General features: G+C 65.9%; 57 protein-coding genes and 1 tRNA gene (2 of these 58 running past the window's edge). 35 read left to right on the forward strand and 23 right to left on the reverse strand.

Going from position 1 to position 55,194, the window contains the following annotated elements:
* Positions 1-281 carry the beginning of an ATP-binding protein gene (locus HW466_RS20180; RefSeq protein ID WP_151004222.1) on the reverse strand. Its footprint begins 850 nt before the window's first position, so 281 of the gene's 1,131 nt are visible here — the first part of the coding sequence; its start codon is at positions 279-281; its stop codon lies off the left edge, out of view.
* 64 nt (positions 282-345) lie between these two features.
* Positions 346-1,056: a response regulator gene (locus HW466_RS20185; RefSeq protein ID WP_059447269.1), complete on the reverse strand. Its 711-nt coding sequence runs from the start codon at positions 1,054-1,056 to the stop codon at positions 346-348.
* Between the two features lie 223 nt (positions 1,057-1,279).
* On the opposite strand from HW466_RS20185, the gene HW466_RS20190 reads away from it, so the two are divergent.
* The 4 genes from HW466_RS20190 (at position 1,280) to HW466_RS20205 (ending at position 5,838) form a co-directional block, all read left to right on the forward strand.
* Entirely contained in the window at positions 1,280-2,194 is a 915-nt protein-coding gene (locus HW466_RS20190; RefSeq protein WP_059447268.1) for a glutaminase, read from the forward strand.
* A 782-nt stretch (positions 2,195-2,976) separates the two neighbouring features.
* Complete coding sequence (locus HW466_RS20195; RefSeq protein ID WP_151004224.1) at positions 2,977-3,867, forward strand: sce7726 family protein; 891 nt, start codon at positions 2,977-2,979, stop codon at positions 3,865-3,867.
* Positions 3,868-3,874: 7 nt separating this feature from the next.
* Complete coding sequence (locus HW466_RS20200) at positions 3,875-4,810, forward strand: sce7725 family protein (protein WP_151004226.1); 936 nt, start codon at positions 3,875-3,877, stop codon at positions 4,808-4,810.
* 5 nt (positions 4,811-4,815) lie between these two features.
* Entirely contained in the window at positions 4,816-5,838 is a 1,023-nt protein-coding gene (locus tag HW466_RS20205) for an RES family NAD+ phosphorylase (RefSeq protein ID WP_151004228.1), read from the forward strand.
* 273 nt (positions 5,839-6,111) lie between these two features.
* Here the strand turns inward: HW466_RS20205 and HW466_RS20210 are convergent, their stop codons facing one another.
* Both HW466_RS20210 and HW466_RS20215 read right to left on the reverse strand, forming a co-directional pair.
* Entirely contained in the window at positions 6,112-6,513 is a 402-nt protein-coding gene (locus HW466_RS20210) for a hypothetical protein (protein ID WP_151004230.1), read from the reverse strand.
* Positions 6,514-6,522: 9 nt separating this feature from the next.
* Complete coding sequence (locus HW466_RS20215) at positions 6,523-6,951, reverse strand: VOC family protein (RefSeq protein WP_060271499.1); 429 nt, start codon at positions 6,949-6,951, stop codon at positions 6,523-6,525.
* A gap of 290 nt (positions 6,952-7,241) precedes the next feature.
* Here HW466_RS20215 and HW466_RS20220 point away from each other — a divergent pair, with 290 nt between their 5' ends.
* From HW466_RS20220 to HW466_RS20230, 3 genes are all read left to right on the forward strand, one after another.
* On the forward strand, positions 7,242-7,622 hold the full coding sequence (locus HW466_RS20220) for a DUF2946 family protein (protein ID WP_081060496.1): 381 nt from the start codon (positions 7,242-7,244) through the stop codon (positions 7,620-7,622).
* 106 nt (positions 7,623-7,728) lie between these two features.
* Positions 7,729-8,658: a hypothetical protein gene (locus HW466_RS20225; RefSeq protein WP_151004232.1), complete on the forward strand. Its 930-nt coding sequence runs from the start codon at positions 7,729-7,731 to the stop codon at positions 8,656-8,658.
* Positions 8,659-8,660: 2 nt separating this feature from the next.
* Positions 8,661-9,035 carry a copper resistance CopC family protein gene (locus HW466_RS20230; protein WP_151004234.1) on the forward strand — a complete coding sequence of 125 codons (375 nt, stop codon included), beginning with the start codon at positions 8,661-8,663 and terminating at the stop codon, positions 9,033-9,035.
* Positions 9,036-9,101: 66 nt separating this feature from the next.
* On the opposite strand, the gene HW466_RS20235 is transcribed toward HW466_RS20230, so the two are convergent.
* Positions 9,102-9,815: a DUF4396 domain-containing protein gene (locus tag HW466_RS20235; protein ID WP_151004244.1), complete on the reverse strand. Its 714-nt coding sequence runs from the start codon at positions 9,813-9,815 to the stop codon at positions 9,102-9,104.
* 291 nt (positions 9,816-10,106) lie between these two features.
* Between HW466_RS20235 and HW466_RS20240 the strand changes: the two genes are divergently transcribed.
* A complete protein-coding gene (locus tag HW466_RS20240) occupies positions 10,107-10,742 on the forward strand; it encodes a cysteine hydrolase family protein (protein ID WP_151004236.1) in 636 nt (211 codons plus the stop codon).
* Between the two features lie 67 nt (positions 10,743-10,809).
* On the opposite strand, the gene HW466_RS20245 is transcribed toward HW466_RS20240, so the two are convergent.
* Positions 10,810-11,541, reverse strand: a complete 732-nt coding sequence (locus HW466_RS20245) for a ribonuclease T2 (RefSeq protein ID WP_059544200.1) — start codon at positions 11,539-11,541, stop codon at positions 10,810-10,812.
* A gap of 205 nt (positions 11,542-11,746) precedes the next feature.
* Positions 11,747-13,150, reverse strand: coding sequence for an HdeD family acid-resistance protein (locus HW466_RS20250; RefSeq protein WP_151004238.1), 1,404 nt, complete (start codon positions 13,148-13,150; stop codon positions 11,747-11,749).
* A 327-nt stretch (positions 13,151-13,477) separates the two neighbouring features.
* Here HW466_RS20250 and HW466_RS20255 point away from each other — a divergent pair, with 327 nt between their 5' ends.
* The 3 genes from HW466_RS20255 (at position 13,478) to HW466_RS20265 (ending at position 15,509) form a co-directional block, all read left to right on the forward strand.
* The gene (locus HW466_RS20255) at positions 13,478-14,035 is read left to right on the forward strand and encodes a helix-turn-helix domain-containing protein (RefSeq protein WP_151004240.1); all 558 of its coding nucleotides are present in this window, start codon (positions 13,478-13,480) and stop codon (positions 14,033-14,035) included.
* Between the two features lie 105 nt (positions 14,036-14,140).
* A complete protein-coding gene (locus tag HW466_RS20260) occupies positions 14,141-14,722 on the forward strand; it encodes an HD domain-containing protein (RefSeq protein ID WP_151004242.1) in 582 nt (193 codons plus the stop codon).
* A gap of 58 nt (positions 14,723-14,780) precedes the next feature.
* The gene (locus HW466_RS20265) at positions 14,781-15,509 is read left to right on the forward strand and encodes a class I SAM-dependent methyltransferase (RefSeq protein ID WP_059506539.1); all 729 of its coding nucleotides are present in this window, start codon (positions 14,781-14,783) and stop codon (positions 15,507-15,509) included.
* A gap of 11 nt (positions 15,510-15,520) precedes the next feature.
* Here the strand turns inward: HW466_RS20265 and HW466_RS20270 are convergent, their stop codons facing one another.
* Complete coding sequence (locus tag HW466_RS20270) at positions 15,521-17,059, reverse strand: MFS transporter (protein ID WP_174905613.1); 1,539 nt, start codon at positions 17,057-17,059, stop codon at positions 15,521-15,523.
* 177 nt (positions 17,060-17,236) lie between these two features.
* Here HW466_RS20270 and HW466_RS20275 point away from each other — a divergent pair, with 177 nt between their 5' ends.
* Positions 17,237-18,142, forward strand: a complete 906-nt coding sequence (locus HW466_RS20275) for a LysR family transcriptional regulator (RefSeq protein WP_151006232.1) — start codon at positions 17,237-17,239, stop codon at positions 18,140-18,142.
* A 71-nt stretch (positions 18,143-18,213) separates the two neighbouring features.
* On the opposite strand, the gene HW466_RS20280 is transcribed toward HW466_RS20275, so the two are convergent.
* From HW466_RS20280 to HW466_RS20305, 6 genes are all read right to left on the reverse strand, one after another.
* Positions 18,214-19,353 (reverse strand): enoyl-CoA hydratase/isomerase family protein, encoded by a 1,140-nt coding sequence (locus HW466_RS20280; protein WP_059544213.1) that lies wholly within the window; start codon positions 19,351-19,353, stop codon positions 18,214-18,216.
* Positions 19,350-20,141 (reverse strand): enoyl-CoA hydratase, encoded by a 792-nt coding sequence (locus HW466_RS20285; RefSeq protein WP_059506530.1) that lies wholly within the window; start codon positions 20,139-20,141, stop codon positions 19,350-19,352. The genes HW466_RS20280 and HW466_RS20285 overlap by 4 nt, the downstream gene beginning before the upstream one ends.
* The gene (mmsB, locus tag HW466_RS20290) at positions 20,138-21,040 is read right to left on the reverse strand and encodes a 3-hydroxyisobutyrate dehydrogenase (protein WP_059769138.1); all 903 of its coding nucleotides are present in this window, start codon (positions 21,038-21,040) and stop codon (positions 20,138-20,140) included. Before mmsB ends, HW466_RS20285 begins: the two co-directional genes overlap by 4 nt.
* Positions 21,041-21,058: 18 nt before the next feature.
* On the reverse strand, positions 21,059-22,588 hold the full coding sequence (locus HW466_RS20295; RefSeq protein ID WP_151006166.1) for a CoA-acylating methylmalonate-semialdehyde dehydrogenase: 1,530 nt from the start codon (positions 22,586-22,588) through the stop codon (positions 21,059-21,061).
* A 114-nt stretch (positions 22,589-22,702) separates the two neighbouring features.
* Positions 22,703-24,409, reverse strand: coding sequence for an AMP-binding protein (locus tag HW466_RS20300; protein WP_059806080.1), 1,707 nt, complete (start codon positions 24,407-24,409; stop codon positions 22,703-22,705).
* 190 nt (positions 24,410-24,599) lie between these two features.
* Positions 24,600-25,733 carry an acyl-CoA dehydrogenase family protein gene (locus tag HW466_RS20305; RefSeq protein ID WP_151006165.1) on the reverse strand — a complete coding sequence of 378 codons (1,134 nt, stop codon included), beginning with the start codon at positions 25,731-25,733 and terminating at the stop codon, positions 24,600-24,602.
* A 137-nt stretch (positions 25,734-25,870) separates the two neighbouring features.
* Between HW466_RS20305 and HW466_RS20310 the strand changes: the two genes are divergently transcribed.
* The 3 genes from HW466_RS20310 to HW466_RS20320 all read left to right on the forward strand — a co-directional run bounded on the left by HW466_RS20310 (position 25,871) and on the right by HW466_RS20320 (position 29,347).
* On the forward strand, positions 25,871-26,905 hold the full coding sequence (locus tag HW466_RS20310; RefSeq protein WP_059943448.1) for an AraC family transcriptional regulator: 1,035 nt from the start codon (positions 25,871-25,873) through the stop codon (positions 26,903-26,905).
* A gap of 121 nt (positions 26,906-27,026) precedes the next feature.
* Positions 27,027-28,577, forward strand: coding sequence for an NfeD family protein (locus tag HW466_RS20315; protein ID WP_174905612.1), 1,551 nt, complete (start codon positions 27,027-27,029; stop codon positions 28,575-28,577).
* Positions 28,574-29,347 (forward strand): slipin family protein, encoded by a 774-nt coding sequence (locus tag HW466_RS20320; RefSeq protein ID WP_059447248.1) that lies wholly within the window; start codon positions 28,574-28,576, stop codon positions 29,345-29,347. Before HW466_RS20315 ends, HW466_RS20320 begins: the two co-directional genes overlap by 4 nt.
* 87 nt (positions 29,348-29,434) lie before the next feature.
* Here HW466_RS20320 and HW466_RS20325 read toward each other — a convergent pair whose 3' ends face one another.
* A complete protein-coding gene (locus HW466_RS20325; RefSeq protein WP_059447247.1) occupies positions 29,435-30,712 on the reverse strand; it encodes an HAD family hydrolase in 1,278 nt (425 codons plus the stop codon).
* 494 nt (positions 30,713-31,206) lie between these two features.
* On the opposite strand from HW466_RS20325, the gene HW466_RS20330 reads away from it, so the two are divergent.
* From HW466_RS20330 to HW466_RS20350, 5 genes are all read left to right on the forward strand, one after another.
* Positions 31,207-32,103 (forward strand): M24 family metallopeptidase, encoded by an 897-nt coding sequence (locus HW466_RS20330; RefSeq protein WP_174905611.1) that lies wholly within the window; start codon positions 31,207-31,209, stop codon positions 32,101-32,103.
* Between the two features lie 49 nt (positions 32,104-32,152).
* A complete protein-coding gene (locus HW466_RS20335; RefSeq protein WP_174905610.1) occupies positions 32,153-33,940 on the forward strand; it encodes an SDR family oxidoreductase in 1,788 nt (595 codons plus the stop codon).
* Positions 33,941-33,973: 33 nt separating this feature from the next.
* Positions 33,974-34,879, forward strand: coding sequence for a metal-dependent hydrolase (locus tag HW466_RS20340; RefSeq protein ID WP_151004589.1), 906 nt, complete (start codon positions 33,974-33,976; stop codon positions 34,877-34,879).
* An 89-nt stretch (positions 34,880-34,968) separates the two neighbouring features.
* Positions 34,969-35,256: a hypothetical protein gene (locus HW466_RS20345; RefSeq protein ID WP_151004587.1), complete on the forward strand. Its 288-nt coding sequence runs from the start codon at positions 34,969-34,971 to the stop codon at positions 35,254-35,256.
* Positions 35,257-35,507: 251 nt separating this feature from the next.
* A complete protein-coding gene (locus HW466_RS20350; RefSeq protein ID WP_059447242.1) occupies positions 35,508-35,882 on the forward strand; it encodes a DUF2917 domain-containing protein in 375 nt (124 codons plus the stop codon).
* 173 nt (positions 35,883-36,055) lie between these two features.
* On the opposite strand, the gene HW466_RS20355 is transcribed toward HW466_RS20350, so the two are convergent.
* The gene (locus HW466_RS20355) at positions 36,056-36,334 is read right to left on the reverse strand and encodes a hypothetical protein (RefSeq protein WP_006480752.1); all 279 of its coding nucleotides are present in this window, start codon (positions 36,332-36,334) and stop codon (positions 36,056-36,058) included.
* Positions 36,335-37,099: 765 nt separating this feature from the next.
* Between HW466_RS20355 and HW466_RS20360 the strand changes: the two genes are divergently transcribed.
* Positions 37,100-38,401 (forward strand): NCS2 family permease, encoded by a 1,302-nt coding sequence (locus tag HW466_RS20360; RefSeq protein WP_059447241.1) that lies wholly within the window; start codon positions 37,100-37,102, stop codon positions 38,399-38,401.
* A gap of 107 nt (positions 38,402-38,508) precedes the next feature.
* On the opposite strand, the gene HW466_RS20365 is transcribed toward HW466_RS20360, so the two are convergent.
* Positions 38,509-39,360 (reverse strand): LysR substrate-binding domain-containing protein, encoded by an 852-nt coding sequence (locus tag HW466_RS20365; RefSeq protein ID WP_151004593.1) that lies wholly within the window; start codon positions 39,358-39,360, stop codon positions 38,509-38,511.
* A gap of 205 nt (positions 39,361-39,565) precedes the next feature.
* On the opposite strand from HW466_RS20365, the gene HW466_RS20370 reads away from it, so the two are divergent.
* Genes HW466_RS20370 through HW466_RS20380 form a run of 3 tightly spaced genes read left to right on the forward strand, consistent with a single transcriptional unit; the run spans position 39,566 to position 41,303 of the window.
* Complete coding sequence (locus HW466_RS20370; RefSeq protein ID WP_059544240.1) at positions 39,566-40,096, forward strand: hypothetical protein; 531 nt, start codon at positions 39,566-39,568, stop codon at positions 40,094-40,096.
* A 13-nt stretch (positions 40,097-40,109) separates the two neighbouring features.
* Positions 40,110-40,436 carry a hypothetical protein gene (locus tag HW466_RS20375; RefSeq protein ID WP_151004585.1) on the forward strand — a complete coding sequence of 109 codons (327 nt, stop codon included), beginning with the start codon at positions 40,110-40,112 and terminating at the stop codon, positions 40,434-40,436.
* 3 nt (positions 40,437-40,439) lie between these two features.
* On the forward strand, positions 40,440-41,303 hold the full coding sequence (locus HW466_RS20380) for an MBL fold metallo-hydrolase (protein ID WP_151004583.1): 864 nt from the start codon (positions 40,440-40,442) through the stop codon (positions 41,301-41,303).
* A gap of 154 nt (positions 41,304-41,457) precedes the next feature.
* On the opposite strand, the gene HW466_RS20385 is transcribed toward HW466_RS20380, so the two are convergent.
* Both HW466_RS20385 and HW466_RS20390 read right to left on the reverse strand, forming a co-directional pair.
* Positions 41,458-41,745 carry a DUF1488 family protein gene (locus HW466_RS20385; RefSeq protein WP_059447236.1) on the reverse strand — a complete coding sequence of 96 codons (288 nt, stop codon included), beginning with the start codon at positions 41,743-41,745 and terminating at the stop codon, positions 41,458-41,460.
* A 243-nt stretch (positions 41,746-41,988) separates the two neighbouring features.
* Positions 41,989-42,180, reverse strand: coding sequence for a DUF2964 family protein (locus HW466_RS20390; protein ID WP_059447235.1), 192 nt, complete (start codon positions 42,178-42,180; stop codon positions 41,989-41,991).
* A 526-nt stretch (positions 42,181-42,706) separates the two neighbouring features.
* On the opposite strand from HW466_RS20390, the gene HW466_RS20395 reads away from it, so the two are divergent.
* The 8 genes from HW466_RS20395 to HW466_RS20430 all read left to right on the forward strand — a co-directional run bounded on the left by HW466_RS20395 (position 42,707) and on the right by HW466_RS20430 (position 48,061).
* The gene (locus HW466_RS20395) at positions 42,707-44,596 is read left to right on the forward strand and encodes a sigma-54-dependent Fis family transcriptional regulator (RefSeq protein ID WP_151004581.1); all 1,890 of its coding nucleotides are present in this window, start codon (positions 42,707-42,709) and stop codon (positions 44,594-44,596) included.
* A 104-nt stretch (positions 44,597-44,700) separates the two neighbouring features.
* The gene (locus HW466_RS20400; RefSeq protein ID WP_151004579.1) at positions 44,701-45,003 is read left to right on the forward strand and encodes a 2Fe-2S iron-sulfur cluster-binding protein; all 303 of its coding nucleotides are present in this window, start codon (positions 44,701-44,703) and stop codon (positions 45,001-45,003) included.
* 56 nt (positions 45,004-45,059) lie between these two features.
* Complete coding sequence (locus HW466_RS20405) at positions 45,060-45,554, forward strand: SRPBCC family protein (protein WP_151004578.1); 495 nt, start codon at positions 45,060-45,062, stop codon at positions 45,552-45,554.
* A 104-nt stretch (positions 45,555-45,658) separates the two neighbouring features.
* Complete coding sequence (locus HW466_RS20410) at positions 45,659-46,039, forward strand: DUF2946 domain-containing protein (RefSeq protein ID WP_059544249.1); 381 nt, start codon at positions 45,659-45,661, stop codon at positions 46,037-46,039.
* Positions 46,040-46,253: 214 nt separating this feature from the next.
* Positions 46,254-46,619 (forward strand): copper homeostasis periplasmic binding protein CopC, encoded by a 366-nt coding sequence (gene copC, locus HW466_RS20415; RefSeq protein ID WP_059447753.1) that lies wholly within the window; start codon positions 46,254-46,256, stop codon positions 46,617-46,619.
* Between the two features lie 61 nt (positions 46,620-46,680).
* A complete protein-coding gene (locus tag HW466_RS20420) occupies positions 46,681-47,127 on the forward strand; it encodes a copper chaperone PCu(A)C (RefSeq protein ID WP_059943466.1) in 447 nt (148 codons plus the stop codon).
* Between the two features lie 33 nt (positions 47,128-47,160).
* A complete protein-coding gene (locus tag HW466_RS20425) occupies positions 47,161-47,337 on the forward strand; it encodes a hypothetical protein (RefSeq protein WP_170296662.1) in 177 nt (58 codons plus the stop codon).
* 94 nt (positions 47,338-47,431) lie between these two features.
* Positions 47,432-48,061 carry a LysE family translocator gene (locus tag HW466_RS20430; protein WP_151004576.1) on the forward strand — a complete coding sequence of 210 codons (630 nt, stop codon included), beginning with the start codon at positions 47,432-47,434 and terminating at the stop codon, positions 48,059-48,061.
* Between the two features lie 44 nt (positions 48,062-48,105).
* Here HW466_RS20430 and HW466_RS20435 read toward each other — a convergent pair whose 3' ends face one another.
* Positions 48,106-49,431 (reverse strand): leucine-rich repeat-containing protein kinase family protein, encoded by a 1,326-nt coding sequence (locus HW466_RS20435; RefSeq protein ID WP_059769112.1) that lies wholly within the window; start codon positions 49,429-49,431, stop codon positions 48,106-48,108.
* A 140-nt stretch (positions 49,432-49,571) separates the two neighbouring features.
* Between HW466_RS20435 and HW466_RS20440 the strand changes: the two genes are divergently transcribed.
* Together HW466_RS20440 and HW466_RS20445 are read left to right on the forward strand one after the other, a co-directional pair.
* Positions 49,572-49,656: transfer RNA gene (locus HW466_RS20440), tRNA-Leu, on the forward strand.
* A 446-nt stretch (positions 49,657-50,102) separates the two neighbouring features.
* Positions 50,103-51,929 (forward strand): ATP-binding response regulator, encoded by a 1,827-nt coding sequence (locus HW466_RS20445; protein ID WP_151006197.1) that lies wholly within the window; start codon positions 50,103-50,105, stop codon positions 51,927-51,929.
* Here the strand turns inward: HW466_RS20445 and flhC are convergent.
* A complete protein-coding gene (flhC, locus tag HW466_RS20450; protein WP_151006196.1) occupies positions 51,926-52,558 on the reverse strand; it encodes a flagellar transcriptional regulator FlhC in 633 nt (210 codons plus the stop codon). The genes HW466_RS20445 and flhC overlap by 4 nt on opposite strands.
* Positions 52,555-52,932, reverse strand: a complete 378-nt coding sequence (locus HW466_RS20455) for a flagellar transcriptional regulator FlhD (RefSeq protein WP_170296728.1) — start codon at positions 52,930-52,932, stop codon at positions 52,555-52,557. Before HW466_RS20455 ends, flhC begins: the two co-directional genes overlap by 4 nt.
* A gap of 189 nt (positions 52,933-53,121) precedes the next feature.
* On the opposite strand from HW466_RS20455, the gene HW466_RS20460 reads away from it, so the two are divergent.
* On the forward strand, positions 53,122-53,964 hold the full coding sequence (locus HW466_RS20460) for a response regulator (RefSeq protein WP_239006073.1): 843 nt from the start codon (positions 53,122-53,124) through the stop codon (positions 53,962-53,964).
* 130 nt (positions 53,965-54,094) lie between these two features.
* Here HW466_RS20460 and HW466_RS20465 read toward each other — a convergent pair whose 3' ends face one another.
* Positions 54,095-55,194: the 3' portion of a right-handed parallel beta-helix repeat-containing protein gene (locus HW466_RS20465; protein ID WP_151006351.1), read on the reverse strand. Its footprint extends 220 nt past the window's final position; 1,100 of the gene's 1,320 nt are visible here — the last part of the coding sequence; the start codon falls outside the window, past its right edge; its stop codon occupies positions 54,095-54,097.

The following is a 55,194-nucleotide window of genomic DNA, read 5'->3' on the forward strand; positions in this document are numbered from 1 at the left end:
AACGCGAGCACGATCCAGATGTCGCCCGGCAGCGCATCGAACGCATGCCACACGACTTGCGGCGACAGCACCACGCACAGCGCGAGCGCCGGCACGAGCGCCGTCAGCAAGACGAGGCCGAGCAGGTGCAGGTAAGTGCGCACGTACAGGCGCGACCAGCTCGGAATGCGGTCGGCGCGCGTGTCGGTCCACGCGCGCCGGAAATGCAGCCAGCGCCATTTGACGTAGCGCAGCGTGGAAAGCGGCGGTGCATCGGGGTGCGAACGGGTGTGTCGGATCATCGGGGCTTCCGGCTATCGTGCGATGCGCGGCGGCGCCGGCCGGCGGCATTGCGCCGGGCCGGCGTCATTCCCACGCATGCTTGCTGAACTGGTAACCCTTGCTGCGGATCGTCTTGATCCGCTGCGGGTTGCCCGCATCGTCGTGGAGCTTGCGGCGCAGCTTCGAGATGCGCCCGTCGATCGTGCGATCGAGCCCGTCGAACTCGACGCCGCGCAGTTGCAGCATCAGATCGTCGCGACTGACCACTTCCCCCGCATGGCATACCAGCACCCAGAGCAGGTCGAACTCCGCCGACGTGAGGTCGGGCGAGTCGCCGCCCGGCAGCACGACCGAGCGGTCGGTGCGGTCGATCGAGAACTGGCCGAACGTGTAGCGCTCCGGCTGCGGCGCGGCACCGTCGGCCGTGCGCACGGGAACGCGGCGCAGTTGCGCCTTGATCCGCGCGAGCAGGATGCGCGGCTCGACCGGCTTGTGCACGTAGTCGTCGGCGCCGAATTCCAGGCCCAGCAGTTCGTCGAACGGCTCGTCTCGCGCCGTCACCATGATGATCACGCCGTCATACTGCTTGCGCGCCTCGCGGCAGATCTCGAAACCGTCCTTGCCCGGCAGGTTCACGTCGAGAATGACGAGATCCGGGCGCGTGGACAGGATCGCCGGCACGGCGGCGTCACCGTGCAGCACAGTGTCGACTTCGTAGTCGTTCTTGCGCAGGTAGCCGGCGATCAGCGTGGACAAGCGGGTGTCGTCTTCGACGAGCAGGATGCGAAAAGACATGGGCAACGGTCGGATCATACGGGGAGACCGCGGCGGCACCGGGCATGCACCGGCTGCCGGCCATCGGCCGAAACGTACCGCATGATACTGCGCCCGCCGATTGCCTGTTTGAAGATCGGGAAAATAAGGGTGCGATGGCAGCCGCGCTTGACGAATCGGCGCCGAAACGGTTCCATACGGGCTCTCTGAAAACCGGGCCGCGCCCCGCCCTGCCTCGCACACGATGAACTATCAGCCGATCCTCGAACGCATCCATGCCGAACTCGCCCCCTGGATCGGCCAGGGACGTGTTGCCGACTACATTCCCGAGCTCGCCAAGGTGCCCGCCGACAAGTTCGGCATGGCCGTCGTGACGCTGGACGGAAACGTTTACACGGTCGGCGACGCGCGCGAGCGTTTCTCGATCCAGAGCATCTCGAAGCTGTTCGCGTGCACGCTCGCATTCCAGCTGCTCGGCGATGCGCTGTGGGAACGGGTCGGACGCGAGCCGTCCGGTACCGCGTTCAATTCGCTCGTTCAGCTCGAAAGCGAGCGCGGCAAGCCGCGCAACCCGTTCATCAACGCCGGCGCGCTGGTCGTCACCGACGTGCTGTGCCGCCGTTTCGTGAAAGCCGAGACGGCGCTCGTCGAATTCGTGCGGCGGCTGATCGGCGCGACCGACCTCGACTACGATTCGCGCGTTGCGCTGTCGGAGCTGCAACATGCGGAGCGCAACCGCGCGATGGCGCATTTCATGGCGAGCTTCGGCAACATGCAGATGCCGCCCGACACGGTGGTCGAAGCGTATTGCCGCCAGTGTGCGATCACGATGAACTGCGTCGAGCTTGCGCAAGCGGCGCTGTTTCTCGCGAACGGCGGCGTCGCGCCCGTCACCGGCGAGCGGATCGTCGACGCGAGTTCGGCAAAGCGGCTGTCGGCGCTGATGTTGACCTGCGGGACGTATGACGCGGCAGGCGACTTCGTCTATCGCGTGGGCTTGCCGGCCAAGAGCGGCGTCGGCGGCGGGATCGTCGCGGTGCTGCCGGGCGATATGGCCGTGTGCGTGTGGGCTCCGGGGCTCGATGCGAATGGGAATTCGTTGGCGGGGACGAGGGCTTTGGAATGGTTGACTACGTATTCCGGGCGGTCGATTTTCTGATGCGTTGAAGTTTGGTGTGGCTCGTCTGGCTCAGCGGCGGCGGGTTCATATGGGCGTGCACAGGCGTGCGCAATGGGGAAATGGTTTATCGGTAATCGGCAGCAAGCGACCCATTGCAGCCGGTCGACTCAGGCGGACATAGCCGATCGCGTTTAAGGTGAAACGAATGTCTGTTCAGTCACCTGCTGCGCAGCAGCCGTGTCCAGAAAATGGTGGTCGTCTGGACACCTCGTTGCGCCCCATTTTGACATCACCGAAGCCACCGACGAGTGTTAATATACCCGTCAATTTTCCAGTGTTTTGATCGCGTCAACGAATCGACGCATCGGGTACGCTAGCGCATCGAACGATGACCAGCACCTAGATTTGCAGCCCGACGCGCTCGAGAAGGCCGGGTATGCGGCGATCTGCGAGGACACTGCCACCGGTAAGAGTGCGGCCAGCCCGGAGCTAGAGCGATGCCGGAAGGCACCGCACACTTGGAGATACCCTTGCGGCAATCGGATCGACTTGGCCTCAGTTTGTGCGACTTCGTGCAGATCGTCATCGACCCGAGCAGCAACGTGTGGGCTTTAATAGCTTGACGGCAAAGATCGAGACAGGCAGCGCAGCAGGCAAGTTGGTTTTCCATGTATTCGCGGCGCTGGCATTCAGGTAGCCAATGTAGCTCGTCGTTATGGCGTATCTGGAACAAACTTGTATAAGTACGTGGGCGTCAGCGCTCCAGGGTAATGAGGACACAGGATGCCCACAAAAAAAACCTGCACGGCTCAGGTGGGGGAATGAAGACCTACAGCACAGCGCAACTTTCCGCTCTGACTCGGCTGTTTTCCGCTGCCGTTTTCCGTGAAATGGCGAAGAATGGCCGGTCCGGATTGTTTCGTCGACTGCTCGGGCAGACCGATCTGATCGAGCATGTTGGTCCGTACGCCACTGTCGGCGACACCTTCGATTCCGCATTCGATATTTTGAAAATCGCGGGTCACCGCGACGAATACATCTATCGAGCGGCGATCAGTCAGAAAGTGTTGATGGGGACACATTCGCTCCGCACCGCCTCCATGCTCAATGAATTTCGTGTCGGCAACTGCAAGGCTGATCTCGTCATCTTGAATGGCACCGCGACTGTCTATGAGATCAAGTCGGAGCGGGATTCGCTTGCGCGGCTTGTGAACCAGGTCGGAAACTATAAGCGAGTTTTCGCTAAAGTAAATGTAATCGCGAGCGAAAGCCATATCGAAGGCATCTTGGACACGATTCCGGACGATGTTGGGGTGATGTGCCTTTCCAAGCGCTACCGGATCGCGCTGGTGCGCGAAGCCGTAGACTGTCCAGCGCGAATCTGTCCGGTGACTGTATTCGAGTCGTTGCGCATGGCCGAGGGCATCTCAATCTTGCAGGCACTAGGTGTAACAGTACCGGAGGTTCCCAATACGCAGAAGCACGCCGTGATGCGTGACCTCTTTGCCAAGCTTGACCCGGTTGCGCTACATGTCGAGATGGTCCGGACGCTCAAGCGGACGCGCGATCTTGCACCCCTCGGCGACCTTGTCGATAGTTTGCCTCGGTCTTTGCAGGCTGCGGCGTTGTCGGTATCCGTGCGCCGTTCTGATCATTCGAGACTGATTGAGGCAATAGCGACTCCGCTGCTCGCGGCCATGACTTGGAGCTGATCGACGTATGTACCATCCCTATTTCCGCGGAAAACAATTCGAGCTAATCACGATCCGCGAGATGGCGAAGTTGCTCGCCCACAAGAACTTCGTACCTGTGATTGAACCAGTACGCGAGTCGCTCGGCGGCCTTAAGAGGACCTTGAGTGTGTTATGCGACGTCGGTGGACGCGCAACTATTATCGTGAACCCCTATCACGGCGACCATCAGGAAAACGGAGCGAGCATCACCGGCCTCTTACAAGAAGACTTTAGGGGCGTTAACAATATTTGTGCCGGCATTCTGCTGCGCAGTGACATGACGGTCGACGAGGTAATGCGCTGCTATGACCAACATGCCGATCATCACCCTGTTCTAATTCACGCGGGATTCACTGAACCCAAGGCGTTGGCGGCCGCACTGGAGGACGGCATGTCCGGTCTCACCAACGTCTTCATCGAAGATCATGCCAAACTGCTCTATCGGAAACATTTCGATAAAAGCACACGCATTCTCGTGCGGGACGGATTTAAGCGGTTGCGCAATGCCGATTATCCGGAGATGGAAGAGTTCTCTGATCTCCACGTTACCTATGGCGACCTCGGCATGGCGGGCTTTGGCGATTTTCTGATCGTCGGCGACGTCTACAGCGAGGGCGGAGGTCCAGCCTATGCCGTAGCAATCCACCTAACCTTCATTAATCCTGAGAAGGACGATGTAATGTACATCTATCACTTCGTCTCGGACACGAAGGACACGCCGACTGACCCTGCCGGCAAGTTCGCTCAGGCTTTGACGAAGTTGATAGCGAAATTGGACAGCGGAACCTCCCATATCCTTGAGACCGACGCGATCAAGGAGTTCCGTGACTTCCACGCTAAGGGGCATTTCCCCGGTCTTGGCTACGTCAAAAAACTCTCGATGAAGCATCACATCGAGACGCTTGCCGACTATCTTGACTGAGCCACATGGCAATGCGTTTTTGCTGCCCGGAATGCTTCGATGATCACGCACTGCGAGATCAGCTTTTCCCTTCGCTAGATCCTGGTCATGGGACATGCGATTTCTGCGGGACAACTGATACTCAGCTCGTTGAGCCAAGCAAGCTCGCCAACTATTTCGAGCTGCTAGTTAATGTCTACGAGCCGAGTAAGGATGGGAAGTCGCTGGTCGAATGGATGAAGGACGACTGGCAGCTCTTCAGTCATCAGCGCATGGACGTTGCGCACGCCAAAGAACTTCTCGGCGAAATTCTCGATGACGGCGAGATTGTCCGGGGCACTTTCGCTCCATCGGCAAGTTATATTAGCGAAGGCCTCGCGCAGTGGGATAAGCTACGCGACGAGATGATGTATGCCAATCGTTGGTTTCTCGATGTTGCCATTGACCTAGATCGTCTCCGCCAGCTGCTTGACATGCTCCTGGCACCAACATTACCTCGGCGGTGGTATCGCGCGCGAATTCGTACCGAGGATAAGATCTTCCCTGTCGAGGAGATGGGGGCACCACCGAAGCGGCGCTCGTCACATGGCAGGGCTAATCCGGCAGGTATTCCTTATCTCTATCTCGGATCACTTCCCGATACGGCCGTTGCTGAGATAAGGCCCCATACTGGTGAGCTTGCTTGTGTCGCTGATTTCACGATTCCCGAAATCAAGGCTGTTGACCTGCGCAATCCGCGCAAGCTCGTATCACCATTCATTCTTACCGACGCAAGTGAGATTGGCCAACTGCGTGCAGACTTACCTTTTCTTGAACGTCTGGGTGAGGAGTTGACGCGACCGGTTCAGCCGGCGGGTGCAGCGATCGACTATATTCCGAGCCAGTATCTCTGTGAATTCATCAAGAAGAGCGGCTTCGACGGAGTCGTCTATCGCAGTTCTGTAAGCGACGGTATCAATCTCGCGTTGTTTAATCCAGCACAGGCGGTTGGTGGGGGCGTGACGCTATACAACGTGACCAAGGTGTCGGTCCAAGTAGCTGCCGCCTAAGGAGGCTCTGCCCCTGATCGCTCAATTGACACTGGCCGCACATCAGGATGGCGCCAAACAATTGGGGCCTTCTGGCCGAACTCGGTCATCAACCGTGGAGCGACCTCGCCCAGCCCGCCCCCCCCGAAGGCGTTCCCTATCAGTTCCTGCAGGAGTGCTGCGGACGCTGGCGCAGGAGTGGTTGACGACTTATACGGGAAGGTCGATTTTTGAGGTGACGGGCTGCGGTACGCGCCGTTCAGCCCGACAGGTTCAGAAAGTCAGCGAACACGACTATCCAAAAACCCGAGCCCACACCGCCCGAAGGCGTCGCGCGCGGTCTTCGAAGAGATACGACGCCGCAAGCGTCAAGAGACCTGAAATGACCCCCGTCACGATGTGCTCGACATAAGGGATACGGTAATGACTCGTATGTGAGTACGCGTCACCCAACGTCGTCAGGATGCCGACGAGCAGTGCATTGCCGTATCGATGCGCGTAGAGCTTCGCCGCAATCGTGAAAGTCAAAAGTACCGCGAGGACTCCAGTAAGCAGCCCTGTCTGAAATGCAATGATCCAGTGGGAAGCGCTCATGATGTTTCCCCAGCTCCCCGGCATGCAGGTCATGCACGCACTGGTCGGCTGCCAGAAGCGCTGGATAAACAGTCTGACGCGGTGCCTCCACTCGGTTGACATGATGCTTGGCTATGCGTTTCGCTTGGGATTCCAAGCCTTGTGTACGAACTCCAGACGATTGCCATCGAAGTCGGCAACATTGGCGGCGTAGTATCCGGGCGCGAAATAGGTTCGATCCGCGGGCTTCCCCTCATCGATGCCGCCGGCTTTGATGGCTGCTGCGTATGCGGCGTCGACCAATTCATTCGTGTCACAGACGATCCCGAGGTAGAGCCCGGTCTCGCCGTGCTTGCGTTGGCGTAGCCAGATGCTCGATCCAACACCCTTTCCGCTTCCGTAGACATCGTCGCCGATTCCGTAAAGATCCGGAACGCCGTCCGGGCCCGAAGCGGAGTCGTAATTGCCGAACACTTTCCAGCCTAATGGCTTCAAGGCTTCCGAATAGAACGTCATCGCCTTGTCGATGTCGGTGACCGAGATATAGACGTGGTCGATCATGGGTGTCCTTCGAGGTGGCTGGGTGATGTGCGTGTCCAACTATAGCCGACGGCGTGGTTTTCATGTGCCAGCTGGCTCGATCGAACGTCTCCTGTTGGCCCGCCACTGCCGTCTGTCGTCTCCGGCAACCGGCCACACTTCGCAAAATCAGACACTAGCGAGTTGCGCGAACTAACGCCAGCCATCTCCCGATGCCTACGCACAAGTAGGGTGCTTACCCATCCGAGCCATCCAACGCCTGTGCCATACTCCCGGCAACGCACCGTCCGGTGCGCGATTCCGCCAAGGTTATGTCCGCTCTGTTTCGCAGGAAGATGGGCAGCATCTTGGGATTGCTTGCAATCCTGATGGCGGCGCTTGCGCCAACGATATCGCAGAGCCTTTCGTCGGACCACCAGTTCGACGCGGTATCCGGGGCGTTCTGTACCGCGCGAAATGGCGCCGACAACACCGCTCCCAACCCGTCGCCCTTGCCCGAGAAGGCGGCCCACTGGCAGGCATGCGCGTATTGCGGTCTGCTTGCCGACATGCCCGCGCTACTTGGCGGGGCCACGGCATTCGCACCGACCGATTGGGGCGTTCATCCCGCTTCGGCCACCACGTTTCAAACACCTCCAAGCGCTTTCCACTTCGCTGCGGCCCAGCCGCGTGCGCCGCCATTTTCATCCTGACTGAGCCAGCCCTGCCGCGATGCAAGTGTCATTGCATCGCCGTGTCCTCGCGCGTCCTTCGACAGGCGCGCGGGTACATTCACGCGCCTCACACAAGGATCGAATCATGCGCACCATTCCTGCACGCGGCAACGTGCAACTTGCCGCCCTGATTGCGCCGGCGACTATCGCTGCCCTGCTTCTGTTTCCCTCGCTTGCATCCGCGCACGCCATTGCCGGCAACCGTGTTTTCCCGGCGACGATGGCAGTCGACGACCCGGGCGTCGGCGACGAAATCAATCTGGAATTCGGCCACGGCAAATCGCTGACCGACGATGGCGACGAGCAGAACACCAACACGACGTCTCTCGAATGGGACAAGCTGATCACGCCCAATTTCGCCCTTTCAGTGGTGGGAACCTACTTCAATATCAACGCGCCGAATGGCGGATCGGCCCGTGGATTCGACAACTTCGCGTTCGGCGTCAAATACCGCTTCTACGTGAACGAAAAGCACGAGTTCATGGCTTCCGTGGGCGCCGTCGCGGAACTGGGCGGCACCGGAGCGAGGTCGGTCGCCGATCCACACTCCGCGATTACGCCGACGCTTTATGTCGGCAAGGGATTCGGCGATTTGCCGGACAGCCTCAAGTATCTGAAGCCGCTCGCGATCACCGGAACCCTCGGTCCGCGCCTGACGATGAACAGCGCCGATCCGGATTCGTTGAGTTGGGGCGTCACCGTGCAATACAGCCTGCCGTATCTGCAAAACTTCGTGCAGGATGTGGGACTCAAGGCGCCGTTCAATAACCTGATCCCGGTCGTCGAGTTCCCGATGAGCACCTGTACCGGCGGTCCGTGTTCGGGACACACGACCGGCAGCGTCAATCCCGGCCTGCTCTGGCTCAATCGATGGGGCCAGTTTGGCGTGGAAGCCGTGATTCCTGTCAATCATGCAAGCGGCAAGGGCGTCGGGATCCTGCTTCAGGCACACCTGTTTCTGGACGACGTGATGCCCAACTCGCTTGGCAAGCCATTTTTCGGGAAAGGGGAATAGCCATGCCGACATTCAACCGATATCGCCACGGCTTGCGTGCAGCGACGATCGCGACCGGCATCTTGAGCGCGTCGACGGCATTCGCCCATGTGTTTCCGCAGAAGCAGTCGCCGTCGGCAGGAGCCGAAGTGGTGGCGCCCACAACGGTCGCAATCGAGTTTGACGGGCCGCTCGAACCTGCGTTCAGCTCGTTGAACGTCAGCAATTCGAATGGCACGCAAATGAATACCGCGAAGGCTGAGGTCGATCCGAACAACCGGAAGTCAATCCATCTTGCGCTGCCGACGTTACCGCCCGACACGTACACGGTGCATTGGGTCGCGGTCGCGTCGGACGGACATCGCACGCACGGCGACTATTCGTTCAAAGTGAAATGATGAACCCGGCGACGGCTTCCGCAGCGATCGTGATTACCGTCGTCGCTAACGTAACGTGAGGCAGAGTTACATCTTTTCCTTCACACCCGAACTAATCAGCCACCAGTTAACCGGATAACTGGTAGCGAATCCTGCGAGCATTGCCAGCTGCATGGCGAACCAGAATTCCGGGCTCGCGACTTTCGCGATTCCTCCGTAAGCCGGCTTGAACCACATGAACTGGATGATCGCCATCAGTCCGTACATGCCTACCTGCCACGCAGTGATCGACGCAATATCCGCCCTGACGGCCGCAACCAGACCTGCGCGGACCGAAAGCCCTCTCATCGGCTTGATGGTGAAGTACTGAAAGATGATGCCGAGCAGAAAGGCGACGATGAAATCAGGAATCCATACGGCGAACGTTTTTTCATTGAACACCGTGTGCCACCCGAACCAGACCGCCAACGCGGGGAAAGCAAAAGTCGACCACTCAACGATGATGTCTCCCAGCGTACAGCCCGCGCCGCAGTGGCTCGTGCCTTTCATCACCATTGCGGCGAACGGCTGATCGTCGGTCTTGTGCTCCGCGCCGGTGACATTTCGTCCCCAGCGGTAGTACGCGCCGACCCACAAGACAGTCCCGAACAACGCCGTCAGCGGCCAAACGACGCTCATGATCCACATCTTCTGCGGGTGTCGAACTTCGTCAATGACGATCGCAACCGCACAGATCGCACCCAAAATGATCCATGTAACCGAAAGCGCATTCAGCCACGATGGGAAGGTTCCGTAGTTCATCTCGATTGCTGCCGGCGAGTCAAATGCCAAGCAACCAGCAAGGCGCGTTCCCTTTGGAGCGCCGGTGTTTTCCGTCTCTCGCTTGATCGCTGCACCGGCCGAGTGTCGCGCCGTGGCGCAAGCCGATCGTCGAAGACGAGCACAACATTCTCGGCCCGGGTGGCGCCGAAACGAGACAGCCGGTTTATAGTGCCGGAGTTCCAACACGCTCACGCTTGAATAATCAACATCATCCAACGAGCGATTCGATTCTCTGAAAACGCCGAAATGACTCATGGGAGAGCATCAGTCATGCAACCGGAACACGCTTCAGATCTCGCAACAACGCATCACGCCGATGCGGAAAACCGCACGCACACACCGATTCCGCCGATCCTGCCGGCCAAGACCGCGCTGATCGTCATGCACTACCAGACCGACATCCTCGGCTTATTCCCGTCGGTCGCCCCCACCCTCCTCGCCAACACACGCAAGCTGTGCGATGCAGCGCGCGCCGCCGGCATCCATGTCTGTTTCGCCAATCTCCGCTTCAGCCCCGGCTATCCGGAAGTGAGCCCGCGCAACAAGAACGGGCAAGGCATCAAGCAGCTCGGCCGGTTCATCGACGACGGCCCATGCCCGGAACTCGGCCGGCTCGACAACGAACCGCTGACCGTCGCGCATCGCGCGAGTGTCTTCTTCCGCACCGATCTTCAGCCGCGACTCGTCGCGCAAGGCATCGACACGCTGATCCTCGTCGGGATTGCATCGACCGGTGTCGTGCTGTCGTCGGTTGCGCATGCAAGCGACGCGGATTTCCGGCTGTACACGGTAAAGGACTGCTGCTACGACCCGGATGAGATCGTGCACGAGCATCTGTTCGCGACGGCGTTCGAGACGCGCACGACGGTGTTGTCGCTCGCGGATGCATTGCGGCTGCTCGCATAGACAAGCGTCATCTGTATTACGCCGGCCGGAACGCTCCCGGCCGGCGCTCCTTGCGAAACCTTCCGCGTTACTTCGCGATATACACGCCCGATGTCGGACACGTGCCCTGCGTATTGCCGTCCGTCACGAGCGACGCCGCACTCGGAAACTGCGTGGTCGCATTCGTCTTCACCGCGATCCATGCTTCCGTGAAGTAGCTGACGCCGTTCGTCTTCGTGCACTTCAGCGACACCGCACTGCGCGTATTGCTGCCGAACGCGCCCTCGAATGCTGACAGCAGTTGGTTGCGCGTCACCGTCTTGCCCGCGTTCGCCTGCAGGAATGCGTTGAACGACGTGTTGCCGAGCCGGCTGATCATGCCGGCCGCCTGGTTCCAGTACGCGTCCGGCGTCGCCGAATTCGAGCAGGTGCCGTGCTTGAACCATTCGTGCTTGTCGAGGCACGACGCCACGCCCGGCATATAGGTCGACAGCGTGTTGCGGGTCGCGCTGCTGATCGGGTACGCATCCATGCTGCACCACTGGTGCGCGTTGTCGAGATCGACGTCGCTCTGCGGCACGCCGCAGTAGAACGGCTGGTTGCCGTCATACCTGTTCGGCCACAGGCCGTGCAGCGACAGGCTCGTCGCCGCGTACGTGCCGGCGAGATTCGTGCACTCCGGCGTGTCGTGCGACGCGCAGAAGCCGGGCTCCCACGAAGCGGCGAGCAACAGGTAGTCGTAGCTGGTCTGCGCGACGGCGTGCAGCGAGGCGGATGCGACGGCGAGTGCGGCCGCGGCGCGGGCGAGCGTCTTGAGCATGGCGTGTCCTCGGAAAAGGCTTGCGGTCGCGGGATGCGTCGCAAGATTGTCGAATGTCTGCCCTCGATTGTTGCCCGCGCAACATTGCATCAATATGAAGGTAGACGAAGGAATTCGTAGTGCCACACGGATCCGGTGCCAGCGGTACCGATACCGATGCTCGCCTTCCCGCACCTGAGACGCCGGATTGCCCGGCGCCACGCGATCATTTCGCCGACGCGGCTTCCGATCCACCGGGCGACAGCGCCGCGCTGTCCTGCTCGCGCCACGCGCGGCGCGATGCCATGATCGCCTTCACCGCCGAGCGCGCGACCTTCCACCATGCGAACGGCCGCGGATCGGCGAGCATGCTGAGCGCGCGTGCATAGTCGAGCGTGAGGCCGGGCGTCCAGGCCATCGTCACCGCACGCTTGCGGATCTGCGCGGCGACCCACAGCTCGGGCGTGAGCAGCAGCCGGACGAATGCGCCCCAGCCGGCGCGCGTGCCCTTGAGCCGCCACACCGCGCCGTCGAGTGCCGCTTCGAGCGCGTTCGACACGGTGCTCGAGCAGTTGCGATGCGTGAGGTTGTACGTGACGTTCTGCCGATACGACGACCAGAAAGCAGCCAGCTTCGCCGGATCGTAGTTGCGGATCCGCACGCGCACGGTCGACGGGCACCACGCCTTCGACTCGGTCTCATAGTCGGGCTGGAACAGGCCCGGTACGTCGTTCTCGCGCGTCGCGCGCAGGATCCGCGTGAATTCGTCTGGAGAACGATCGATCTCGACGGCCGGATAGAGGCTGATGTAGATGCCCTCCGGCGACTCCAGCGCCGCATGCCCGGTGGAAATCACGCCGTTGACGTCCACCGCCGCGATGTAGCGGTCGATCACCGGATAGCGCTGGGCTTCGGCCTTCGACGTGCCGGTCGGCGTCCACACGTGCACGGTCAGCGCATGCTCGTGGTCGGCCGGCGGCCCGTCCCACTCGGATTGCGTGAAGCGCGGGATGTCGGGCGCCGCGTCGATGTCCGGCACGATCGACGGCGCCGGCGACGTGACGAATGCCGGGTTGCGCGTCAGCCACCGCACGCGCGCGGCCAGGCTCAGCATGTGCATCCCGCCGAACATCAGCAGCAGGCCGAGGCAGTACGGCACGGTGCCCGCATAGTGGGTCGGATACGGCTGATAGAAGAAGATCGCGAGCAGAATCTCGACGACGCCCCACGCGAATGCGACGTTCCAGCGGCGGTAGCGCACCATCCACGCGGACGTGCACTGCAGCAGCCCGTCGACAAGGAACAGCGTGCCGAAGATCATCGACAGCAGGAAGTGCCCGTGATGATGGCCCGCGAACACGAGGCCGGCGGCGAGCACGACCGCCACGCCCTTCACGTAGCGCAGGATGCGCTGCCCGCCGACGCCGCTGCCGGCCACCGCGAGCGTCGCGAGCCCTTCGATCAGGAACAGCCACGCGAACAGTTCGATCGGAAAATGCAGCGCACCATCGAGCGCGTCGACGAAGATGCCGACGCCCGCGACGACCCACAGCCAGCCGAGCACGGTCAGCCCGCGCCAGCGCGTTCGCAAATATTCGATGCCCAGCAGCAGCAAGACCAGTCTTACCATGGCGCCCTCGTATCGTTTTTCGGGATACGCGCTGGCCACGCGTCTCCGGTCGTGCCGACCGCGCATCGTGCGATGCGGAAGTCGGAAGGCGGGAATGCCGGCCGGCGCGTCATCCCTCGACATGAGCAATGGCAACCGGCACACGCCGCTTTCGCCGAATAATAAGATATGGTGGAGCCGGTTGAAAGCTCGGCGAAAACAATTCCGGCGAGTCGGGACACCCGATATCAGGTTCGCCGTGATCCAGGCATCCCGGCAATGACGGTCCCATTCACCGATTTCGCAATGCGGCGCCCGCGTGGCCCGCCTCCCGAACGGAACACGAACATGCGCACCTCACCGCTTCACACTCCGCCGCTCGGCCCGCAACTCAAGCGATGGCGCACGCTGCATCGGGTGAAGCAGAGCCACGCGGCCGAGTTGTTCGGCGTCGCGCAATCGACGATCTCGCGCTGGGAAGCCGGTATCCAGCAGATGTCCGCCGACGAGCGCGCGATGGCCGAACGGTTGCTTGCCGCGCGCCTCGATTCGGCGGGCGACCGCGCGCTCGCCCGGCTGATCGCGGGCAGCACGGCCCGCATGCATCTCGTGTGCGACCTCACCCACCGTCTGCTCGCCTGCTCGCCGTCGCGCGCGGCCGAGTTCACGCGGCCGCTGTCGACATTGGTCGGCACGTCGCTCTGGCGGTACGCGTCGCCGGAGATCGTCCGCATGGAAGCCGCGCTCGACCCGCTCGGCTGGCACGATCGCGCGGGACCGCCGAGCGTCGAATTCACGACCGGCGCCAATGCGTCGCGCGTCGTGCCGATCCGCGGCAGCACCTGCCGATGGACGCGGATGATGCTGTCGGACGGCTCGGCGGCGCGGCTCGTCGAAACGCTGTAGCCGGTGCGCCAGTCGCCGGCCGCAAGTGCGGCGCATATTTCATGCGTGGACGCATCGCCTCGGCGTGTCGTACGCTTGAATGCTCGATTCACGCACTTCGCTGCCATGAACCTCGACACGATCCACGCGCGGCTCGATTTCCTGCGCGACGCCGAACGCCTGAAAGACGTGCTACGCAGCGGCCATACGTCGGCCGGGCGCGCCGAAAGCACGGCCGAACACAGCTGGCGGCTGTGCCTGATGGCGCTCGTGTTTGCCGATGCACTGCCCGATGTCGATACGACGAAGCTGTTGAAGCTGTGCGTCGTCCACGATCTCGGCGAAGCGCTGCACGGCGACATCCCCGCGATCGAGCAGGCCGCGCATCCTGACAAAAGCACACACGAACGCGACGACCTGCTGACGCTGACGGCCGGGCTGGACCGCGCGCTGCGCGACGAGATCGTCGCACTGTGGAACGAATACGAGGCGGCGGCATCGCCGGAAGCGCGCGCGGCGAAGGCGCTCGACAAGCTCGAGACGATCCTGCAACACAACCAGGGCAGCAATCCGCCGGATTTCGACTACGCGTTCAATCTCGGCTACGGCCGGCGCTACACCGACGCGGCCCCGCTGTTCGTCGCGCTCCGCGCGATCGTCGATGCAGACACGCAACGCAGGATCGACGCACGCGGCAACGACGCGTAAGCTCGCGGAACCGGCCGCGCGGCATGCGCGTCGCATTCGTCCGAAACGCGAGGCACGCATGACGCAGAACATCTACGACGATCCCGCTTTCTTCGAAGGCTACAGCCGCCTGAACCGCTCGATGCAGGGGCTCGACGGCGCACCCGAATGGCCCGCGCTGCGCGCACTGCTGCCTGCGCTGCGCGGCCTGAACGTGCTCGATCTCGGTTGCGGCTATGGCTGGTTCAGCCGCTGGGCCGCCGATCAGGGCGCCGCGAGCGTGCTCGGCATCGACGTGTCCGAACGCATGCTGGAGCGCGCGGCGTCGATGGCCGCGCATCCGGCCATCACCTACCGTCGTGCGGATCTCGAAACGCTCGCGCTACCGGATGCCGCATTCGATCTCGCGTACAGCTCGCTCGCATTCCATTACATCGCGCATCTCGACACGCTGCTGCGCACGATCCACCGTGCGCTCGTGCCGGGCGCGCGGCTCGTGTTCTCGATCGAGCATCCGATCTACACGGCGCCGCGCCGGCCCGGCTTCGTCGTCGATGCGCAGGGCGCGCGATCCTGGCCGATCGACGGCTATCAGCGCGAAGGCGAGCGCGTGACTGACTGGCTCGCGCCGGGCGTCGTCAAGCAACATCGCACGCTCGGCACGCTCGTGAATCTGCTGATCGCGAGCGGCTTCACGCTCACGCACCTGAACGAATGGGGGCCGACACCGGAACAGCTCGCGGCGATGCCCGCGCTCGAAGAGGAACGCGACCGGCCGATGATGGCGATCGTGGCCGCGCAGCGTTAACGCCGCACGCGTCATTCACACACCGTCGCCCTGCGCCTTGCCGGCGCGAACGCCACCGCGCTCGCGGTCGCGAGCACGGCCACGCCGGCCGCGCCGTACACCATCACCCAGCCGAACCCGTGCACGAGCGCCGCGTGCAGCGCCGCGCCGGTCGGGTCGGCCTTTGCGAGCGCCGGCGCGATTGCCTGCAATCCGTCGGTGCGGCCCGACGCGATCTGCTGCGCCAGCATGCGCAACGTCGCCGCATCGACCGCGCCCGCGACGCCCGCCTTCAGGCTCGCGACGATCCCCGCGACCAGCACGAAGCCCATCGCCGCGATGTTCAGCGCGAGCGAGATCATTCGCGCGCTCATGTCGATGCCCGACGCCATCCCGGCCCGCGCACTCGGCACCGCGCCCGTCGTCGTGTTCGTGACCGGCGTGTTGGTGAGCCCGAGCCCGATGCCGGCGATCACGCAGCCGGGCAACATCGTGAGCCAGCTAGCATGCTCGACGCCGCTGCCGATCCGCATCAACGCGAACCCCGCCGCGATCGTGAACAGCCCGCCCGGAATCACGACACCCGGCCCGTAGCGCAGCGCGAGCCGCTCGCCGAACGGCGGCGCGACGAGCGTCGGCAGCGTGTACGCGAGCAGCGCGAGGCCGGCCGTCACGCTGTCGTAGCCGAGCGCAACCTGGAACCAGATCGGCAGATAGATCATGAACGGCCAGAAGCTGAAGTTCATTCCCATCGATCCGAAGATCGCGCCGGTGAACGCGCGAATCCGGAACACGGAGAAGTCGAACATCGGCCGCGCGCTGGTGCGCTCCGCGACGACGAAGCCGGCGAGCGCGAGCACGGTCGCGCCGAGCACACCGAGCCCGGCCGCGCTCACGAGCCCCAGCTCCGCGCTCTGCGTGATATAGAACGCGAGACCGAGCACCGCGAGCGACAGCGTGACGATGCCCGCGACGTCGAGCGTGCCCGCGTGCGGATCGCGCGACTCCTGCACCGCGCCGCCGATCAGCAGCAGCGCGGCGGCCGCGAGCGGCGCATGCACGAGGAACACCCACGGCCAGCTCGCCAGTGCGACGATCGCGCCGCCGACGATGGGCCCGAAGCCGAGACCGATCCCGAACACGATCCCCCAGATCCCGAACGCGCGGCCGCGCTCGCGCCCTTCGCGGAACTGGTGCGACAGCACCGCGATCTGGCAGATCAGCATCGCGCCGCCGCTCGCGCCCTGCAGCAGCCGGCCCGCGACCAGCACCGGCACGTTCGGCGCGAGCCCGCACAGCAACGACGTCGCGCCGAACAGCACGGTGCCGATCACGTACACGCGCTTGCGGCCGAACCGGTCGGCCAGCGTGCCGGCCGCCATCAGCACCGTCGTGCACGCGATCGTGTACGCGTTCATGATCCACTGCATGCCGTTGAAGTCGCCATGCAGCACGTGTTCGAGCGTCGGCAGGATCACCGGCACGCTCGAGATCTCGAGGCCGAACATCAGCGACGTGAGACAGACGGCCGCGAGCGCGACCGCATTCCTGCGGGAGTCGGATAGCGTCATGCGTATTGCGCGACGGCCCGCGACGAGCCGCGCGCCTCCAGATGAGAAAAATGCGCCGCGTACGGCCGGCAACGCACGCTGGGCGGGAATCGGTACTATAGTGAGAATTTCCCTCCCCATTGACGCGTCCGCTTCTCCAGACTGGGGAATCGCAGGACCCAATCCATTCATCCCGCCATGATTGACAAACTCGACGGCGTGACGACCTTCGTCCAGGTCGTGGAATCCGGCAGCTTCGCGCTTGCCGCGGAACGGCTCGACATGACGCGCTCGGCGGTCGGCAAGGCGATCGCGCGGCTCGAGAAGCGGCTCGGCGCGCGACTGCTGCAGCGCACGACCCGCAGCCAGAGCCTGACTGACGACGGCCAGGCGTACTACGACCGCTGCGTGCGCGCGCTGGCGGAGCTGGAAGCGGCCGAAGCCGATCTCGATTGCGGGCGCAACGAACCGCGCGGCAAGCTGCGGCTGAGCGTGCCGCTCGCGTTCGGGCATCACTGCGTGACGCCGATCGTGCTCGACATCGCGCGCACCTATCCGCATCTGCGGATCGACGTGTCGATCACCGACCGCTTCGTCGATCTGGTCGAGGAAGGGATCGACCTCGCGGTGCGGATCGGCCCGCTCGCGGACAGCACGAGCCTCGCGGTGCGCCGGCTCGGCACGCAATACGGCAGCCTCGGCGCGGCGCCATCGTATCTGGCGCGCTACGGGATACCGCAATCGCTCGAGGATCTGAGAAACCACCGGACGATCGCGTATTCGCGCTCCGGTGTCGTGCAGCCGTGGGACCTGCGCGCGCCTGACGGCTCGACGGTACGCATCGACATGCCGCATCAGCTCGGTTTCGACGACGTGCAGGCGATCGCGGCGGCAGGCGCGTCGGGATTCGGGATCGCGTGGCTGCCGAGCTGGCTGCTCGATCATTACGTGAAGCGCGGCGAGATGGTCGTCGTGCTCGATCGCTGCTTCGTCTGCGAAGGCGACATCCACGCGATCTGGCCGAAAACGCGCTATCTGCCGCGCAAGACACGCTGCGTGATCGATGCGCTCGTGGAGGCCGTGCCGCCGATGATCGAGCGCTGAGCACGGCAGCGCAGCAAGGAAATGCATTGAAACCGATGCGCCGCCTGCGCGCATCGGCACATCACGTCACCTCACGCCGCGCCGAGATCGGCGAGCGGATGCGCGAACAGTTTCCACGGCGACGTCAGGAAATGCCGCACACGCTCGGCGCGCAGCTCGACGAGCGACGCCGGTGCCCAGCGCGGCTTGCGATCCTTGTCGACGAGATGCGCGCGCACACCCTCGCAGAAGTCGCCCTCCTCGATCGCGCGGGCCACGATGCCGAGCTCCATCCGGAACGACTCGGCGAGCGTCATCTGACGGCCGCGCAGCAGCGCTTCGCGCGTCACGCACAGCATCGTCGGCGAATGCCCGATGAGTGCGTCGAGCGTCGTCTGCAGCCATTGACGATGCTCGCGCGTCAGCTCGTCGCGCTCGAGCTCCTGCTTCAGCGTCGCGACGATCCGCTCGACGGTCGAGCGCTTGTCGAAGTGACGCACGATCCACGGCATCTGGCTGTCGAGCGCCGAATGCGGCACGACGTTGCACGGCGGCTCGAACACCTTGCGCAACGCGGGCAGCACGTCGCCGTCCCACTTGACGCTCTCGATGCGCGTCTCGAACGTATCGAGCCACGACGACGGCACGCACAGGTCGGCGAGCTTCGCGCTCAGCGCATCGGCGCCCGACAGCATCGCGCCCGTCAACCCGACGTACAACTCGAGTTCGACCGGCATGCGCGACAGGAAATGCGTCGCGCCGACATCGGGCACGAGGCCGATGCGCGTCTCGGGCATCGCGATCTTGCTGCGCTCGGTCGCGACGCGCAGCGCCGCGCCTTGCGCCAGGCCCATGCCGCCGCCCATCGTCACACCGTCCATCAGCGCGACGATCGGCTTCGGGAACGTATGGATCGCGTAGTCGAGCCGGTATTCGTCGACGAAGAACGGCAGCCAGGTCTCGCGCTGCGCGACCATCCGGTGCAGCGCGCGCACGTCGCCGCCCGCGCAGAAGCCCTTCTCGCCCGCGCCGCGCAGCACGACCGCGACGATCTGGTCGTCGGTGCGGCATCGCTCGAGGCGCGCGGCCAGCTCGCCGATCATCGGATAGGACAACGCATTGAGCGCGGCCGGCCGGTTCAGCGTAATGAGCGCCACGCGGTTCACCACGCGGAACAGCACCTCCTGCGCGGGTTGCGCGACGCTCTCATGAGTCGTGACCGGCGTGCTCATCGTTGCGGCTCTCCATCGGTATGCCATTGCGGCGCGCGCTTGCCGAGAAACGCGGCCACGCCCTCGCGCGGCTCGTTCGTATCGAACAGGTCGACGAAGCGTTCGCGCTCGACCGCGAGCGCCGCGTCGCGCGGCACGCCACGGCGTGCGAGGCCGATCAGTTCCTTGCTGTAGGCAACCGCATGCGGGCTCTGCCGCGCGACGTTGCGCGCAAGCGCCAGCGCCGCATCACGCGCCGCGCCGCTTTCGACCACATCCTCGACGAGGCCGATCCTGAGTGCGGTCGCCGCGTCAACGCGCGTGCCGGCCAGGATGATCTTCTTCGCCCAGCCTTCGCCGACGAGCCACGGCAGCGTCTGCGTGCCGAGGCCGCACGGCAGCAGGCCGACCGACGGTTCGGGCAGCGCCATCTGCGCGTGCGTCTCGGCGATCCGCAGGTCGCACGCAAGCGCGCATTCGAGGCCGCCGCCCATCGCATAACCGTTGATCGCCGCGATCGTCACGACGCGCGCGTCGTGCAGCGCCTCGAACGCCGCGCCGAAGCGCGCGGCCATCGCGCGCGCGACCGCGCGGTCGCCGTCGGCGAACGTGTTCAGGTCAGCGCCCGCGCTGAAGAACTTCGGGCCGTCGCCGGTGATCACCAGCGCGCGCACGCGCGGGTTCGCGTTCAATTCGGCGACGGTTTCCTGCAGTTGCAGCAGCCCGTCGGCGGTAAAGGCGTTCGCGGGCGGACGCTTGAGCGTCGCGCACGCGATCGCGCCGTCGTCGACGTAGTCCAGTTCGATCATGAGGCGTCCTTCTTCGTGGCCGGTTGGTACAGGCGGATCACCGCCGAGAAATCGAGTTGACCGTCGCCGCGGCTGCTCATCGTCTGGTACAGCTGCTGCGCGAGCGCGCCGAGATAGACGGGCTGGCGCGCCTGCTTCGCGGCGTCGTTCGCGAGGCCGAGATCCTTCAGCATCAGGTCGGTGCCGAAGCCGCCGCTGTAGCCGCGCGACGACGGCGCGGTGTCGATCACGCCCGGATACGGGTTGTAGGTGTCCGAACTCCAGCAGCGGCCAGTGGACGTGTTGACGATACCGGCCAGCACCTTCGGGTCGATGCCGAGCGCGACGCCGAGCGACATCGCCTCCGATACGGCCGCCATCGAGATGCCGAGCACGAGGTTGTTGCAGACCTTCGCGACCTGCCCCATCCCCGTCGCGCCGCAATGGACGATGTTCTTGCCCATGCAGGCGAGCACGGGCTTCACGCGCTCGAAATCGGCGTCGCTGCCGCCGACCATGAAGGTCAAGGTGCCGGCCGCCGCGCCGCCGGTGCCGCCCGACACGGGCGCATCGACGAACGCGCCGCCGTGCTCGCGCACGAGCGCGCCGAACGCCTGCGCGCTGGCCGGATCGATCGTGCTCGAATCGATCACGGTCGCACCGGCGTCGAGACCGGCCAGCACGCCGTTCTCGCCGGCGAGCACCGAGCGTACGTGCGGCGCGGCCGGCAGCATCGTGATCACGAATGCCGCGCCCGATGCGGCGTCGCGCGGCGACGCGGCCACCTGTGCGCCGGCGTCCTGCAACGCGCGCAATGCATCGGCGCTCAGGTCGAACGCATGCACGTCATGGCCGGCCTTCAGCAGGTTCAGCGCCATCGGCGCACCCATGTGGCCCAGCCCGATGAATCCGATTTTCATGTTCGTGTCCTCCCCGGCTCAATGCAGCCGAATCGTCGTGTTCACCGGGCCGGCCGTCGTGTCGTCGTCGAACCAGCGCGCGGTGACCGTCTTCGTCTGCGTGTAGAACTGCACGACCTGCTTGCCGTACGGGCCGAGATCGCCGAGCTTCGAGCCCCGCGAGCCGGTGAAGCTGAAGTACGGGACCGGCACCGGAATCGGGATGTTGATGCCGACCTGGCCGACGTCGATCTCGCTCTGGAACTTGCGCGCGGCCGCGCCGCTCTGCGTGAAGATGCCGACGCCGTTGCCCATCGGATTCGCATTGACGAGCGCGATCGCTTCGTCGAGCGTGTCGACTTCCATCACGATCAGCACCGGCCCGAAAATTTCATGCGTGTAGACCGTCATGTCGGGCGTCACGCCGGAGAAAATCGTCGGCCCGATGAAGTTGCCTTCCTCGAAGCCGGGCACCTTCACGTCGCGGCCGTCGAGCTCGAGCTTCGCGCCTTCCTTGATGCCCGTGTCGATCAGCGACAGGATGCGCGCCTTCGCGCCGCGCGACACGACCGGCCCGACGTCGGTGCCCGCCTCCGAGCCCGCGTTGACTTTCAGCAGCTTCGCCTTCGCGACGATGTCCGGCAGCCAGTCGCGCGCCGCGCCGACGAGCACCGCGACCGAGGTTGCCATGCAGCGCTGGCCGGCCGCGCCGAAGCCCGCGCCAACCAGCGCGTTGATCGCCTGCTCGCGGTTCGCGTCGGGCAGCAGGATCGCGTGGTTCTTCGCGCCCATCATCGACTGCACGCGCTTGCCGTGCTGGCTGCCGAGGTTGTACACGTGCGTGCCGACGGCCGTCGAGCCGACGAACGAGATCGCCTTCACGAGCGGATGCGTGCAGATCGCGTCGACCACTTCCTTGCCGCCGTGCACGACGTTCAGCACACCTTTCGGAATACCGGCCTCGATCGCCAGTTCGACGAGCTCCATCGTCGACATCGGATCCTGCTCCGATGGCTTCAGCACGAACGTGTTGCCGCACACGATCGCCATCGGGAACATCCACAGCGGAATCATCGCGGGGAAGTTGAACGGCGTGATGCCCGCGCATACGCCGAGCGGCTGGCGCAGCGTGTAGGTGTCGACGCCGCCGGCGACGTTCTCCGCGAATTCGCCGAGCTGCAGCGTGCCGACCGAACACGCGTGTTCGACCACTTCGAGGCCGCGGAAGATGTCGCCTTCGGCATCGGGCAGCGTCTTGCCCTGCTCGGCCGTCAGCGTCTTCGCGATGCGCTGCTGGTTCGCGCGCACGAGGTCCTGGAACTTCAGCATCACGCGCATGCGCGCGGAAATCGGCGTGTTCTTCCACGTCGCATACGCGGCGTGCGCGGCCTGCACGGCCGCGTCGACTTCCGCGACGGTCGCGAGCGGCACGCGCGCGAGCACCTGCTGCGTCGCCGGATTGACGATGTCGCGCCACTCGCTCGTGGTGGACTCGACGAAGGCGCCGTCGATCAGCAGCTTGACCGTCGGCACGTCTTGCCCCGTGCGGGGCGTCGGATTCGCGTTCATCGATGCATTCTCCTTGCAGTGGGCCGCGCAGCGTCACGCCACGCGCGGCCGGTTCGATCGGTACCGCGGGCGACGGCCGCGACATGCGGCACGCACGGCCCGCGACAGGTCATTTCATTTCAGTTCGGCGGCGAAATCTTCTTCCCAGTATTCGCCGGGCATCCGCGTGGCCGCGTCGTCGCCGCGCTCGATCTCGCGGCGGCGCAGCTCGACGCGGCGGATCTTCCCCGAGATGGTCTTCGGCAACTCCGCGAATTGCAGGCGGCGGATGCGCTTGTAGGGCGCGAGCTTTTCGCGCGAGAAGCGGAAGATCTCCAGCGCGAGCGCTGGGCTTTCCTCGTAGCCCTGGCGCAGCGCGATGAAGGTCTTCGGCACCGACAGCCGCACCGGGTCCGGGCTCGGCACGACGGCCGCTTCCGCGATCGCCGGATGCTCGATCAGCACGCTTTCCAGTTCGAACGGGCTCAGCCGGTAGTCGGACGACTTGAACACGTCGTCCGCGCGGCCGATGTAGACGTAGTAGCCGTCGTCGCGGCGCATCGCGATGTCCGACGTGCGGTAATGGCCGTCGCGCATCGCGTGGGCCGTCGCGTCGGGATTGTTCGCATAGCCGGTCATCAGCCCGACCGGGCGCGCCGCGCCCGCGCCGATCGGCAGCGCGACCTCGCCTTCGTCGACGGGCGCGCCGTCCGGATCGAGCAGCGCGATCCGGTAGCCGGGCAGCGGCCGGCCCATCGAACCGGGGACGACGGGCTGGCCCGGCGTGTTGCCGATCAGGCAGGTGGTCTCGGTCTGGCCGTAGCCGTCGCGAATCGTGATGCCCCACGCCTTCTTCACGCGCTCGATGATCTCGGGATTCAGCGGCTCGCCCGCGCCGACGATCTCGCGCAGCTTCACGTCGAACGCCGCGAGCGGCTGCTGCACGAGCATGCGCCACACGGTCGGCGGCGCGCACAGCGTGGTCACCTGGTATTTGACGAGCGCATCGAGCACGACCTTCGGCTCGAAGCGCGCGTAGTTGAACGCGAACACGCACGCCTGCGCATTCCACGGCGCGAAGAAGCAGCTCCACGCATGCTTAGCCCAGCCCGGCGAGCTGATGTTCCAGTGAATGTCGCCCGGCTGCAGGCCGACCCAGTACATCGTCGACAGGTGCCCGACCGGATAGGTGCGATGCGTATGCTCGACGAGCTTCGGCTTCGACGTCGTGCCCGACGTGAAGTACAGCAGCATCGGATCGTTCGCGTGCGTGACGGCGTCCGGCTCGAATGCGGCGCTTGCCGCGTAGCCGTCGTTCATCGCGAGCCAGCCCGCGCGCGGCGCCCCGGCGACGATCTTCCGCTCGAGGCCGAGATCGGCCTGCTCGAACTTCGCGGTTTCGTTCTCGTCGACGATCGCGTATTTCGCGCCGCCGATCTGCACGCGATCGCGCACGTCGTCGGCCGACAGTTGCGTGGTCGCGGGCAGCACGATCGCGCCGAGCTTCATCGCGGCGAGCATCGCGTCCCACAGCTCGACACGGTTCGGCAGCATCAGCAGGATCCGGTCGCCGCGCCCGACGCCGATGCCGCGCAGCCAGTTCGCGATTCGCGACGAGCGCTCGGACATCTGCGCGAACGAATACGGGTCGCCCGTGCCGGTTGCCGCGTCGACGATCCACAGCGCGGGCCGGTCGTTGCCGCGCGCCATCGGGTCGAAATAATCGAGCGCCCAGTTGAACGCATCGAGCACCGGCCATTCGAAATCGCGGCAAGCGGTTTCGTAGTCGGTGCGATGGCGCAGCAGAAAGTCGCGTGCGTCCAGGAATGCCTGTACCGTCATCGTGTCGTCTCCGTCCAGTCTCCATGCCCAGCGGTCAACCGGCTCACGCGCTGCAGCGCATGCCCGGTTCCGTGTTGCGCGGCGCACGGTCACGTCGTTGCGTGCCGCGTTCGTCGCGCTGCCCTCGTGCCCTGCCTGATTGCGTGCCTGTCTCGTTGTTTGCGTTCTTGCCCGTGGAGCGCGTGCCGACTCAAAGCTGGCGCGCGATCACCATCCGCTGCACTTCGCTGGTGCCTTCGTAGATCTGCGTGATGCGCGCGTCGCGATAGTGACGCTCGACTTCGTAATCGGCGAGGTAGCCGTAGCCGCCGTGGATCTGGATCGCGTCCGAACACACGCGCTCGGCCATCTCCGACGCGAACAGCTTCGCCTGCGATGCTTCGGACAGGCACGGCAGCCCGGCCGTGCGCAGCTTCGCCGCGTGATGCACGAGCAGGCGCGCCGCGTTGATCTGCGTGGCCATGTCGGCGAGCTTTTGCTGGATCGCCTGGTGCTCGGCGATCGGCTTGCCGAACTGCACGCGCTCGCCCGCATAGCGGCGCGCCTTGTCGAACGCGGCGCGCGCGATGCCAAGCGCCTGCGCGGCAATGCCGATGCGTCCGCCCTCGAGGTTCGACAGTGCGATCTTCAGCCCTTCGCCGCGATTGCCGAGCAGGTTTTCTTCCGGAATCGCGCAGTTCTCGAACGTGATCGGGCACGTATCGGATGCGCGGATGCCCATCTTCTTTTCCGGCTTGCCGACGATGAAGCCCGGCGTGTCGGTCGGCACCAGGAACGCGGAAATGCCGCGCTTGCCGGCCTCCGGGTCCGTCATGGCAAAAACGATCGCGACCCCGGCACGCTGGCCGTTGGTCACGAACTGCTTCGCGCCGTTCAGCACCCACTTGCCGTCGCGCAACTCCGCGCGCGTGCGCAGGTTGTTGGCCTCGGAGCCGGCCTGCGGCTCGGTCAGGCAGAACGCGCCGATCACGCGGCCCGCCGCCATGTCGGCCAGCCAGCGATCCTTCTGCGCCGGCGTGCCGAAGCCAAGGATCGGCCCGCAGCCGACCGAGTTGTGCACGCTCATCATCGTCGCGCACACGGCGTCGCCGGCGGCGATCTCCTCCATCGCCAGCGCATAGGCGACGTAATCCGTATACGCGCCGCCCAGCTCCTGCGGCACGATCATCCCGAGCAGGCCGAGTTCGCCGAGCTGCGCGACGACGGCGTCGGGCAGGTGCGCGTCGCGGTCCCACTGCGCGGCGTTCGGCGCCAGCACCTCGGTGGCAAAAGCGCGCGCGGCGTCGCGGATCATCCGCTGGTCTTCGGTGTAAAGCTCGTCCATGGCGCTGCTGTCTCCCGCGGCCGCTTGCCGCGACCGTCCTTTCGTTTCGATGCAACAAGTGTAGGCAAGCGCGCGCGACTGTTCGATGCTCGCGGCGCTCATTTACACTGAGCGTTTTTGCCATACCGGCGGCTTCGATGAAGCAGGAAGAGAGAGGAACCATCGCGATCAGCCTCGTCGCCTACAGCGTCGCGCTCGCCACCCGGCGCGGCGTCGCGGCCGAGCCGCTGCTCGCGCAGGCCGGCATCGCGCCGGCGCTGCTCGCGCAACCGCGTTCGCGGGTGTCCGCGCAGCAATACGGCGCGCTGTGGAACGCCATTGCGCGCGCGCTCGACGACGAGTTTTTCGGGCAGGATAGCCACCCGATGCGCAGCGGCAGCTTCATTGCGATGAGCCAGGCGGCGCTGTCCGCGCACGACGGTCTGCACGCGATGGCGCGCGCGGTGAACTTCATGCACTGCGTGCTCGACGACCTGCACGCGGAGCTCGACGCCAACCCGCAGCGCGTGCGGCTGCGTTTCGTGCACCGCAACAGCACGGCCGCGCCCGCGATGTTCACGTATGCGACCTATTTCATCATCGTGTACGGCCTCACCTGCTGGCTGATCGGGCGGCGCATTCCGGTGCTGCATGCGAGCTTTCGCTGCGACACGCCGCCGGCCGACCACGAATATCCGTCGATGCTGTGCGACGACATGCGCTTCAACCAGCCCGATTCGTATGTCGATTTCGATCCCGAATTCGCGACGCTGCCGGTGGTGCAGAACGCCAGGACGCTGAAAACGTTTCTGCGCAACGCGCCGGCCAGCTTCATCGTCAAGTACCGCAACCCGAACGCGCTCGCGCAACGCGTGCGCACGGTGCTGCGCGGCATGCCGCCCGCCGCATGGCCCGGCGCCGACGGGATGGCCGCGCGGCTGCACGTGGCCGAGGCGACGCTGCGCCGCAAGCTGCACCAGGAAGGCCATGCGTACCAGTCGATCAAGGACACGCTGCGGCGCGACCTCGCATTCGAGGCGCTGGCCGATCCGTCGCGGACCATCGCCGATGTCGCGGCCGCCACCGGCTTCGCGGAACCGAGCGCGTTCTACCGCGCGTTTCGCAAGTGGAGCGGGCGCAGCCCGGCCGAATATCGGGAAGAGGCGCTCGCGCGCGGCGGCGGCGCCGGCTGAATCCGCGGCCTGCCCGTCCGCCTTCGCGCTTTCCGCCGAAACCGCCTAATCTTCAAGCATCGGGCCAACGCCCTTTCCGCGAGCCGGACGGCGTGCGGCCGCGCGCCGCCCGGACGCCCCGATGCGCATTCACCGTCATGGGCCGCCGCCTGCATCGGCGGGCGGCCGCCCCCGTCACCCGCTGTCCGCGCGGGTCGCGCGCGCCGCGCTGTTCGCGGCGCTGCTCGTCGTGTGCGCGGCGGTTGCTGCCCCGCCTCCCACCGCCGCGCCCGCGGCCGTGCCGCCGGTGTTCGTGATTCCGGTCAACGGTGCGATCGGGCCGGCCAGCGCCGACTTCATCGTCCGCTCGCTCGAGCGCGCGGCACGCGAGCACGCGCCGCTCGCGATCCTGCAACTCGATACGCCCGGCGGGCTCGATACGTCGATGCGGCAGATCATCAAGGCGATCCTGGGCTCGCCGGTGCCGGTCGCCGCGTTCGTCGCGCCGGGCGGTGCGCGGGCCGCGAGCGCCGGTACTTATATCGTCTACGCGAGCCACATCGCCGCGATGGCGCCGGGCACCAATCTCGGCGCCGCGTCGCCGGTGCAGTTCGGTATCGGCGGTGGCGCGCCGGGTGCGCCCCGGCCGGCGCCGGCGGGGGCGTCGGGAGCAGTCGGGGCGTCCGGCGCATCCGCGTCGCCGGCCGAGTTGCCGAACGACACGCAATCGACGGAGATCCGCAAGGCGACGCAGGACGCCGCCGCGTACATCCGCGGCCTCGCGCAGTTGCGCGGACGCAATGCCGAATGGGCGGAGCGCGCGGTGCGCGAGGCATTGAGCCTGTCGGCGACCGAAGCGCGCGCGCAACATGTCGTCGACCTGATCGCGCAGGATCCGGCCGACCTCGCGCGCCAGCTCGACGGCCGCACCGTGACGACGACAGCCGGCACGCTGCACGTCGCGACCGCGCACGCGCCGCTCGTCGTGCTCGCGCCCGACTGGCGCAGCCGCTTCCTGTCGATCATCGCCGATCCGAACGTCGCGCTGATCCTGCTGACGATCGGCATCTACGGCCTGTTCTTCGAATTCGCGAACCCGGGCTTCGTGCTGCCGGGTGTCGCGGGCACCATCTGCCTGCTGATCGGGCTGTTCGCGATGCAACTGCTGCCGATCAGCTACGCGGGCCTCGGGCTCGTGCTGCTCGGTCTCGGCTGCCTCGTCGCCGAGGCATTCCTGCCGACCTTCGGCGTGCTGGGTTTCGGCGGAATCGTGTCGTTCACGATCGGCGCGCTGATGCTGATCGACACCGACGTACCGGGCTACGGCATTCCGTGGCCGGTGATCGCGGGCCTCGCGCTCGGCGGCGGACTGCTCGTCGCGCTCGTGTCGAGCGTCGCGCTGCGCGCGCGGCGGCGGCCGGTCGTGACGGGTGCCGAGGCGATCGTCGGCAGCATCGGCGAAGTGCTCGACGATGGCTTGCTCGCCGACCAGCCGCAGGATGCAGCCGGCCCCGCACCGTCGGCCGCGGGCTGGGCGCGCGTGCACGGCGAGCGCTGGCGCGTCGCGAGCAGCACGCCGCTGGCGGCGGGCTGCCGCGTACGCGTCACCGGCCGCCACGGGCTGACGCTCACCGTCGCGCCGCTCTACGACATGCCGGCGCAAGAACGACAACACCAGGGAGCACCGTCATGATGGGCTACACGTTCGGCTTCAGCGGCGTCCTGATCGTCTTCGTCGTGGTGCTCGTCGCATCGTCGATCCGCATCTTCCGCGAGTACGAACGCGGCGTCGTGTTCATGCTCGGGCGGTTCTGGAAGGTCAAGGGCCCGGGGCTCGTGCTGATCATCCCGATCGTCCAGCAGGTCGTGCGGATCGACCTGCGCACCGTCGTGTTCGACGTGCCCGCGCAGGACGTGATCACGCGCGACAACGTGTCGGTGAAGGTCAATGCGGTGGTGTATTTCCGCGTCGTCGATCCGGAGAAGGCCGTGATCCAGGTCGCACGCTTCTTCGAGGCGACGAGCCAGCTCGCGCAGACGACGTTGCGCGCGGTGCTCGGCAAGCACGAGCTCGACGCGTTGCTCGCCGAACGCGAGCAGCTGAATGCCGACATCCAGAAGACGCTCGACGCGCAGACCGATGCGTGGGGGATCAAGGTGTCGACGGTCGAGATCAAGCACGTCGACCTGAACGAAACGATGATCCGTGCGATCGCGCGGCAGGCCGAGGCCGAACGCGAACGACGCGCGAAGGTGATTCACGCGGAAGGCGAATTGCAGGCATCGGAGAAGCTGCTGCAGGCGGCGCAGCGGCTTGCGCAGCAGCCGCAGGCGATGCAGCTGCGCTACTTGCAGACGCTGACGACGATCGCGGCCGACAAGAATTCGACGATCGTGTTTCCGCTGCCGGTCGACCTGCTGAGCGCGTTGCTGGACCGGTTGGGCCCGCGACGCGAGCATTGAGACGCGCGGGCGTCGGCCCGCACGACGCCGCGACCGATGGCGGCGGGCGCGCGGCCGCGACGGCCCGGCGCCCGGCCCGGCCCGGCGTCAAGCCAGCAGCTTGCGCTCGCTCTTGCCGTACTTGATCGACTTCTCGTCCGGGATCATCAGGCCCGTGTGCTCGTCGCGGCCCTGCAGCAGGAAGCGCGCGTCCGGGTTGCCGATCTGTTCGGCCGCGAGCTTGCTGTCCGCGCCGATCTCGCCCTTCTTCATCCGGTTGACGATCACGCCGGCCGCGGTGTCCTTGAAGTCGCGCAGCATCCACGCGTCGCCGTCGCTGTCGCCGAACACCAGCAGCGGGCCGTAGCCCTTCTTCGACGCGAGCACGTTGCGAATGCCCACCGTCTTGCCGGGCCCCCAGTTGAAATGCCAGCCGGCCGGGTAAGTGCTCGTGTACTTGCCGTCCTGCATGTCGAGGCGCAGGCCGATCACGTTCTCGGGCGGCACGCCGTAGCCGTAGTTAGGATTGCCGGCGAATACGCGCACGACGTCGTCGAGCGACGCGGTGCTCACGTACACGTCGATGCCGTTCGCACGCAGCGTGTGCATCACCGCGCGGATTTCCTCGTGAATGCGGATGCCGTGGAAATGCGTGTCGGCCACCACGCCGGCCTTGCCCGGCAGCGACTTCGGGCTTTCGTAACGGACCTTGCGCAGCGCGTCCCCGATGCCGTAGTTGTTCGACGCTTCCGCCATCGCCTGCAGCTCGGCGGTCGTCATGTTCTTGTAGAAGTAGATGATCCACTTGTAGCCGACTTCGAGCGGATGCGTGTCGCAGATCGCGTCGTACATGAAGTACAGCTTCGCGCGGAAATCCTTGAACTGGTCGGTCTCGCGAATCTCGTCGAGGCTCTTGTCGCCGGCGAGGCCCTTGTAGTTCGCGTGGAGCCAGCGGTAGTCGGATTCGACGTCGGCGGCGAGATCCTCCATCGTCACCGGCTTGCCGTCAACGGTCGTGTAGTCCTTCATGAACGCGCCCTTCGGCACGTCCTTCCACATCACGCCGACGAACTCGTCGGGCGTCAGCTTGTACTGCAGATGGTTGATCTGGTACATCAGCAACGCCTCTTCGCAGTCGTTCATGATGCACGTGTTGTCCCAGTCGAACACCGCATACGGGCGGCGCTTTGCGTCGTAGTGCGCGCTCGCGACGCCATGCCGGTCGAGCACCGCCTGCAGGCGCGCGGCGTTGAACGGCGACCAGCGGCCCGGGTCCAGCGCGTCCGGCGCGGTCGTGCTCTTCGCGCCGGCCATGCCGGCCTTGAGCATCAGCGGCGTCGCGGCGGTCGCCGCGGCAAGGGTGTTCATGAACTGGCGGCGTTGCATGGTCTGTCTCCGTGGAATGGTCGAGTCGGCCCGGGTCGCTGCCCCGCACGACGGGCGGCACACCGCCCCGGGAAGCCGGAACGGCTTCGAATTGGGGGCGAATGATGTGACGAAATTATTTCGGCAATTTGACAGCGTCGCGCCGCGATACGACGCGGAGTTGATCCGGCGCGACATGGCGGGCCGGCGGCGGCGCGTCGCGCGCGCCTGAAGGCTGCGGCGCGCGGCACCCGCGCAAGGCGCCGGCCATCCGGCCCCCGACGCCCGAAAACCTAGAGCCCTCCCTCCATTTCGGGCTTCATTAGGAGAAGTCCTCACCTCCGCGCCACGTCGAACCGGCTATGATCTTTACATCGATCAATGACACATTAAATGCTGACTGAATAATTCGCTCCAGGATCAACGGCGGCGGATGCATTCCGGATCAGCGCCCAGCCTTGCACGAGCCCCGCGTTGCCGGCGCGCGAATGCAGGCCGATACATGGAGACGCATCATGCCCGATCATCCGCTGCCGGAAGTCCATCTCGACGAGCTGCCGCAATTCCGGGCGGTCCAGCAACTTGCCTATCGCTGCGTCGAGACCGTCGGCGCGATGCTCTATCCCGGCATCACCGAGAAGGAGGCCGCGCGCCTGCTGACCGAATGGCTGCAGGACAACGGCGTGCGCGATTGGCTGCACAAGCCGTTCGCATGGTTCGGCGACCGCACGGCGTTCGAAGGCTTCTCCGGCCTGAAGCATCTGGGCGGCTTCAACCTCGCGTTCTTCCCGAGCAATCGCCAGCTCGAAACCGACATGCCCGTGATCCTCGACGTCGCGCCCGTGCTCGACGGGATCGTCGCGGACGTCGGCTACGCGCACTGCCTCGGGCACAACCCCATCCTCGAGCAGCTTCAGGACGACCTGATGGACCATCGCGACATGATCGTGCGGCTCGTGAAGGAGCGCCGCCCGATGGCCGAGGTCGCGCAGGCGGTCGATGCGCTGTGCCGCCGCCAGGGCGTCGAGCCGCGCCACAAGGCGTATCCGTTCAAGGTGCTCGCGCACCGCGTCGCGAAGATCCACAAGCTGTCGACACCGCGTTTCGTCGCGCGCTTCGGGCTGAACGCGACGCGCAACCTGCTGCTCGACCAGGGCCGCGCGGCGAAGCAGCAAGGCTGGTCGCCGCTGTGGTCGATCGACCGCCGCTCCGAACATGCGCCGGTGCCGGGCCTGTGGGCCGTGGAGCCGCATCTCGGCTTCGCCGGCGTCGGCGCGAAATTCGAGGAGCTGCTGGTGATCACCGACGACAACGCGTACTGGCTCGACGACGACCTGCCGCACGTGCGCCGCTGGCGCCGCCGCCAGGCCGAACGCGCGCAGGCCGTCGCGAGCGTGCGGGCCGCCGCCTGACGCGTACGCCCCGCGCCCTTCTCCCGAATCCCTGAACGACGGACTCACGATGCAGCCTCTTTCCGATGAAGCGCCGCTGGCCCTGTTCGAATCGGTTCACAACGAGACGGCCGTCGCCTCCGGCGACCTGACGCTCGCGGTCAGGACCTGGGGCGACCCGGCCCGCTCGCCGGTCGTGCTCGTGCACGGCTACCCCGACGACAGCAGCGTCTGGCAGCAGGTCGCGCCGCTGCTCGCGCGCAAGCATTACGTGATTGCCTACGACGTGCGCGGCGCGGGCCTGTCCGGCGCGCCGAAGCGCACGGCCGACTACCATCTCGCGAAGCTGACGGACGACTTCATCGCGGTGATCGACGCGCTCTGCCCCGGCCGCGCGGTGCACCTGATCGCGCACGACTGGGGCTCGATCCAGGGCTGGGAGTTCGTCACGGATCCGCGGCTCGCCGGCCGCATCGCGTCGTATACGTCGTGCTCGGGGCCATGCCTCGACCACGTCGGCTTCTGGCTGCGCGAGCGCGTGCTGCATCCGACGCCCGCATCGTTGGCCAGGCTCGGCGGCCAGCTCGTGCGCTCGTGGTACGTGTATCTGTTCCACCTGCCGTTCATCCCCGAACTCGGCTGGCGGCTGTGGCTCGGCCGCGCATGGCCGGGCCTGCTGCGCCGCGTCGAGAAGACCGCCGCCGCGCCGCGCGCGACGCAGGCCGACGACGGCGCGCGCGGCGTGCGCCTCTATCGCGCGAATTTCATCCGCTGCCTGTTCGCGCCGCGCGAGCGCTACGCGCATGCGCCGGTGCAGACGATCGTGCCGCTCGGCGACAAATACGTGAGCCCGGCGCTATCCGAGAACCTGTCGCGCTGGGTGCCGCAGTACTACCGCCGCGAAGTCGCGGCCGGCCACTGGCTGCCGCTCGCCGATCCCGCGCGCTTCGCCGGCCTCGCCGAGCAATTGATCGACGCGGTCGAATCGGGCGACGAACCGCCCGCGCTCGCGAACGCGCGCCGCCGCGCGACCAGCGGCCGCTTCAGCGGCAAGGTCGTGGTCGTCACCGGCGCGGGCAGCGGCATCGGCCGCTGCGCGGCCCTCGCATTTGCACGCGAAGGCGCGACCGTCGTCGCGTGCGACATCGATCTCGCGAGCGCCGAGCGCACCGCGCTGCTGCTCGGGCTCACCGGCGCGCCCGCGCATGCAAAGCGCGTGGACGTCGGCCGCGCCGACGAGATGGAAGCGCTCGCGGCATGGGTCGGCAGCGAGCTCGGCGGCGCCGACGTCGTGATCAACAACGCGGGCATCGGCATGGCCGGCGGCATTCTCGATACGAGCGAGCGGCACTGGGAGCGCATCCTGCACGTGAACCTGTGGGGCGTGATCCACGGCTCGCGGCTGTTCGCGCAACAGATGGCCGCACGCGGCACCGGCGGCCACATCGTCAACACCGCGTCGGCCGCCGCGTTCGGGCCGTCGCGCGACCTGCCCGCGTACGCGACGACGAAGGCCGCCGTGCTGATGCTCAGCGAATGCATGCGCGCGGAGCTCGCGGAAAAAGGCATCGGCGTGACGGCCGTCTGCCCGGGCTTCGCGGAAACCGGAATCATGGCGTCGACGCAATACGCGGGCGCCAACGCACAGGACGAGGCACGGCTGCGCAAACGCGCGACGAAGCTGTACCAGATGCGCGGCCTGAAGCCGGAAACCGTCGCGCAGGCGATGGTCGACGGCGTGCTGCGCAACCGGCCGGTCGTGGCCGTGGGCACCGAGGCGCACGCGCTGCGCTTCGTCGGCCGCTTCATGCCGTGGCTCGGCCGGATGCTCGCCCGCGTCAGCATGGCATCGCATTGACGCGCAGCGCGCCGCACAGCAACGGAGACACAGATGACCGCTACCGCCGAGTATCACAAGATCAAGGCCCGGCACGTGAAGTTCGACTTCAGCGACACGCCGATCACCTGGGTGCCGAACGACCCGGGCAGCACGCACATCATCAATACGCTGAACCTGCTGTTCCCGGAAGGCGAACTCTGGTTCTGCCGCGTGTACAACAAGGCACTGCCGCACATCACCGATGCGCGGCTGCGCGACGAAGCCGAAGGATTCCTGCGCCAGGAAGCCGTGCATTCGCGCTCGCACGGCGGCATGCTCAAGCATTACTACGATCGACACGGGATCGACACGAAACCGTTCACGCAGAAGCTGAACTGGCTGTTTACGCGCGTGCTGGGCGAAGCGCCGTTCGGGCTGAAGATCGGCCACACGCGTTTCTGGCTGCGTCAGCAACTCGCGGTGATCGCCTCGCTCGAGCATTTCTTCGGCTATCTCGGCAACTGGGTGCTCAACGCGCACGGGCTCGACGAAGGCCGCGCCGACCCGACGATGGTCGACCTGCTGCGCTGGCACGGCGCGGAGGAAGTCGAACACCGGACCGTCGCGTTCGACATCTACAACCACATGGGCGGCAACTACCCGGAGCGCTGCGTGCACATGGCGTTCGTGATCGTGCTGCTGCTCTACTTCATCACGAGCGGCGCGAAATTCATGTACCGGCGGGATCCGGCCGCCGGCCGCTATCCGGGTTTCGTGCTGTCGTGGTGGAAGGGTTCGCGGCGCGGGCACCTGCCGTCGTTCTGGAAAGTGATCGGCGCGGCGCTGCGCTATTTCAGGCCGGGCTACACGCCGCACCACGAAGGCTCGACCGAGCAGGCACTCGCGTATCTGGCGCGCTCGCCGGCCGCGCAGGCGGCCGCGCACGGCGGCAACTGGGGCACGACGAAAGGCGCGTGAGCGGATCCGCGCCCGGCTTCTCGGCGGTTTCGGCGGGCGCGCCCGCCGAAATGCGTACAATCGCGGCTTCATTTCCCGGAGGTGCCGCGATGACCATGAAGAAAACCGATCTCGAAAAGAACAAGGCGCTCAAGCTGACGCACGCGATGAAGCAGTCCAGCTCCGCGCGCTTCGGCAAGGGTGCGGAGGAAGCTGCGAAGCTCGATCGCCGCGCGCAACGCAAGCTCGACCAGGAGCAGGGCCTCGTGCCGTTCGCATGCAAGCTGAACGCCGAACTCGTCGAACAGTTGAAGGCACGCGCCGCCACGCATCCGAACGGGATGACGGGCCTGCTGTCCGAACTGCTCGTCAACGGCCTCGCCCAGCGCGATGCGTGATCGCCACGTATCTCGAAAATAGTCGTTGACAACGCCGCACGACATCGACAAACTCGTTCGCATGCCTACGTTCAAGCTCATCGCCATCGCGAATCATTGCCTGGTGAACATTCGAAAGAATGGTTCACGGGAGGCGCTTGTGCGTTAGCATCCGAGCAGTACCGCATGTCACACAAGGCCTCACCGGAAACGGATGAGGCCTTTTTGTTCTGGTGCGCGTCATCCGTCCGGCTCAACGAATGGAGAAGACGATGGACCAGGCAAGCCCGTTGTTCGACCGTCCCGATACGCGCCGCGTCGGTGCGATCGCGTTACCGACCGTCGTGATCCGTTTCGCGGTCGCGCCGCGCACGACACTCACCTGGCGCGCGCCGAGCGATGCCGAAATCCGCGCGCACGGCGCGCCGTTGTGGATCACGCGGCCGCCGAGCGTCGATGACTACTGGGTACAACCCGGCGACGTGCTGCGTATCGCGCGCGGCGATCGCATCTGGCTCGGCACCGATGACGACCGGCCGGCCGAAGCGTCGATCACGACCGCATACGTGAGGCGCGGCGAGCGGCTCAGACGCACGCTCGCGCGCATGCAGCGTGTGTTCGTCGGACGATGGCGAAGACGGGATTGACGATGCGCGCATCACGCGCGCGACGGGATGTCGGAGTGCGCGGAATCACCGCATCCGGAAATGGACGCACCCGCGACGCAATGCGCCGCGGGTGCGCGTCGAATGACGCGGCACGCGCATGCGTGCCGCGCGCGATCGCGCGCCGTGTGCAACGCTTGCATGCATCACGTGCATCAGGTGCTGGCGGCGAGACGCGGGCCCGTGCTGCGAGGCGTGGAATCGAGGTCGGGGCGTTGCGCCGCCTGCGAGGTCACCCACGGGTCGATGCCTTGCTTTTGCACCTCCTCGAGAAATGACACCCGCGTGCGCCAGTAATCCGCCTGTAATTTCGCATCGATGACGCGCTGTTCGGCTGCGAACAATTCCATGCGCGCCGTCACGAGCATCGACGCAGCGGTTTTTTCCGGCGTGGGGGCGTGCCGCATCGCCCAACGGCTGATCCAGTTCAACATGCTGACCTCCGTGATGACGGACGAACCCGCATCGGGCAATCGCAACCGGTCGCGCCTGCCCGAATGCGCCGCGGCCGTCACCGCACTTCACCGCCTGGCCTGCACGGACTGCGACTCCCCCGCGTCGGCAACGACTGGCCGGCGTGTGTGCGCGGTGTATCTATCCTAGAAAGACTTGCCGGTTAACGCGATGACGTCTTGCAATCTTTTACACAGAAACCACAGTCCGGCTCGCATCGCGAAATGACAGTTGCGGACGCGACGGCTTCGGCGCAGGATAGCCCGATATCTGCAACCGCCTGGACTGACGAATGGCCGCTGCATACCGCCGCGCGCCCGCGCCGGTCATGCGTGCACGCTCGCGCATACCGTGCGCCCGTCGTCCCGTGTTCGCCGCTCATGCGGGTGCGCCATGGCGGCCGCCTGTCGTCGCGCGGCGGCGCGCGCCGCATGTCCATCATGCCGTTGCGTCCGCATCGGCCGTCACGGCCCGCTTGCCATCGAATCGTTTCCATCGTTTCTGCCTGCCCGCGTCGAGCGAACCGGTAAAATGCGCGCCGTCCTCGCGCGGCCGGCCTGTCCGACCGTTCGCGCGAACGCAGCCGATCGTGCCCCGCAACTATATCGTCCGAGCTATCCGCGCTATTACAATCCGCCGATAGCGTCGCAATAGTGGCTGGTTACAGTAGGCCGGCCTCGCGCTGCCTTACAACAATTCGGCATAAACAACAAGCAACACGACAACCCGACCGGAGAAACGCCTTCATGGAATCCATCAAGCGGTATTTCGGCTTCGACGAAGCCGGCACCGACTTCCGCACCGAAATACTCGCGGGCGTCACCACGTTCCTGACGATGGCCTACATCATCTTCGTCAACCCCGCGATCCTCGGCGATGCCGGCATGCCGAAGGAATCGGTGTTCGTCGCGACCTGCCTCGTCGCGGCGCTGGCGTCGATCATCATGGGCCTGTACGCGAACTACCCGATCGCGTGCGCGCCCGGCATGGGCCTGAACGCATATTTCGCCTACACGGTCGTCAAGGGGATGGGCTTCACGTGGCAGGCCGCGCTCGGCGCGGTGTTCATCTCCGGCTGCCTGTTCCTGCTCGTCACGCTGTTCCGCGTGCGCGAGGCAATCGTCAACGGCATTCCGAAATCGCTGCGCATCTCGATCACCGCCGGCATCGGCCTGTTCCTCGGCATCATCTCGCTGAAGACCTCGGGCGTGATCGTCGGCAACCCGGCCACGCTCGTCACGCTCGGCGACCTGCACAAGCACGACACGATCCTCGCGATCGTCGGCTTCTTCACGATCGTTACGCTCGACCACCTGCGCGTGCGCGGCGCAATCCTGATCGGCATCATCGGCGTCACGATCCTGTCGTTCTTCTTCGGCGACAACCAGTTCCACGGCGTGTTCTCCGCACCGCCGTCGATCGACGCGACGCTGTTCAAGCTCGACATCGGCGCCGCGCTGTCGACCGGCATCATCAACGTGATCCTCGTGTTCTTCCTCGTCGAGCTGTTCGATGCGACCGGCACGCTGATGGGCGTCGCGAATCGCGCGGGGCTGCTCGTCGAAGGCAAGATGAACCGCCTGAACAAGGCGCTGCTCGCGGACAGCACCGCGATCGTCGCGGGCTCGGTGCTCGGCACGTCGTCGACCACCGCGTACATCGAAAGCGCGTCGGGCGTGCAGGCCGGCGGCCGCACAGGCGTGACGGCGATCACCGTTGCCGTGCTGTTCCTCGCGTGCCTGTTCATCGCACCGCTCGCCGGCGTCGTGCCGGCTTATGCGACCGCACCGGCACTGCTCTACGTGTCGTGCCTGATGCTGCGCGAGATGGTCGACGTACCGTGGGACGACGCGACCGAAGCCGTGCCGGCCGCGCTCACCGCGTTGCTGATGCCGTTCACCTACTCGATCGCGAACGGCGTCGCGTTCGGCTTCATCGCATACGGCGGCCTGAAGCTGCTGACCGGCCAGGCGCGCACGGTCAAGCCGATCGTGTGGATCATCGCGGCCGTGTTCCTGTTCCGCTTCTTCTATCTCGGCAGCGAGTGACGCACGCGCGCCCGTGCGCTGCAAGATGAAACGAAAACGCCACCCTCGCGGTGGCGTTTTTGCTTCGTGCTCGGCGGGGCGATGCGCGACGCGCAAGCCAGCTTCGGTCAAGCGTCCGCCTGACGGAGCACCCAGCGGGCGAACGCCTGCAACGGCCCCTCGCTCAGTTCCAGCGGCTCGGGCAACACGAGACAGAAGCGCTTGATCACGCCCCGCGCGTCGGGCCAGGGCGCCGCGAGCAACCCTTGCGCGATCTCGGCGTCGACATAGAGGCGCGGCACCAGCGCGACGCCGAGCCCGGCCAGCGCCGCCGCGATCAGCATCGAGTAAAGATCGTAGCGTGCGCCGGCAGCCGGATTGTTGACCGGCAACCCGGTCTCCTGCACGTATGCCGACCACGCGTCGGGCGTCTGGCGCTTGTGCAGGCGCGGCAGCGTGCCCAGCAACATGTCCGGCGGGCCGCCCGCGAGCAGCGACGGATGGCAGACCGGCACCAGCACCTCCTCGCACAACCGGTACGTATGCATGCCGGCCCAGGCCGGATGCTCGAAGTGAATCGCCGCATCGAACCCGCTGCCGGCCAGCACGAACGGCTCCGCACGATCGGCGAAATGCACCGTGATGTTCGGATGCTGGGCCTGGAATCCGTTGAGCCGCGGAATCAGCCAGCGCGTCGCAAAGGTCGGCGTGACCGCGATATCGACGCTGCCGCCGTCGCCCGGCTGCCCCATCATGTACTGGCTGTCGCGCTCGAGCCGGTCCAGCACTTCGCGAACCTGCGCCGCATAGCGCGCGCCGTTCGGTGCCAGCCGCACGCGGTTGCCGATCCGCTCGAACAGCGCGACGCCCAGGAAGGCCTCCAGCCGGCCGATCTGCCGGCTGATCGCACCTTCGGTCAACGCCAATTCGTCGGCCGCGCGCGCGAAGCTGCCGTGCCGCGCCGCGGCCTCGAATGCCATCAATGCCGAATTGCTCGGAATCCTGCGTCGCGTCACGATGGCTCCCGGTTCGACCGCCCGCCGTCGATTATGGCTTGATCAAATGTCATTGAACGGTGACGAATCATCGTTTTTCTCTCATTGTTCCGCTCATTATCATGACAAAAACTCAACCCGTCGAGCTGACCCATCGATTCCGAAGGCCGCTCGCCCCTGCGGAGAAGTCATGATCTATGCCGTTGAATGCAGCATCGCCGAGCCCGCCGTCGAAGCCGAGTGGAACGACTTCTACAGCCGGGTCAAACTGCCCGCGCTGATCTCCGTATCCGGCTTTCGCACGTCGCAACGCTTTCGCGCACTTGGCGGCGACGGCCCCGTCTACCTCGCGCTGCACACGATCGACGGCCCGGACGTGCTGACGTCGGCCGAGTATCGCGACAACGGCGGCGGCAATTTCGCGCGCTGGCAGCCGTACATCGTCGAGTGGCGCCGCAACGTGTACGACTGCGCGGCACCCGCGCCGGCCGTCTCCGGCCGTCAATGGCTGGCCGTTTGCGACGACCCCGCCCCGTTCGCGCGAGCAGGTATCGCGGCCACGGCCATGCACGCGGTCGCGCTGGATCGCCGGCCGGCCACGCGCTGGCTGGCCGTCCTCACGCACGATCAGGCTCGGCTCGGATCCGATGGCGCGATCCGGCTCTATGCGGCGATGGGCGAGCGGCTCGTCAGCACGCCGACGCCAGCAACCGCACGCTGACCGGAGCCGGACCATGCCCAGCGTCACGATTCTGATTCCCGAAACGAGCATGCCGACCAGATCGGCACTCGACGCACTGTCGTCGGCCTGCGAGCAGCTCTGCACCGACGTGTTGAGCGCCGCACCCGGCACGGTTCACGTCGCATACGTTCCGGTCCGGCACGGCCTCGGACATCCGGTCAGCGCGGAGATCCGCATGCGCACCTCGTCATTTCGCACCACTGAACTGATGGACTGGTTCATGACCGAGCTCGATCGCGAGATTCTTCGCCACACCGGATTCGTCGCACGCATCCGCTGCTTCGGCTACGGCACCGCTCACCTTTATGCACGCCATTGACCCATGAACGCACCCGTTCCGCGCCCTTCCTTCCCGCGTCGCCAGGTCGGCGAGTTCACGGTGACCGCGATCAGCGACGGCACGCTGACGGCCGGCCTCGACCTGCTGTCGAACATCGACGTCGACGACGCGGCCGGCATCATGCTCCAGGCCGGCATACAAGTGCCGTCCGACGTCAACATCAACTGCTACGTCATACGCGGCAACGGGCGCACCGTGCTCGTCGACACTGGCGCCGGCGGCATCCGCAGCTGGGGCGGCCTGCTGCTTCCATCGCTGTCGCGAGCCGGCATCGACGCACGCGACATCGACACGGTCCTGCTGACGCACGCACATCCGGACCACATCGGCGGCCTGCTCGACATGAACGGAAACCCGGTCTTTCCGCAGGCGGAAGTGCTCATTCACGAACGGGAACGTGCATTCTGGCTGGACGACGGCATGTACGAGCGGGCAAGCGAGCGCGCACGCGTCAATTTCCGGATCGCGCGGCAGACGTTCGACGTGTATCACGCGCAGCTGCGCACCATCGAGGCCGGCGACGTACTGCCCGGTATCGTCGCGGTCCCGCTGCCGGGACATACGCCAGGCCACACCGGCTATCGCGTCGAATCGCGCGGCGAGCGCCTGCTGATCTGGGGCGACCTCGTGCATTTCGCGCCGATTCAGGTTGCCCGCCCCGACGTGTCCATCGCGTTCGATCACGATCCGTCGCAGGCCGCATCGACGCGCGCGGCCACGCTCGCCGAAGTCGCTTTGGATAACTTGCCGATTGCGGGCATGCACCTCGCCGACACGGGCTTCGCACGCATCACGCGCACGAACCGGGCACCCGGCGATGCATATGTGCTGATCGGGGCGGATTGAGCGCGGCGGAACACGGGCGTGGCGGCACGCCGCTCGATGCTCGAATCGAGCCGGGCACCGCCCGCCGCGCGAGCGCGCTATCGGAACAACATGCGCGGATATGACACGGGCGCCGGTATCCGGCGCCCGCTCCGTCGCTGTCCGGTCGTCCGGCTCAGCGGCAGTTCGCTTCGTAGAAGCGCACGTAGCCGCTGCGCAGCGTCACGCATTGCGCGCGCGTCTCGGACAGCAGCCGCCGCGCGGCTGCCTCGATACGCTCGCGGTGCTGATCGTACGCACCGACCATGTCCTCGAAGCGCGGCGATGCCGCACCGAAATGATCCTCCAGCGCCTCTGCGGTGATCTGACATTGGACGCGCTCGCCATTGACCAGCGCCGTGAAACCGAGCATCAGGTCGCGCCCCGAATATTCGGGCTTCTCATTCGTGAAATGGATCTGCATGGGAGCCGCCTCGTCCGGTAGAAAGCAAATGACCGCGTCCGTCGTCCGCCACCGGCCGGACGAAAATGTACGCGGGCTCGCCGGCAGAGGCAGTATCCACGGGGGTATGGCGCGGACGATGCGTGCCGGTTGCATTCCACTTTAGACGGTTTCGCGCAGGAGGCAAATTTGCGATGCGCGTCGTTCCGACGCGCATTTTCATCAGACCAGCGCGCGACATCGGGCACCATTTGCCGAGCGGCGTCAGTGGGGATCGGTGGGCCAGACGTTCAGCGCGATCGCGGCGGTCGTGGCGCCGACCGCGATCGCGGTGGCCCCGTAGCTCACCGCATCGCTCAGGTCGAACAGCAGACCATGGATCGCGACGGCGATGCCGCCCAGCATGATGAAGGTGGCGATGGCCGCCAACACGACTCTCAGTTCCGTCCGAACCATGATGGGTCTCCCGAACGGATGCATGTCACGTCGCATGCATGTTGCGATGCGGAACACGGCGCGTGCGTGCTCCACTTCCATCATTGCAGGCGGGCGCTTAAACGCAAGGGGTTTTTGTACGCAGTCGCCGAACGCGCGCGGCGCTTGTATGATGAGGCGATATCGACAGCGGCGGCCCGGGTGGTGGATGGTGCGGTGCAAAGGGTGCGGTCTCGGCGGCCGGGAAGCATGGGGCCGTAGTTGGCGCTGAAGCGCTAGCTGAGGCCGACCGCGAAGCATGGGGTCCCAGTAAGCGCTAAAGCGCTAACTGAGGCCGACCGCGAAGCATGGGGTCCCAGTAAGCGCTAAAGCGCTAACTGAGGCCGACCGCGAAGCATGGGGTCCCAGTAAGCGCTAAAGCGTTAACTGGGACCGACCGCGAAGCATGGGGTCCCAGTAAGCGCTAAAGCGCTAACTGGGACCGACCGCGAAGCATGGGGTCCCAGTAAGCGCTAAAGCGCTAACTGGGACCGACAGGAGACAAGACATGCCTCAATCTTTCGTGCTGCCCGCCACCGCGGGCCGCAACGACCTGCTCGCGCAGGCGCATGCCCGTTCGACCGCGGTCGGCCTGCGCGCAAACGAGCGCCCCGATTTCGCGCCGCTGTCGCGGCTCGCGCTGCGCGAACTGCTGGACACGAACCACGCATTGTTCGCGCACGCGCGCCCCGTGATGGAAAACCTCCACGCGCAAATCGCCGACACGCAAAGCCTCGTGCTGCTCACCGACGCCGACGGCGTGATCCTGCACAGCATCGGCGACGCGGACTTCATCGAGAAGGCGAACCGCGTCGCGCTATGCACCGGCGTATCGTGGGCCGAAGGCGCACGCGGCACCAACGCGATCGGCACCGCGCTCGCTTCGGGCCAGGCGGTCGCCGTGCACGGGTCCGAGCACTTCCTGCGCGCGAACCATATCCTCACCTGCTCGTGCGCACCGATCATCGACCCGTTCGGCCGCACGCTCGGCACGCTCGACGTGAGCGGCGATCCGCGCGGCTTCAGCCCGCATACGCTCGCGCTGGTGCGAATGTCCGCCCAACTGATCGAGAACCACCTGTTCGCGAACCAGTGCGCCGAAGCACTGCGGCTGCGCTTTCACGCCCACGAGGATTGCGTCGACTCGCTGTTCGCCGGGCTCGTCGCGTTCGGCCCCGATGGCGGCCTGATCGCCGCGAACCGAAGCGCGCAATTCCAGCTCGGCGCGACCTTCGATGCATTGCAGCATCGAAGCTGCGATGCGCTGTTCGGCATGCATTTCGGCCAGCTGGCGCAGCAAGCGGCCCGCGCGCCCGGCGCACCGTTTCGCCTCACGCTGTCGACCGGCGTGCGCGTGCTCGCACGCTGCGAATTCGCTGAATCGCACAAGACGGCCGTCGCGGTCACGCCGCCCGTGCCCGCCGTGCGCACGCGGGCGCCCGATCCCGACGCGATCACGTTCGCGGCGCTCGACACCGGCGACGCGCGAATGGCTGCCGTGCTCGAGCGCGTCGCGAAGATTCGCGGGCGCGATCTGCCGTTGCTGATCCTCGGCCAGACCGGCACCGGCAAGGAATGGCTCGCGCGTGCGCTGCACCAGGCATCGCCGCGCGCGGACGGCCCGTTCGTCGCGGTCAATTGCGCGGCGCTGCCGGATTCGCTGATCGAAGCGGAATTGTTCGGCTACGAAGACGGCGCGTTCACCGGTGCGCGCAAGCGCGGCAGCCCCGGCAAGATCGTGCAGGCCGACGGCGGCACGCTGTTTCTCGACGAAATCGGCGACATGCCGCTCGCGCAGCAAGTCAGGCTGATGCGCGTGCTGCAGGAGCGCGCGGTGATGCCGCTCGGCGGTGCACGCGCGGTGCCGGTCGACGTGCGGGTGGTCTGCGCGACCCACCGCGACCTGCGCGCGATGATCGCCGAAGGCACGTTCCGCGAAGACCTGTTCTACCGGATCAACGGGCTCGCGGTCACGCTGCCGCCGCTCGCCGCGCGCACCGACCTGCCGGTGCTGGTCGAGCGGATCCTCGCGCGGCTCGGCCGCAGCGAGCCGATGCCGAGCCGCCTCGCGACCGATGTCCTCGACGCATTCATGCGGCACCGCTGGCCCGGCAACCTGCGGCAGATGACCAACGTGCTGCGCACGGCCGGCATGCTCGCCGAAGACGAAGCCGAAATCACGCTCGCGCACCTGCCCGACGATTTCTGGCTGGACTGCGACGACGCGCCCACGGCGCAGCCCGCGCCGGTCGAAACACGCGAAGCGACGACGCTGCAGAGCCATCAGGCCGCGGTGATCGACGCGGTGCTCGCGCGGCACGGCGGCAACGTATCGGCCGCCGCGCGCGAGCTCGGGCTCGCGCGCAATACCGTGTACCGCTACCTGCGCCGACACTGACGTCCCGGGCCGGCCGCCCACGGGCGCCGGCCGCACCGCCTTCGGGTATGCTTGGCGCTTGCCCTGCCCCTGTCTTGCCGCCGCGCCGGCACCCGCTTCGCCCCATGACCGATCCTGACCACCCGCCCGTCATACGCATCGAGCCGCTCGGTGCGACGTTCGACGCCCCCGATTCGCTGACGCTGCTCGAAGCCGCCGCGTTCGCGCACGTCAGGCTGCCGCGCTCGTGCCGCAACGGCACGTGCCGAAGCTGCCTGTGCAGGATCGTGAGCGGCAGCGTACGCTACACGATCGAATGGCCCGGTCTGAGCCGCGAGGAAAAGGCCGACGGCTTTACGCTGCCGTGCGTGGCCGTCGCGACGTCGGACGTCGTGCTCGACGTGCCGGACGCGGTGATGATCGACTGAACGCGGCACCCGCCCGTGCGCCGTCCCGCATCGAGGATGCCCGCCTGGAGAACGTGATGACCGAATCCACCGATCGCATCGAGAAACAAGCGTTGCTCGCCGCGCCGCTCGCGCGCGTCTGGGAAGCCGTCAGCAATGCCGGGGAATTCGGCACCTGGTTCGGCGTGACGTTCGACGGGCCGTTCGTCGCCGGCCGGCCGCTGTTCGGCCGCATCACGCCGACGCGCGTCGACGACGACGTCGCCAGGGCACAGGAGCCGTATGCCGGCACCGTGTTCGAAATCGTCGTCGACCGCGTCGAGCCGAAGCAACGGTTTTCCTTTCGCTGGCACCCGTTCGCGATCGATCCGAACTTCGATTACGCGTCCGAGCCGATGACGCTCGTCACGTTCGCCCTCGCCGAAGCGAACGGCGGCACGCTGCTGACGATCAGCGAAACGGGCTTCGACCAGTTGATCGAAGCGCGCCGCGCGAAGGCGCGCGAGATGAACGATCAAGGCTGGGCCGCGCAGATGATGCTGATCACGAAGTATCTCGCGAAGCACGCGTAAGCGCGTCGCGCGTCATTCCCGATATCCGCGTGCCCGCATGCCGTCGCGGCGGGTGCGTGGCATAATCCGCTCCATCGTCGTTCAACCGCCGCCCCGCGCATCGCATGCTGAGTCGTCGTTTCCGGAAGATCGTCAGTCTGATCGGGATGCTCGCCATCCTGATGACCACGCTCGCGCCGACGATCTCGCAGGCACTGACGACGCAAGACCGCGTCGATTCGCTCCTTGCCGGCTACTGCACGGCCGGGCCGGCGAGCGGCGACCATACCGCCGGCGATGCGTCATCGAAGAGTCTGCAGGCCCATCTGCAGGCGTGCGGCTATTGCAGCCTGCTCGCCCATACGCCGGCCGTGCCCGCGCCCGAACTGACGTTCGCGGCCAACCTCCGCCCGCTTCAGCATCGCGAAGCAACCCGCTTCGAAAGCCTGCGCCGCACGCTGCCGCTTACGGCCGCACAACCGCGCGCCCCGCCGTTCGCGTCCTGATTCGTCGTCACCGCGCGTGATGCCGTCGCGTATCACGCGGTCCGCACGCGCGCCGCGCGTGCAGCGTCACGTTTCGAAGGACGATCTCATGTTCGACCGTATTGCGCGCAGCGTCGCGCCCAGCGTGCGCTCGTGCGCCGCCAGCGATTACGCGCGGACGGCCGCAAGTCGAATGCATCGTTCTCCTTGTCATTTCCAACCGGATCATCTCGTCATGAAAACCACTGCTTTCCTGCGCGGCGCACTCGTCGCACTCGGCTTCGTCGTCGCACAGGCTGCTCACGCGCATGCACACCCGAAAAACATGGAACCGGCCGCCGACGCCACGCTGTCGAGTGCGCCGCACGCGGTCACGATCGACTTCAGCGAAACGCTCGAACCCGCATTCAGTTCGATCACCGTCACCGACGGCCATGGACAGTCGGTCGCCGACGGCAAATCCGCCATCGACGCCGGCAACCGGAAGCGGATGCACGTCGCGCTGGCGAACCTCACGCCCGGTACGTACACGGTCGCATGGGTCGCCGTGGCGAGCGACGGGCATCGCACGCAGGGCCGCTACACGTTCACGCTGAAATGACGCACGTAACGCATACGACGTCCGCGCGGCGCTCTTCCCTATCCGATCAGGAACACACTCGATGAAACGCTCGATTCCGACCGCCCTGCTGTTCGCAATGCTGGCGCTGCAGGTGCCCGCCACGTTCGCCGCGTCGGCCGTCCAGGCCGATGCATGCTGGATCCGCACGATGCCGGCGACGGTGCCGTCGTCCGGTTACTTCACGCTGAAGAATGACGGCGACAAGCCCGTGACGCTCACCGGCATCGATACGCCCGCGTTCGGGATGGCGATGATGCACGAGACGCAGACGGCCGGCAGCACCGCGAAGATGGTCCACGTCGACGCGGTCGACGTGCCCGCGCACGGCACGGTGACGTTCAGGCCGAAGGGCTATCACGTGATGCTGGAGGAACCGCGCCAGCCCGTCGCACCCGGCGCGAAGGTGCCGTTGCGGCTGCATTTCGCCGACGGCGCGACGGTGTCCGTGTCCTGCGACGCGAAGGCGCCCTCCTACACCGGCCAGTAACGGCCACCTGCGCAACCGCCGAAGGAGATGCAGATGAGCAAGGAACGCATGCCGCTGGCCAACCTGATCGTCCGCTACCGGACGCCGCTGAACGTCGCCGTGTTGATCGCCTGCGGGTTGTGGGCCGCATGGATCGCGTGGATGACGCGGCCTTCCGCGATCGATTCGCCGTCGTCGATCGCCGCCTACTGCGTGCGCGACGCACGCTGACGCGCCGCGCCGGTTCCGGCGGCACGCCGCGCCATTTTGGCGTGGCATCATCGCGTCATCCCGACCGCCGCCGGAACCCTTCTCGGAGCCACGCATGTCCATTCAGACCTGGATGCTGTTCGCCGCAGCCTATCTCGCGACGACGCTGTCGCCGGGCCCCAACGTGCTGCTCGTCATCCGCAACACGGTGCGCTACGGCTCGCGCGGCACCGCCGCGACGATCGCGGGCAACCTCGTCGCGCAAGGCGCGGTGGTCATGCTCGTCGCGCTCGGCGTCGGCGCGGTGCTGGCCGCGATGCCGCCGCTGTTCGTCGCGATGAAGGTCGTCGGCGCCGCGTACCTGATCTTTCTGGGCATCCGGCAACTGCGCGGCGACCGCAACGCACGCTCGCCCGCGAACCGCACCGCGATCGTCGAACCCGATCGCAAGAAGCTGTTCCGCGAAGCGCTGTTCGTGTCGGGCAGCAATCCGAAGACGATGATCTTCCTGTCGGCGTTCATGCCGCAGTTCGTCGCGTACGATCGCCCGGTCGCAATGCAGTTCGTCGTGATGTACGCGACGATCGCATGCACCGTCGTCGTCGTGCACAGCGTCTATTCGTTCGGCGTGCGCCGGCTCCAGCGCGGCATCGGCGCCGGCCCGTGGGTCCGCGCGGCCAAGCGCGCCAGCGGGCTGCTGTTCGTCGGTCTCGGGATCAAGCTGTTGGCCGCGCGGCAGGCGTAGGCGCCGGCACGCGGACGGCCTGCGTCGCGGCGCGGACGGCCCCGTCAGCCCTTCGATACGGCGAGTGCTGCCGCGATCTCGCCGAACGACGGCCGCGCGTCGACATCCTCGTTCAGGCAGGCGGCCGCCAGCGCGTCGAGTGCATGCGAACCTTCCCACGCCTGCGGCTCGCACCGCGCCAGCAACTCGCCGAGCAGATAGCCGAATGCCCTGACTTCCAGCCGTTCGAGCCGCGCGGCGCGCACGCGGTCGTTCACGTCGTAGACCGACGCCGCGCCGAAATCGCCGAGCAGCGCGCCGCCCTTGCCGTCATGCAGGATGTTGTGCGCGTAAAGGTCGCCATGCATGATGCCGCGCGCGTGCAAGTGCGCTGCAACCGACGCGATGCCGAGTGCGATCCGCGATGCGTCGGCCGGCGCGAAGCGCGCATCGGCCGCATACACGTCGCGCGTGCAGGACGCGAAGCTCGGCGGCCCGGCCAGGTTCGTCAGCGCCGGATCGACCCGTTCCATCACGAGTCCGTGCGTGCCGTCCGGATGGCCGCGCACCTTGCCGATCACCGGAATCATGTGCGGGTGACGCCCGGCGTGCAGGCAGGCGGCCATTTCGCAATCGGGCAGCCCGTCGCTCGTCACGGCGCCCTTGAACAGCTTGACCGCGACCGTGCGCGGAACCTGCCCCTCCGCCCGCCACTGCGCACGATAAATGACGCCCGAGGCGCCTTCGCCGAGCTTCTCGTCGCAAGCGAGCGACGTCCAGTCGATGTCCGCGACGCCCGGCTCGGCCGACGCCGCGGCTTCCGGCGCGGCGCCGAACGGATTGCCCGCGGACGCGAGCCACGCGAGGCGCGGCAGGCGCAGCAGCCAGTCCGGCAACGCATCGAGCCGGTTCGCCGACAGCCGCACCAGTTCGAGCGCACGGCACGCGGCCATGTCGGGCGGCAACGCGCGCAGCCGGTTGCCCGCGAGCATCAGCTTCTGCAGGCGCGCACAGTCGCCGATCGTGGCCGGCAGCTCGTCGATTTCGTTGTCGGTCAAGATCAGCCAGCGCAGCGCGCGCGGCAGCGAACGGGGCGGCACCGTGCGGATCCGGTTCGCCTTGAAGCCGATCATGTCGAGTTCGGCGCACGTGCCGAGCACTTCCGGAAATTCGGTGAAGCGATTGCCGGACGCGAACAGGATGCGCAGGCGTCGCAGCCGCGACAGGTCGTCCGGCAGCGCCGACAGCGCGTTGCCGGACAGGTCGAGCACTTCGAGCGTGTCCGCCAGATCGAAGATCTCGCGCGGAAATTCGGTCAGCCCGCACGCGAGCTTGAGTTGCCGGGCGCCCGCCAGCTGGCCGGCCTGCAGTTGTTCGAGGGTGGTGATCACGTTGGAAATCGGGTAGCGATGGCGAGGGTCGTCGGACCGATTGCCCGAATTCTACCGGGATCGCTTTCGCGAATTCGTTCGTCGTGTCACGCCCTCTTCACAAACGCGCAATGTAACGCTACAATTGCGCCCCTTGCAGTGCCGACGTGGTGAAATTGGTAGACACGCTATCTTGAGGGGGTAGTGGCGAAAGCCGTGCGAGTTCGAGTCTCGCCGTCGGCACCAGATACGGTTCTTCCGTGTTTCGTGCATGTGCAAAAAACCGCGACAGCGCAACGCTTCGCGGTTTTTTTGTTTCATCGCCTGCGGAGCGATGGCGTTGCCCGCGGCGGACCTCTCCGGAGGGATCTGGCGCACGTACAAATTTGCATGCCGCGCCGATACCGGGGCTTTGGATTTTTCCGTGGCCACTCGCCATGTCGAACTCGATCCCCGACGACACCCGATCGAATGTAACGGATTGCGCACGACCGGAACACAATGCGTCCATCGCCGCCGGATTTCACTCGACCTTCAGCATTAACTTTGCAGTCCATATAATCTTTTCGACTATATAAAAAAGTCGCCTGTTTCGTCGCCCACAGAGACTATGCTTGGTTACGGGAATACGCGTCAGTGCCCGACGCGCCGATACTCCCCGCCAGAACCCGCAGCGATCTCCGGGGACGCCCATGCAGTCGCCAGACCAGATAGCCGCCGAACAGGTCAGGATCGTCTATGACTCCGTGACGCCGTATGTCGTCGGCGGCACGTTGCTTGCCGTTGCCGCGACACTCTCGATCGACCGGCTCGGCCAGCCGGACCCGGTGTCCGGTCTCGCGTGGACGATCTACATTACCGCGTGTTCGGCCGGCCAGGTTCTTCTGTCCCGCCTCCATCGTCGATCGCCGACGTCCGTCAGCCACTGGCGGCGCTGGGCTCTGTGGCTGTCGGCCTTCAGCACGGCCGCCGGCATGGGTTGGGGATGGGCGTCGATTCATCTCGCGGCGGGCGCGGACTTCGGAATCGCGAGCCTCGTTGTCGTCGCGACGTTCAGCATCGTTGCGGGCGCGATTCCGGTATTCAGTACGTATTTCCCTGCGTTCGTCGCCTTTCTGTTGCCGGCGACCGTGCCATATATCGGCGCGGCGGTCATGTCGCCGCACGCGGTCCAGCAGGCAACCGCGCCGATGATGATGTTGATCGCCTGCGTGGTCGGTTATCTCGGGTTGCTCGCGAACCGCGCGGCAACGCAAAACATCGGGCTGCGCTTTCGCGCCGAACGGTTCGCCCGCGATTTGCAGGCTCAGAACGAACGCGCCGAGCAACTCGCCGTCGATCTCGGCTGCCAGCGACAAATCGCCGACCAGGCCAATCTCGCCAAATCGCAATTCCTCGCGGCGGCCAGCCACGATCTGCGCCAATCCGCGCATGCGCTGAACCTGTTGATCGGCGCGCTGCACAACATCCCGATGCCGCCGGAAGGGCGACGGCTGGTCGAGCGCATCGAGCGTTCGTCGGACGCGCTGAGCCGGCTCTTCGGCGCGCTGCTCGACCTGTCCCGACTCGACGCCGGCAGCGTCGAAGCGCAGTGCCGGGCGTTCGCGATCGATACCGTGCTCGAGTACGTGTGCAATGACTGCCTGCTCGACGCGCAGGCGAAAGGCATCACGCTGTCGCGCGTGCCGTGCGGCGCCGTGGTTCATTCGGATCCGCTGCTGGTCGAGCGCCTCGTGCGCAATCTCGTGTCCAACGCCGTGCGCTACACGGATCGCGGCAAGGTCGTCGTCGGCTGCCGCCGCCGCGGCACACACCTCGCGATCCAGGTCTGGGACACGGGCTGCGGCATTCCCGATCACCTGCAGAAGCTCGTGTTCCACGAGTATTACCAGGTCGGCAATCCCGAGCGCGATCACGAAAAGGGCTTCGGTCTCGGACTCGCGATCGTGCGACGCCTCGCCGACCTGCTCGACTGCCGGCTGGCCGTGCGCTCGACACCCGGACGCGGATCGTGCTTCGAAGTCACGGTGGCGCTCACCGCCGGCACGGCCGCCCCGCTCGATACGCCGATCGTCGACCAAGACGACGTGCCGGGTTCAACGGGGCTCGTGGTGGTGATCGACGGCAATCGCGCAACCCGCACCGGTTTGGCGGAACTACTGACGACCTGGGGTTACGACACGATCGCGGCACGCTCGGGCAAGGAGGCGCTCGACCGGCTGTCGGCTTGCGCCCGCCGACCCGACCTGCTGATCTGCGATTACCTGCCCCCTCGCGGCGAAAACGGCATCGCCGTGATCGAGCGCGTGCGCGCGGCGCTCGACGCGGTCGTCCCCGCGGTGCTGATCAGCGGCGATACGACCGAAGAACAACTGGCGGCGTCGCATGCACGCGGGCTGGTTCTGCTTCACCGGCCGTTGCCGAACGGCAAGCTGCGCGCGGCGGTCGGCCATCTCGTCGCGGCGCGGACGCAGAGAAGCTCGACGGCCAACACGGACGCGGACGGCGTCGCGCTCTAGCGGCACTGCGCGGAGCTACAGGTCGCGATCGGCTCGTGTGCGATGTGCGCGTTCAAGCCGATCGGGCTTCCGGTACAGGGCTGCGGTTTCGTGCATCCGGTGCGCTTGCCGGCCCGCGCGGGCGGACGGCACGCGACGCAGACGCGATTGGGCCGCAGATCGTGACGATGCGTCACGAATGCGGCGTTGCATCGAATGCAACGTGCCGTCGACAGCACGCCGCCGTCGACGAAACGAATCAGCAGCCACGCCCGCGTCAGGTCGAGCAACGGCTCGCAGTGTGCCGCGTCGCATCGCGTCGCATACCATTCATATGCCTTCACGAGCGCATCGAGCCGCGCGCACTTCGCGTCGCTGCGCAGAAACCGGTAGGCGTTATGGAACAGCGATGCATGGACGTTGGCCTTCCATGTCATGTACCAGTCGCTGGAGAACGGCAGCAGGCCTTTCGGCGGCGCGACGCCCCGCACCTCGCGATACAGTCGAACCAGACGCTCGTGCGGCAGCGACAGTTCGATTTCGAGCATCTGCGGACGCGCGCCGAGCCGAATCAGTGTCGCGGCCTGCAGCACGTGCTTCGCATCGTCGGCAAGCCTCGCGGCATGCGTCGGCCGAGGGCCGCCGCTCATGGCACGTCCTGGTCGAAGGCCCCGAGACTGGACAGCGCCATCGCGACATGAAGCGGCGTGGCGTCGCCCGGCGGCTCGGGTCGCGCGAGCGCCGCGACCGTGTCGTATCGGTTCAGGCGCAGGACGCAAAGCAACTGTCCCGACGACGACAGGTTCATCATCGATCGTATCGTCAGGCTTTCCAGCGCGCCGGCCAATTCCGGCGTGGCGCCGAGGCGAAACATGCCAGTCGCGCGATCCTTCTGCAACAGCCGCTGCGCCAGCCACAGATACGACAGGTTCAGGTCGCGAATTGACTCTTCTTCATTGATAGTTCCCATATTGCACCTTGATTGATATCGAATCAGGCCGATGGAGACGTCTAGCAAATTCATGCAAAGGAACCTGCCCTGTTTCACGGGGTAAATCACCTGCCTCGACATCAATTGATGATTTTCAGAAAACAATCGATTGAAATAAACAGTATGCCCCGTATTGGCACGCTCGGTTATTTTTATCGTATAGTCTGCACCCGGGTTAGATCGCACCCCGAAAACTCCCGGCGTCGGCGACTCGCCCGGGCCATGCTGTCGCGACCTCCGTCATGCTCGTTGTGCGGCCCGCCGCACCGAAGGCCGCGACGATTCAGTATTGACCCGGGCTTTGCGGATGTAAATCCGACGTTAGCCCGTGACGAAACAGAATCCCATACGACTAAAGTATTAAGACTTTTCGAAAGAACCGGGTTCTCCAAAATCAGAAGGGTTCCGCTTCCCGACTTCGCTTTTATTTACATGAAAATACTCATTGTCGATGATCATCCGGTTCTGCGAGACGGCGTGGCGACGTTGTTGCGCCAGGATCATTACGGGATGGTCGACATTCAGGCGAGCAACGCCGACGATGCGATGCGGCTGCTCGAGCAGCACTCCGACCTCGACGTCATCGTGCTCGATCTGAAGATGAGCGGCATGGACGGTTTCGCGGCGATTGCGGCGATCGCGCAGGTCCGGCCCGAGCTGCCGATCATCGTGCTGTCTTCGTCCGAGGATCCGCACGACGTGCGCGCCGCCTTCACGCACGGCGCGCTCGGCTACATTCCCAAATCCGCGACCGCGCACACGCTGTTGTCGGCCATCAAGATGGTCATGAACGGCGAGCATTACGTGCCGCCGCTGCTGCTCGAAGCGCAGTCGGCACATCGCGATCCGCCGCCCGCACACGACCCCGACGGCCCGCGCCTGACGCTGCGCCAGCTCGACGTGCTGCGCCTGATCGCCGAAGGCGTGCCGAACAAGCTCATCGCCGACCGGCTCGGCCTGTCGGAGAAGACCGTGAAGGCGCACATCACGGCGATCTTCAAGGCGCTTCACGTGCGCAATCGCACCCAGGCCGCCGCAGCGGGCCAGCGCCTGGGGCTCCTCTGACTTGCGCCGTCGCGACGCATGCGATGCGGGCGCGGTCGCCGGCGACGCGACATGAATCGGCCGGCGTACATGCGCCGAAACCGGCGCGCGCGGGCCACGCGGGCAGCGCCGGTTCGTCGCGCTCGCGATATCATCGCGCCGCGCCGGTTGCCGACGCGGCACCGCCCGGCGACTGCATCAGGCCGGTTCGCACTTGCGGCATCGCCGCCGTCACCGCGCCGCTCGCCGGAATCGTTCCGGAAGGCGATGCGCCGACCGGCTGAACCAGGGCGACGCCGTCCATCGTATTGCCGCTGACGACGATCTGGCTCGCCGTGCAGCCACGCGACAGCAGCGATACCGGTGTGCCGGCGATCGACGCGAACGTGTTGTCGGAGACCTGGAAGCCGCACACGTTGCCGACTGCCCGGAACCCCGCGTAGCCCGATCCCGAGACGCGATTGCGCGTCACCTTGACGTACGACACCGTACCCGACCACGTGTCCAGTTCGAGCGCGCCCTGCTGCGTCGGCTGCAACCCGTTGCTGACGTTCTGATTCTGGATGTTGGTCACCACGTTGTTGTCGATGACGACGTTCGACACGCCATAGGTGCGCCAGCTGTCCTCCTGAGCGACGAGAATGCCGGCCGCCTTCTGCACGCCGTCTACCGTGTTGTTCGAGATCGTCACCGCCTGGCCGCCCACGACGGAAATGCCGCGCCCCCAGTAATTCCCGGACACGGTGTTGTGGTCGATCAGCACGTTGTTGCTGATGCGACCGTCGCCCAGATAGCTGACGACGGTGATCAGGTCGTCACCGGTACCCGTGACCGTATTGCCCTGCACGAGCACGTTGGTCGATCCGTAGGTCGAGTGGATGCCGTCGGCCAGCGTGGCCCGCACGGTATTGCCGACGATCGCGACCTTGCTGCCGCCGAATACGAAGATCCCCGCGCTCGCGCCGCCCTGGATCGTCACGCCGAGCACCTGGACGTCGGTGCCCGTCACTTCGACCTTGGTCGATTCGGGCGTGGTGAGACGCGTCGTCCCGGTGCCGTTCAGCGTCACGCCCACCAACGTCGAGCCGGTACCGCTCATCACGATCGTCTGGTCGGACGGATTGGTCGCGACGAGCGTCGCGCCGTAGCCCGACACCACGACGCCCGAACCCGCCACCGACAGCGAGCGGCTGACGGTATAGCGTCCCGGCGCGAGTATCAGCGTTTGTCCCGCCTGCAGCGTGTTGAGCG

Origin of the sequence: Burkholderia territorii, from assembly GCF_902833055.1 — a bacterium.
GTDB lineage: Bacteria > Pseudomonadota > Gammaproteobacteria > Burkholderiales > Burkholderiaceae > Burkholderia > Burkholderia territorii.

What these genes read in the sequence shown, in the direction of transcription:
- HW466_RS20300 (WP_059806080.1), bottom strand. Translation starts at nt 24,409, where the DNA reads ATGACGGTACAGGCATTCCTGGACGCACGCGACTTTCTGCTGCGCCAT.
- HW466_RS20420 (WP_059943466.1), top strand. Translation starts at nt 46,681, where the DNA reads ATGAAACGCTCGATTCCGACCGCCCTGCTGTTCGCAATGCTGGCGCTG.
- HW466_RS20295 (WP_151006166.1), bottom strand. Translation starts at nt 22,588, where the DNA reads ATGAACGCGAATCCGACGCCCCGCACGGGGCAAGACGTGCCGACGGTC.
- HW466_RS20405 (WP_151004578.1), top strand. Translation starts at nt 45,060, where the DNA reads ATGACCGAATCCACCGATCGCATCGAGAAACAAGCGTTGCTCGCCGCG.
- HW466_RS20460 (WP_239006073.1), top strand. Translation starts at nt 53,122, where the DNA reads ATGCTGTCGCGACCTCCGTCATGCTCGTTGTGCGGCCCGCCGCACCGA.
- HW466_RS20375 (WP_151004585.1), top strand. Translation starts at nt 40,110, where the DNA reads ATGCCCAGCGTCACGATTCTGATTCCCGAAACGAGCATGCCGACCAGA.
- HW466_RS20200 (WP_151004226.1), top strand. Translation starts at nt 3,875, where the DNA reads ATGTACCATCCCTATTTCCGCGGAAAACAATTCGAGCTAATCACGATC.
- HW466_RS20230 (WP_151004234.1), top strand. Translation starts at nt 8,661, where the DNA reads ATGCCGACATTCAACCGATATCGCCACGGCTTGCGTGCAGCGACGATC.
- HW466_RS20410 (WP_059544249.1), top strand. Translation starts at nt 45,659, where the DNA reads ATGCTGAGTCGTCGTTTCCGGAAGATCGTCAGTCTGATCGGGATGCTC.
- HW466_RS20260 (WP_151004242.1), top strand. Translation starts at nt 14,141, where the DNA reads ATGAACCTCGACACGATCCACGCGCGGCTCGATTTCCTGCGCGACGCC.
- HW466_RS20335 (WP_174905610.1), top strand. Translation starts at nt 32,153, where the DNA reads ATGCAGCCTCTTTCCGATGAAGCGCCGCTGGCCCTGTTCGAATCGGTT.
- HW466_RS20270 (WP_174905613.1), bottom strand. Translation starts at nt 17,059, where the DNA reads ATGACGCTATCCGACTCCCGCAGGAATGCGGTCGCGCTCGCGGCCGTC.
- HW466_RS20330 (WP_174905611.1), top strand. Translation starts at nt 31,207, where the DNA reads ATGCCCGATCATCCGCTGCCGGAAGTCCATCTCGACGAGCTGCCGCAA.
- HW466_RS20400 (WP_151004579.1), top strand. Translation starts at nt 44,701, where the DNA reads ATGACCGATCCTGACCACCCGCCCGTCATACGCATCGAGCCGCTCGGT.
- HW466_RS20275 (WP_151006232.1), top strand. Translation starts at nt 17,237, where the DNA reads ATGATTGACAAACTCGACGGCGTGACGACCTTCGTCCAGGTCGTGGAA.
- HW466_RS20315 (WP_174905612.1), top strand. Translation starts at nt 27,027, where the DNA reads ATGCGCATTCACCGTCATGGGCCGCCGCCTGCATCGGCGGGCGGCCGC.
- HW466_RS20360 (WP_059447241.1), top strand. Translation starts at nt 37,100, where the DNA reads ATGGAATCCATCAAGCGGTATTTCGGCTTCGACGAAGCCGGCACCGAC.
- HW466_RS20235 (WP_151004244.1), bottom strand. Translation starts at nt 9,815, where the DNA reads ATGAACTACGGAACCTTCCCATCGTGGCTGAATGCGCTTTCGGTTACA.
- HW466_RS20190 (WP_059447268.1), top strand. Translation starts at nt 1,280, where the DNA reads ATGAACTATCAGCCGATCCTCGAACGCATCCATGCCGAACTCGCCCCC.
- HW466_RS20205 (WP_151004228.1), top strand. Translation starts at nt 4,816, where the DNA reads ATGGCAATGCGTTTTTGCTGCCCGGAATGCTTCGATGATCACGCACTG.
- HW466_RS20340 (WP_151004589.1), top strand. Translation starts at nt 33,974, where the DNA reads ATGACCGCTACCGCCGAGTATCACAAGATCAAGGCCCGGCACGTGAAG.
- mmsB (WP_059769138.1), bottom strand. Translation starts at nt 21,040, where the DNA reads ATGAAAATCGGATTCATCGGGCTGGGCCACATGGGTGCGCCGATGGCG.
- HW466_RS20355 (WP_006480752.1), bottom strand. Translation starts at nt 36,334, where the DNA reads ATGTTGAACTGGATCAGCCGTTGGGCGATGCGGCACGCCCCCACGCCG.
- HW466_RS20265 (WP_059506539.1), top strand. Translation starts at nt 14,781, where the DNA reads ATGACGCAGAACATCTACGACGATCCCGCTTTCTTCGAAGGCTACAGC.
- HW466_RS20185 (WP_059447269.1), bottom strand. Translation starts at nt 1,056, where the DNA reads ATGTCTTTTCGCATCCTGCTCGTCGAAGACGACACCCGCTTGTCCACG.
- HW466_RS20385 (WP_059447236.1), bottom strand. Translation starts at nt 41,745, where the DNA reads ATGCAGATCCATTTCACGAATGAGAAGCCCGAATATTCGGGGCGCGAC.
- HW466_RS20305 (WP_151006165.1), bottom strand. Translation starts at nt 25,733, where the DNA reads ATGGACGAGCTTTACACCGAAGACCAGCGGATGATCCGCGACGCCGCG.
- HW466_RS20345 (WP_151004587.1), top strand. Translation starts at nt 34,969, where the DNA reads ATGACCATGAAGAAAACCGATCTCGAAAAGAACAAGGCGCTCAAGCTG.
- HW466_RS20455 (WP_170296728.1), bottom strand. Translation starts at nt 52,932, where the DNA reads ATGAATTTGCTAGACGTCTCCATCGGCCTGATTCGATATCAATCAAGG.
- flhC (WP_151006196.1), bottom strand. Translation starts at nt 52,558, where the DNA reads ATGAGCGGCGGCCCTCGGCCGACGCATGCCGCGAGGCTTGCCGACGAT.
- HW466_RS20320 (WP_059447248.1), top strand. Translation starts at nt 28,574, where the DNA reads ATGATGGGCTACACGTTCGGCTTCAGCGGCGTCCTGATCGTCTTCGTC.
- HW466_RS20245 (WP_059544200.1), bottom strand. Translation starts at nt 11,541, where the DNA reads ATGCTCAAGACGCTCGCCCGCGCCGCGGCCGCACTCGCCGTCGCATCC.
- HW466_RS20240 (WP_151004236.1), top strand. Translation starts at nt 10,107, where the DNA reads ATGCAACCGGAACACGCTTCAGATCTCGCAACAACGCATCACGCCGAT.
- HW466_RS20195 (WP_151004224.1), top strand. Translation starts at nt 2,977, where the DNA reads ATGAAGACCTACAGCACAGCGCAACTTTCCGCTCTGACTCGGCTGTTT.
- copC (WP_059447753.1), top strand. Translation starts at nt 46,254, where the DNA reads ATGAAAACCACTGCTTTCCTGCGCGGCGCACTCGTCGCACTCGGCTTC.
- HW466_RS20325 (WP_059447247.1), bottom strand. Translation starts at nt 30,712, where the DNA reads ATGCAACGCCGCCAGTTCATGAACACCCTTGCCGCGGCGACCGCCGCG.
- HW466_RS20220 (WP_081060496.1), top strand. Translation starts at nt 7,242, where the DNA reads ATGTCCGCTCTGTTTCGCAGGAAGATGGGCAGCATCTTGGGATTGCTT.
- HW466_RS20425 (WP_170296662.1), top strand. Translation starts at nt 47,161, where the DNA reads ATGAGCAAGGAACGCATGCCGCTGGCCAACCTGATCGTCCGCTACCGG.
- HW466_RS20380 (WP_151004583.1), top strand. Translation starts at nt 40,440, where the DNA reads ATGAACGCACCCGTTCCGCGCCCTTCCTTCCCGCGTCGCCAGGTCGGC.
- HW466_RS20365 (WP_151004593.1), bottom strand. Translation starts at nt 39,360, where the DNA reads ATGGCATTCGAGGCCGCGGCGCGGCACGGCAGCTTCGCGCGCGCGGCC.
- HW466_RS20215 (WP_060271499.1), bottom strand. Translation starts at nt 6,951, where the DNA reads ATGATCGACCACGTCTATATCTCGGTCACCGACATCGACAAGGCGATG.
- HW466_RS20370 (WP_059544240.1), top strand. Translation starts at nt 39,566, where the DNA reads ATGATCTATGCCGTTGAATGCAGCATCGCCGAGCCCGCCGTCGAAGCC.
- HW466_RS20390 (WP_059447235.1), bottom strand. Translation starts at nt 42,180, where the DNA reads ATGGTTCGGACGGAACTGAGAGTCGTGTTGGCGGCCATCGCCACCTTC.
- HW466_RS20285 (WP_059506530.1), bottom strand. Translation starts at nt 20,141, where the DNA reads ATGATCGAACTGGACTACGTCGACGACGGCGCGATCGCGTGCGCGACG.
- HW466_RS20225 (WP_151004232.1), top strand. Translation starts at nt 7,729, where the DNA reads ATGCGCACCATTCCTGCACGCGGCAACGTGCAACTTGCCGCCCTGATT.
- HW466_RS20430 (WP_151004576.1), top strand. Translation starts at nt 47,432, where the DNA reads ATGTCCATTCAGACCTGGATGCTGTTCGCCGCAGCCTATCTCGCGACG.
- HW466_RS20395 (WP_151004581.1), top strand. Translation starts at nt 42,707, where the DNA reads ATGCCTCAATCTTTCGTGCTGCCCGCCACCGCGGGCCGCAACGACCTG.
- HW466_RS20310 (WP_059943448.1), top strand. Translation starts at nt 25,871, where the DNA reads ATGAAGCAGGAAGAGAGAGGAACCATCGCGATCAGCCTCGTCGCCTAC.
- HW466_RS20445 (WP_151006197.1), top strand. Translation starts at nt 50,103, where the DNA reads ATGCAGTCGCCAGACCAGATAGCCGCCGAACAGGTCAGGATCGTCTAT.
- HW466_RS20280 (WP_059544213.1), bottom strand. Translation starts at nt 19,353, where the DNA reads ATGAGCACGCCGGTCACGACTCATGAGAGCGTCGCGCAACCCGCGCAG.
- HW466_RS20350 (WP_059447242.1), top strand. Translation starts at nt 35,508, where the DNA reads ATGGACCAGGCAAGCCCGTTGTTCGACCGTCCCGATACGCGCCGCGTC.
- HW466_RS20250 (WP_151004238.1), bottom strand. Translation starts at nt 13,150, where the DNA reads ATGGTAAGACTGGTCTTGCTGCTGCTGGGCATCGAATATTTGCGAACG.
- HW466_RS20210 (WP_151004230.1), bottom strand. Translation starts at nt 6,513, where the DNA reads ATGTCAACCGAGTGGAGGCACCGCGTCAGACTGTTTATCCAGCGCTTC.
- HW466_RS20255 (WP_151004240.1), top strand. Translation starts at nt 13,478, where the DNA reads ATGCGCACCTCACCGCTTCACACTCCGCCGCTCGGCCCGCAACTCAAG.